At 54.6% G+C, this 57,005-nt stretch carries 55 protein-coding genes, 2 tRNA genes and 1 other RNA gene (2 of these 58 only partly in view); 35 read left to right on the forward strand and 23 right to left on the reverse strand.

All coding sequences use genetic code 11. The features are described from left to right. The 6 genes from BFV65_RS08640 to ppsR all read right to left on the reverse strand — a co-directional run. On the reverse strand, positions 1–488 hold the 5' portion of the coding sequence (locus BFV65_RS08640) for a heme/hemin ABC transporter substrate-binding protein (protein WP_023299914.1). 331 nt of this gene lie to the left of the window's left edge; 488 of the gene's 819 nt are visible here — the first part of the coding sequence; its start codon is at positions 486–488; its stop codon lies off the left edge, out of view. Next, the gene (chuS, locus tag BFV65_RS08645; RefSeq protein WP_038417025.1) at positions 485–1,513 is read right to left on the reverse strand and encodes a hematinate-forming heme oxygenase ChuS; all 1,029 of its coding nucleotides are present in this window, start codon (positions 1,511–1,513) and stop codon (positions 485–487) included. Before chuS ends, BFV65_RS08640 begins: the two co-directional genes overlap by 4 nt. Positions 1,514–1,548: 35 nt before the next feature. After that, positions 1,549–3,531: a TonB-dependent hemoglobin/transferrin/lactoferrin family receptor gene (locus BFV65_RS08650; RefSeq protein ID WP_058677255.1), complete on the reverse strand. Its 1,983-nt coding sequence runs from the start codon at positions 3,529–3,531 to the stop codon at positions 1,549–1,551. Positions 3,532–3,607: 76 nt separating this feature from the next. Further along, a complete protein-coding gene (gene hemP, locus BFV65_RS08655; RefSeq protein WP_022647850.1) occupies positions 3,608–3,796 on the reverse strand; it encodes a hemin uptake protein HemP in 189 nt (62 codons plus the stop codon). 209 nt (positions 3,797–4,005) lie between these two features. Next, a complete protein-coding gene (gene aroH, locus BFV65_RS08660) occupies positions 4,006–5,052 on the reverse strand; it encodes a 3-deoxy-7-phosphoheptulonate synthase AroH (RefSeq protein WP_045309066.1) in 1,047 nt (348 codons plus the stop codon). A gap of 150 nt (positions 5,053–5,202) precedes the next feature. Then, positions 5,203–6,036, reverse strand: coding sequence for a posphoenolpyruvate synthetase regulatory kinase/phosphorylase PpsR (gene ppsR, locus BFV65_RS08665; RefSeq protein WP_017384644.1), 834 nt, complete (start codon positions 6,034–6,036; stop codon positions 5,203–5,205). A 335-nt stretch (positions 6,037–6,371) separates the two neighbouring features. Here ppsR and ppsA point away from each other — a divergent pair, with 335 nt between their 5' ends. From ppsA to BFV65_RS08685, 4 genes are all read left to right on the forward strand, one after another. Beyond that, positions 6,372–8,750 carry a phosphoenolpyruvate synthase gene (gene ppsA / locus BFV65_RS08670; RefSeq protein ID WP_023305974.1) on the forward strand — a complete coding sequence of 793 codons (2,379 nt, stop codon included), beginning with the start codon at positions 6,372–6,374 and terminating at the stop codon, positions 8,748–8,750. A 234-nt stretch (positions 8,751–8,984) separates the two neighbouring features. Further along, the gene (locus tag BFV65_RS08675; RefSeq protein WP_038415905.1) at positions 8,985–10,385 is read left to right on the forward strand and encodes an MFS transporter; all 1,401 of its coding nucleotides are present in this window, start codon (positions 8,985–8,987) and stop codon (positions 10,383–10,385) included. Positions 10,386–10,388: 3 nt separating this feature from the next. Beyond that, a complete protein-coding gene (locus BFV65_RS08680; protein ID WP_069596469.1) occupies positions 10,389–12,764 on the forward strand; it encodes a glycoside hydrolase family 3 N-terminal domain-containing protein in 2,376 nt (791 codons plus the stop codon). Positions 12,765–13,122: 358 nt separating this feature from the next. Next, positions 13,123–13,329: a hypothetical protein gene (locus tag BFV65_RS08685; protein WP_022647855.1), complete on the forward strand. Its 207-nt coding sequence runs from the start codon at positions 13,123–13,125 to the stop codon at positions 13,327–13,329. Between the two features lie 400 nt (positions 13,330–13,729). Here BFV65_RS08685 and rprA read toward each other — a convergent pair. Together rprA and ydiK are read right to left on the reverse strand one after the other, a co-directional pair. Continuing rightward, an RNA gene (gene rprA, locus BFV65_RS08690) (antisense sRNA RprA) lies at positions 13,730–13,837 on the reverse strand. Between the two features lie 209 nt (positions 13,838–14,046). Further along, positions 14,047–15,162, reverse strand: a complete 1,116-nt coding sequence (gene ydiK, locus BFV65_RS08695; protein ID WP_022647856.1) for an AI-2E family transporter YdiK — start codon at positions 15,160–15,162, stop codon at positions 14,047–14,049. 199 nt (positions 15,163–15,361) lie between these two features. On the opposite strand from ydiK, the gene ydiJ reads away from it, so the two are divergent. The 3 genes from ydiJ (at position 15,362) to BFV65_RS08710 (ending at position 19,105) form a co-directional block, all read left to right on the forward strand. Continuing rightward, a complete protein-coding gene (ydiJ, locus tag BFV65_RS08700) occupies positions 15,362–18,418 on the forward strand; it encodes a D-2-hydroxyglutarate dehydrogenase YdiJ (RefSeq protein WP_069596470.1) in 3,057 nt (1,018 codons plus the stop codon). Beyond that, entirely contained in the window at positions 18,415–18,825 is a 411-nt protein-coding gene (gene menI, locus BFV65_RS08705; RefSeq protein ID WP_023305978.1) for a 1,4-dihydroxy-2-naphthoyl-CoA hydrolase, read from the forward strand. The genes ydiJ and menI overlap by 4 nt, the downstream gene beginning before the upstream one ends. Before the next feature lie 85 nt (positions 18,826–18,910). Continuing rightward, the gene (locus BFV65_RS08710) at positions 18,911–19,105 is read left to right on the forward strand and encodes a YdiH family protein (RefSeq protein ID WP_003857766.1); all 195 of its coding nucleotides are present in this window, start codon (positions 18,911–18,913) and stop codon (positions 19,103–19,105) included. Positions 19,106–19,151: 46 nt separating this feature from the next. On the opposite strand, the gene BFV65_RS08715 is transcribed toward BFV65_RS08710, so the two are convergent. Both BFV65_RS08715 and BFV65_RS08720 read right to left on the reverse strand, forming a co-directional pair. Beyond that, positions 19,152–19,781, reverse strand: coding sequence for a helix-turn-helix domain-containing protein (locus tag BFV65_RS08715; protein ID WP_038415908.1), 630 nt, complete (start codon positions 19,779–19,781; stop codon positions 19,152–19,154). A gap of 77 nt (positions 19,782–19,858) precedes the next feature. After that, positions 19,859–20,518, reverse strand: coding sequence for a winged helix-turn-helix transcriptional regulator (locus tag BFV65_RS08720; protein ID WP_069596471.1), 660 nt, complete (start codon positions 20,516–20,518; stop codon positions 19,859–19,861). Between the two features lie 354 nt (positions 20,519–20,872). Between BFV65_RS08720 and BFV65_RS08725 the strand changes: the two genes are divergently transcribed. From BFV65_RS08725 to fliB, 7 genes are all read left to right on the forward strand, one after another. Next, positions 20,873–21,403 carry a fimbrial protein gene (locus tag BFV65_RS08725; RefSeq protein ID WP_069596472.1) on the forward strand — a complete coding sequence of 177 codons (531 nt, stop codon included), beginning with the start codon at positions 20,873–20,875 and terminating at the stop codon, positions 21,401–21,403. A 57-nt stretch (positions 21,404–21,460) separates the two neighbouring features. Then, positions 21,461–22,138 (forward strand): fimbrial biogenesis chaperone, encoded by a 678-nt coding sequence (locus BFV65_RS08730; protein WP_022647862.1) that lies wholly within the window; start codon positions 21,461–21,463, stop codon positions 22,136–22,138. A gap of 27 nt (positions 22,139–22,165) precedes the next feature. Continuing rightward, positions 22,166–24,709: a fimbria/pilus outer membrane usher protein gene (locus BFV65_RS08735; protein ID WP_069596473.1), complete on the forward strand. Its 2,544-nt coding sequence runs from the start codon at positions 22,166–22,168 to the stop codon at positions 24,707–24,709. 1 nt (position 24,710) lies between these two features. Further along, the gene (locus tag BFV65_RS08740) at positions 24,711–25,658 is read left to right on the forward strand and encodes a fimbrial protein (RefSeq protein ID WP_032676314.1); all 948 of its coding nucleotides are present in this window, start codon (positions 24,711–24,713) and stop codon (positions 25,656–25,658) included. 11 nt (positions 25,659–25,669) lie between these two features. Next, on the forward strand, positions 25,670–26,182 hold the full coding sequence (locus BFV65_RS08745) for a fimbrial protein (RefSeq protein ID WP_069596474.1): 513 nt from the start codon (positions 25,670–25,672) through the stop codon (positions 26,180–26,182). Positions 26,183–26,223: 41 nt separating this feature from the next. Then, a complete protein-coding gene (locus BFV65_RS08750; RefSeq protein ID WP_069596475.1) occupies positions 26,224–26,865 on the forward strand; it encodes a helix-turn-helix transcriptional regulator in 642 nt (213 codons plus the stop codon). 104 nt (positions 26,866–26,969) lie between these two features. Next, on the forward strand, positions 26,970–28,187 hold the full coding sequence (gene fliB / locus BFV65_RS08755) for a flagellin lysine-N-methylase (RefSeq protein ID WP_069596476.1): 1,218 nt from the start codon (positions 26,970–26,972) through the stop codon (positions 28,185–28,187). A gap of 67 nt (positions 28,188–28,254) precedes the next feature. On the opposite strand, the gene BFV65_RS08760 is transcribed toward fliB, so the two are convergent. The 3 genes from BFV65_RS08760 to ycgZ are packed head-to-tail and all read right to left on the reverse strand — an operon-like array spanning position 28,255 to position 29,127. After that, the gene (locus BFV65_RS08760; RefSeq protein WP_022647868.1) at positions 28,255–28,533 is read right to left on the reverse strand and encodes a biofilm/acid-resistance regulator YmgB/AriR; all 279 of its coding nucleotides are present in this window, start codon (positions 28,531–28,533) and stop codon (positions 28,255–28,257) included. A gap of 29 nt (positions 28,534–28,562) precedes the next feature. Next, entirely contained in the window at positions 28,563–28,883 is a 321-nt protein-coding gene (locus BFV65_RS23360) for a hypothetical protein (protein WP_032622175.1), read from the reverse strand. 4 nt (positions 28,884–28,887) lie between these two features. Further along, positions 28,888–29,127 (reverse strand): regulatory protein YcgZ, encoded by a 240-nt coding sequence (gene ycgZ / locus BFV65_RS08770; RefSeq protein ID WP_069596477.1) that lies wholly within the window; start codon positions 29,125–29,127, stop codon positions 28,888–28,890. A gap of 339 nt (positions 29,128–29,466) precedes the next feature. Here ycgZ and BFV65_RS08775 point away from each other — a divergent pair, with 339 nt between their 5' ends. The 9 genes from BFV65_RS08775 to ldtE all read left to right on the forward strand — a co-directional run bounded on the left by BFV65_RS08775 (position 29,467) and on the right by ldtE (position 38,554). After that, positions 29,467–30,687, forward strand: a complete 1,221-nt coding sequence (locus BFV65_RS08775) for a diguanylate phosphodiesterase (protein WP_069596478.1) — start codon at positions 29,467–29,469, stop codon at positions 30,685–30,687. Positions 30,688–30,875: 188 nt separating this feature from the next. After that, positions 30,876–31,604 (forward strand): MerR family transcriptional regulator, encoded by a 729-nt coding sequence (locus BFV65_RS08780; RefSeq protein WP_023299929.1) that lies wholly within the window; start codon positions 30,876–30,878, stop codon positions 31,602–31,604. A 321-nt stretch (positions 31,605–31,925) separates the two neighbouring features. Beyond that, a complete protein-coding gene (sufA, locus tag BFV65_RS08785) occupies positions 31,926–32,294 on the forward strand; it encodes a Fe-S cluster assembly scaffold SufA (RefSeq protein WP_022647873.1) in 369 nt (122 codons plus the stop codon). An 8-nt stretch (positions 32,295–32,302) separates the two neighbouring features. Further along, entirely contained in the window at positions 32,303–33,793 is a 1,491-nt protein-coding gene (gene sufB / locus BFV65_RS08790; protein WP_003857739.1) for a Fe-S cluster assembly protein SufB, read from the forward strand. Between the two features lie 9 nt (positions 33,794–33,802). Then, complete coding sequence (gene sufC / locus BFV65_RS08795; protein ID WP_022647874.1) at positions 33,803–34,549, forward strand: Fe-S cluster assembly ATPase SufC; 747 nt, start codon at positions 33,803–33,805, stop codon at positions 34,547–34,549. Continuing rightward, a complete protein-coding gene (gene sufD / locus BFV65_RS08800) occupies positions 34,524–35,795 on the forward strand; it encodes a Fe-S cluster assembly protein SufD (RefSeq protein WP_069596479.1) in 1,272 nt (423 codons plus the stop codon). The genes sufC and sufD overlap by 26 nt, the downstream gene beginning before the upstream one ends. Beyond that, the gene (gene sufS / locus BFV65_RS08805) at positions 35,792–37,012 is read left to right on the forward strand and encodes a cysteine desulfurase SufS (RefSeq protein WP_069596480.1); all 1,221 of its coding nucleotides are present in this window, start codon (positions 35,792–35,794) and stop codon (positions 37,010–37,012) included. The genes sufD and sufS overlap by 4 nt, the downstream gene beginning before the upstream one ends. A 14-nt stretch (positions 37,013–37,026) precedes the next feature. Continuing rightward, the gene (sufE, locus tag BFV65_RS08810) at positions 37,027–37,443 is read left to right on the forward strand and encodes a cysteine desulfuration protein SufE (protein ID WP_069596481.1); all 417 of its coding nucleotides are present in this window, start codon (positions 37,027–37,029) and stop codon (positions 37,441–37,443) included. A 97-nt stretch (positions 37,444–37,540) separates the two neighbouring features. Next, positions 37,541–38,554 carry a L,D-transpeptidase LdtE gene (ldtE, locus tag BFV65_RS08815; protein WP_069596482.1) on the forward strand — a complete coding sequence of 338 codons (1,014 nt, stop codon included), beginning with the start codon at positions 37,541–37,543 and terminating at the stop codon, positions 38,552–38,554. A 60-nt stretch (positions 38,555–38,614) separates the two neighbouring features. On the opposite strand, the gene lpp is transcribed toward ldtE, so the two are convergent. From lpp to BFV65_RS08835, 5 genes are all read right to left on the reverse strand, one after another. Continuing rightward, a complete protein-coding gene (gene lpp, locus BFV65_RS08820) occupies positions 38,615–38,851 on the reverse strand; it encodes a murein lipoprotein Lpp (RefSeq protein ID WP_001082307.1) in 237 nt (78 codons plus the stop codon). 312 nt (positions 38,852–39,163) lie between these two features. Further along, positions 39,164–40,585 carry a pyruvate kinase PykF gene (gene pykF, locus BFV65_RS08825; RefSeq protein ID WP_015570703.1) on the reverse strand — a complete coding sequence of 474 codons (1,422 nt, stop codon included), beginning with the start codon at positions 40,583–40,585 and terminating at the stop codon, positions 39,164–39,166. Positions 40,586–40,592: 7 nt separating this feature from the next. Further along, entirely contained in the window at positions 40,593–40,889 is a 297-nt protein-coding gene (gene ynhH / locus BFV65_RS23545; RefSeq protein ID WP_418744693.1) for a protein YnhH, read from the reverse strand. 73 nt (positions 40,890–40,962) lie between these two features. Next, on the reverse strand, positions 40,963–42,108 hold the full coding sequence (locus BFV65_RS08830) for a trans-sulfuration enzyme family protein (protein WP_038415920.1): 1,146 nt from the start codon (positions 42,106–42,108) through the stop codon (positions 40,963–40,965). A 12-nt stretch (positions 42,109–42,120) separates the two neighbouring features. After that, complete coding sequence (locus tag BFV65_RS08835) at positions 42,121–43,491, reverse strand: pyridoxal-phosphate dependent enzyme (RefSeq protein ID WP_069596483.1); 1,371 nt, start codon at positions 43,489–43,491, stop codon at positions 42,121–42,123. Between the two features lie 399 nt (positions 43,492–43,890). Here BFV65_RS08835 and BFV65_RS08840 point away from each other — a divergent pair, with 399 nt between their 5' ends. The 9 genes from BFV65_RS08840 (at position 43,891) to BFV65_RS08880 (ending at position 51,139) form a co-directional block, all read left to right on the forward strand. Next, entirely contained in the window at positions 43,891–44,913 is a 1,023-nt protein-coding gene (locus BFV65_RS08840; RefSeq protein ID WP_023299939.1) for a methionine ABC transporter ATP-binding protein, read from the forward strand. After that, positions 44,906–45,574, forward strand: coding sequence for a methionine ABC transporter permease (locus BFV65_RS08845; RefSeq protein ID WP_017384621.1), 669 nt, complete (start codon positions 44,906–44,908; stop codon positions 45,572–45,574). The genes BFV65_RS08840 and BFV65_RS08845 overlap by 8 nt, the downstream gene beginning before the upstream one ends. 23 nt (positions 45,575–45,597) lie before the next feature. Continuing rightward, positions 45,598–46,410, forward strand: a complete 813-nt coding sequence (locus tag BFV65_RS08850; RefSeq protein ID WP_003857677.1) for a MetQ/NlpA family ABC transporter substrate-binding protein — start codon at positions 45,598–45,600, stop codon at positions 46,408–46,410. A 108-nt stretch (positions 46,411–46,518) separates the two neighbouring features. Then, complete coding sequence (fumD, locus tag BFV65_RS08855; RefSeq protein ID WP_003857676.1) at positions 46,519–46,728, forward strand: fumarate hydratase FumD; 210 nt, start codon at positions 46,519–46,521, stop codon at positions 46,726–46,728. 117 nt (positions 46,729–46,845) lie between these two features. Beyond that, positions 46,846–47,013, forward strand: a complete 168-nt coding sequence (locus BFV65_RS23300; protein ID WP_022647883.1) for a hypothetical protein — start codon at positions 46,846–46,848, stop codon at positions 47,011–47,013. 144 nt (positions 47,014–47,157) lie between these two features. Beyond that, positions 47,158–48,564, forward strand: coding sequence for a DUF1996 domain-containing protein (locus BFV65_RS08865; protein ID WP_069596484.1), 1,407 nt, complete (start codon positions 47,158–47,160; stop codon positions 48,562–48,564). A 91-nt stretch (positions 48,565–48,655) separates the two neighbouring features. Beyond that, a complete protein-coding gene (locus BFV65_RS08870) occupies positions 48,656–49,966 on the forward strand; it encodes a sensor histidine kinase (protein WP_023305997.1) in 1,311 nt (436 codons plus the stop codon). Further along, positions 49,959–50,570, forward strand: a complete 612-nt coding sequence (locus tag BFV65_RS08875; RefSeq protein ID WP_069596485.1) for a response regulator transcription factor — start codon at positions 49,959–49,961, stop codon at positions 50,568–50,570. Before BFV65_RS08870 ends, BFV65_RS08875 begins: the two co-directional genes overlap by 8 nt. A gap of 89 nt (positions 50,571–50,659) precedes the next feature. Then, a complete protein-coding gene (locus tag BFV65_RS08880) occupies positions 50,660–51,139 on the forward strand; it encodes a GlcG/HbpS family heme-binding protein (RefSeq protein ID WP_069596486.1) in 480 nt (159 codons plus the stop codon). 38 nt (positions 51,140–51,177) lie between these two features. On the opposite strand, the gene BFV65_RS23085 is transcribed toward BFV65_RS08880, so the two are convergent. Next, the gene (locus BFV65_RS23085) at positions 51,178–51,318 is read right to left on the reverse strand and encodes a hypothetical protein (protein ID WP_003857665.1); all 141 of its coding nucleotides are present in this window, start codon (positions 51,316–51,318) and stop codon (positions 51,178–51,180) included. Between the two features lie 125 nt (positions 51,319–51,443). Here BFV65_RS23085 and BFV65_RS08890 point away from each other — a divergent pair, with 125 nt between their 5' ends. Then, positions 51,444–52,226, forward strand: a complete 783-nt coding sequence (locus tag BFV65_RS08890; protein ID WP_069596487.1) for an MBL fold metallo-hydrolase — start codon at positions 51,444–51,446, stop codon at positions 52,224–52,226. Between the two features lie 72 nt (positions 52,227–52,298). After that, positions 52,299–52,934 (forward strand): carbonic anhydrase, encoded by a 636-nt coding sequence (locus BFV65_RS08895; RefSeq protein ID WP_045309087.1) that lies wholly within the window; start codon positions 52,299–52,301, stop codon positions 52,932–52,934. Positions 52,935–52,962: 28 nt separating this feature from the next. Here BFV65_RS08895 and BFV65_RS08900 read toward each other — a convergent pair whose 3' ends face one another. From BFV65_RS08900 to mdtK, 4 genes are all read right to left on the reverse strand, one after another. Further along, the gene (locus BFV65_RS08900; protein WP_069596488.1) at positions 52,963–54,558 is read right to left on the reverse strand and encodes an FAD-NAD(P)-binding protein; all 1,596 of its coding nucleotides are present in this window, start codon (positions 54,556–54,558) and stop codon (positions 52,963–52,965) included. Positions 54,559–54,680: 122 nt separating this feature from the next. Beyond that, positions 54,681–54,757, reverse strand: a tRNA-Val gene (locus BFV65_RS08905). 4 nt (positions 54,758–54,761) lie between these two features. Beyond that, positions 54,762–54,838, reverse strand: a tRNA-Val gene (locus BFV65_RS08910). A 153-nt stretch (positions 54,839–54,991) separates the two neighbouring features. Next, complete coding sequence (mdtK, locus tag BFV65_RS08915; RefSeq protein ID WP_032622176.1) at positions 54,992–56,365, reverse strand: MdtK family multidrug efflux MATE transporter; 1,374 nt, start codon at positions 56,363–56,365, stop codon at positions 54,992–54,994. A gap of 225 nt (positions 56,366–56,590) precedes the next feature. Between mdtK and BFV65_RS08920 the strand changes: the two genes are divergently transcribed. Next, positions 56,591–57,005: the 5' portion of a riboflavin synthase gene (locus BFV65_RS08920; RefSeq protein WP_038415940.1), read on the forward strand. The gene runs 227 nt beyond the window's last position; 415 of the gene's 642 nt are visible here — the first part of the coding sequence; it begins with the start codon at positions 56,591–56,593; its stop codon lies off the right edge, out of view.

Below are 57,005 nucleotides of genomic sequence, written 5' to 3' on the forward strand. Positions count from 1 at the left end.
ATTCCGCCGTGGCTGAGGATAAACAGCACCCGCTTGTTGAGCGGTGTTGAGGGCAGAGCCGCCAGCGCCTGACGCAGCGAGTTGCGCAGGGTTTCCCCTTGCACCTCATGATGCGTCGCCTGAGCTATCACCCGCACTTTTTCGTCAATCGTGCGCAGGTCAGGCGTGCCGGGAACGGTAACTACCCGGACGTGGCTCTGTTCAACCTGTTTCAGCGCCAGAGAGGGTTGCGCCTGGTCGCTTGCCAGCACCAGCGTCGGGCGTACAGACAGAATTCCCTCCGCATTCAGCTGGCGGAGATACCCCACGTCAGGCAGCGCGTTTGTCACCTGCGGCCACTGGCTGGTACTGTCGCGCGCTACCAGAGAAGATTCCGCGCCGAGAGCGTAGACGATCTCCGTCACGTCGCCGCCGAGGGCGACAATTCTCTCCGGCGCGGCGACGGCGACCAGCGGCAGGGCGCAGAGCAGGGCAAACCAGTTTTTCATGCGGCCAGCCCTTCTGGCGTCAGAGCGTCAATCTGGCGGCGCCACTGGCTCTGCTCCGGCTCGCCTTCGGTACGCTGCCCGTAGAGCTGGGCGATCTGAGTTCCATCCGCAGCAAACAGCTCCAGGCTGGTAACGTGTCCGTCTGCCGTGGGCTTACGCGTAACCCACGTCTCCGCGATAGTCTCCTCCAGCAGATGCAGGGTAAAGGTTGGGTTGAAGATGTTCAGCCAGCCCTTCATGGGCGTCAGTTTTTCCACCACACCGGTGAAGATCTGCACGCAACCGCGGTTGCCGACGAAGATCATGATTTCGTTTCCGTCCTGTTGCGCCCTCTCCAGCAGTTGTGCCAGCGCGCTGTTATCCACCTTACAGGCCAGATCGTCACTCACCAGACGAAACGCCTGCTGGCGGCTCAGGTTATGGCGCTTCAATAAGCTAAAGAATTGATGCACGTCGGTCATGGCGCGCCACTCTTTCTCCACCGAGCCTGCATCTGCACCGTCGGAATGCGCGGGGGCTTCGACAGCCTTCAGCGCCAGAGCGGGGTTATCGGCAATGATAAAACGGGTCAGCACGTCGCCCCAGGCGGCAACGTCGGTGTGATCCGTGGTGTAGACCTTCAGTAAAGCGTCGCCCTGATGATCGAAGAACTGAATGCTCTGACGTTCGCCGCGGGAGGTCGTTTCGCTAATGTGAAACGCGCTCGCCCACTGGTTGAGGAACAAACGCAGATCCAGCGCGCGCGGATTCAGCACCAGCCCGGCATGACCGCCGAGGTGCTGGTGAGTAAACGCTCCAACCTGTTCGTGAACGGCGTATTCGTTACGGCAGATGCATTTGGTTTCCCCCACGGACTCCAGCGCTGCCAGAATCTCGCGGATTTCACCGCGCAGCCGCCAGGCGTCGTGTCCAACGCGCGCAAATGCCAGCTCTGCTTCGCTGATGTGCATTAATCCGGCGATATCACGGGCGTACTTACCCGGATGTTCTTCTTTAAGCTCAAGCCAGCGTGTGTAGTGACCCATAATCTTATCCTTCTGAATCGTTGCCCCGAAGGGAATTACCATTGATAACTGACGAAGATCTTGCCGTTGCGGCCATCCTGCGGGATGCCCTGCGGTGACCAGTAGGCTTTGTCGAAGGCGTTCCCCAGCACGAGGGTGGTGGTGATGCCTTTGAACTGCTGCTGGCCTTTATAACTGACGTAGAAATCATTTACTGCGTAGCCAGGCTGCTCGCTGTAGCTGCTGCTGATGTGCGTTGAACGTTCGACGAAGGTGCCGATCCAGCCCACGGAGAAGCCGCTTTGCGCCACCGGGATATCCAGCTTGCTGGTGACGGTGTCCGGGTTGATGCTGGAGATATATTCACCCGTGTCGGTATCTTTCCCGCGCGTGCGGTTATAGGCCACGTCGAGGTTGAACAGGCTGGTGGCGTAGGTTGCCATCATGTCCCAGCCCCAGATTTTGGCATTTGGTACGTTATAGGACATGGTAGTGGCCGCCGCAAAATCGACGGTGGTAGAGATGTAATCTTTTGCTTTGGTGTCGAAGTAGCTGGCTTTGAACTCCAGCGCGTCGTTGGCGAGTAGCAGATCGTCAAAACGCAGCCCAAAACCGAACTCCTGGGTTTCGTTGGTCTCCGGACGCAGGTTCGGGTTCGGCACCCAGTAGTTAGTGTAGAAGCTGCCGATAGAGAAGTGCTTTGAGTCGTTATACATTTCGCCCATCGTTGGCGCGCGGAAGGCCTGGGCGTAAGAGCCGAACAGCATCAGCCAGTCGGTTGGACTCACGGTTAACCCGGCGCGTGATGACCATTTATCCGCATCCACGTCGTCGTAACCGTCGCTGCTGCCGCGGTAGTTGTCGTAACGCGTCCCGCCGAGAAGCGTTACCGGCAGGTCGCGCAGGGTGATCTCATCCTGCAACCAGCCGGAGCTGAAGTCGATTTTAGCGTCCGGGAAGCCGGTGGTCGCGCCGCCAGGGTGTTGCTCCTGACGGTAGTATTCCCCGCCGTAGGTCAGCAGGTGCGAGGCGAAGGAGTCGCTAAACAGGCGGGTGCGGTTTTCCACTTTGCCGCCTTTGGTGGTCTGCTTACGGAACTCGCCGCTGGCGTCGATGTTCTGGGCGTTGATCCGCGCTTCGGACCAGTAAATTTTCGCATCGGCGTTCAGCCAGTCGTTTCCGGCTGGCGCAATGCGGTAGCCAAGCTGGGCATCGCGCTGAATGGTGGAACGATCGGTCATCGGGTTACTGCTGCTGGCATCCGTGGTCTGCGGGTTTTTCGGCTCCTGCGCGTCGTTGTTGTAGTAGCGCAGGGAGCCGCTCAGCGTCTGAGCCGGATCAATTTTCCAGCTGCCTTTCGCCAGCATATTGTTGATGGATTCGTCGTTTGGCGCCCTCGCGCCGTCACTCTGGCGAATGTCGCCGCGATCGCGACTGGACCAGGAGACCACACCGTCCAGGGTATCGGTGCGGCCATAGGCGCTGGCGCCCATCCCGATGCTGTGATCGCCTGTTGCACCGGTAGCAAATACGCGATAGCCGCTATTTTTACCTGCGTCCAGCAGATCGCTGGCGTCGACGGTGTCATATGAAATTACGCCGCCCAGCGCGCCGCTGCCGTACAGCAAGGCGGAAGGGCCACGTACCACTTCGATACGTTTGATCAGCGCCGGATCGAGGAACGTGCTGTTCAGGTGTCCGGTATCGGTGCCCTGACGTACGCCATCCACCAGCACCAGCACGCCACGTCGGTCGTAACCGCGCAGGTTAACGTCCTGACCGTTGGTGCGCCCGGTGCCGTCCAGCGTCAGGCCGGGCACCTTGCGCAGCAGGTCGGCGGCGGAGCTGGCGGTCTGGTTTTCCGGCGCGGTGGCGTCAATCACGCTTACCATCATGGGGGCTTCGAAGGCGCTGCGGGCGTTGCCGGTGGCGGTAACGGTGATATCGTCTGTGGCGGCAAACGCAACGCCCGGCAGGGTGCTGACAATTGCCAGCGCCAGAAGAGACGGGCGTAAAGACGCGGATTGCAGGTGTGGCATAGCAACTCTCCATAAGAATTGAAAAGCGCTGGCTGCCTGGGGATCACCTGGGTGGCTGGCGAAGGTGTTGTCTGGATTATTTAGTCAGGATCAGTTTTCCGGCATTGGTCTGGCGCAGCAGGTAGTGCTGGCCGTCATGCTCGATAATGACCCGTCCCTCCTCACCCAACAGGCTTTTGCTGTCGATTCGGCGATCGGTGGGAGCAGGGGACGGCGCTGTGTGTGTTTTTACTGGCGTTGCCGCGCTGTTATCGGTCGGTGACATAATGTTTATAAATAACAATCAATGTAACAATGATAATCATTATCAATAAACTGCAAATTCACGGCAAGCGTTTTTATGAAAATTGTGTGACGGGATCAAATTTGGGGGAGAGGTGCGGTCTGATGCCCTCACCCCGACCCTCTCCCATGGGGAGAGGGAGAAGGACACGTACCGTAGGCCGGGTAAGCGCAGCGTCACCCGGCAGGATTTTAAAAGCGCGTGTCCACGGCTGAAGCCAGCTTCTCCAGCAGCAGCTCGCTGTCTTCCCAGCTCAGGCACGGGTCGGTGATCGACTGGCCGTACACCATTTGCTGTCCGGCGACGATCTTCTGCGTGCCTTCTTTGATAAAGCTCTCCGCCATAATTCCTGCAATGGCGGTCGAGCCGCTGCGGATCTGCTGGCAGACTTCATCGCAGACGTCCAGCTGGCGGCGGTGCTGTTTCTGGCAGTTGCCGTGGCTGAAATCCACCACCAGATGCTCCGGCAGGTCAAATTCCGCCAGCGTTTCGCAGGCGGCGGCAATATCTTCTGCATGGTAATTCGGTTTTTTACCGCCACGCATAATGATATGTCCGAACGGGTTGCCGCTGGTCTGGTAGATGGTCATCTGGCCGTTTTTATCCGGGGAGAGGAACATATGGCTGGCGCGTGACGCGCGGATGGCATCAACGGCGATGCGGGTATTGCCGTCCGTTCCGTTTTTGAAGCCCACCGGGCAAGAGAGCGCCGACGCCATTTCACGGTGGATCTGGCTTTCAGTGGTACGCGCGCCAATCGCGCCCCAGCTAATGAGGTCGGCAATAAACTGTCCGGTCACCATATCCAGAAATTCGGTAGCGGTCGGCACGCCCAGCTCGTTAACCTGTAACAGCAGCTTGCGCGCCAGCGCAATGCCGTGATTCACCCGGTAACTACCGTTCAGATCGGGATCGGATATCAATCCTTTCCAGCCCACGACGGTACGCGGTTTTTCAAAGTAGGTACGCATCACGATCTCCAGGCGATCCTGATACGTGCCGCGCAGCGTCTGAAGGCGTTGTGCATAATCCATCGCCGCGTCCAGGTCGTGGATGGAGCAGGGGCCAATTACTACCAGAAGACGTTTGTCTTCACCATTGAGAATTTTTTCGATGCGGCGACGGGAGGCCGTCACATGGTCCGCCACCTCGGCGGAAACGGGGTGCAGCCGGGCCAGTTCAGCCGGGGTGACCAGGCTATCAATGCGCGCGGTGCGCAGTTCGTCGGTTTTGTTCATGGAATGTCTCAGAAATTTTTTGCTTCATCGGCAGACTACCGGGAAGTGATGGGCATCACCTTAAACCAATCCCTGCTGATTTCAAGTTCGGGGCACGTCGCCCCGAGGATGGCATGATAATAACTGAAACAGGATTAATGTACTAGCATATTAGTACATGCGACGATTCAGTCCCATGATATCGAGGATCTTGGTGGCAATTTCTTCTACTGAATAGTTGGTACTGTTCAGCCAGGGGATCTGATTTTTCCGGTACAGCGCTTCGACTTCGGAGACTTCCATTCGGCACTGGCGCATTGAGGCGTAGCGGCTGTTCTCGCGACGTTCTTCGCGGATCGCCGCCAGTCGTTCCGGGTTGATGGTTAGCCCAAACAGCTTATGCTGAAGCGGCTTGAGCGCGGCAGGCAGCACCAGGTTGTCCATATCATCGGCAATAAAGGGGTAGTTGGCGGCGCGAATGCCAAACTGCATTGCCAGGTAAAGGCTGGTGGGGGTTTTACCGCAGCGCGACACGCCAAGCAAAATGACCTGCGCCTGGTCCAGATTGCGCAGCGAGATCCCGTCGTCGTGCGCCAGGGTGTAATCAATGGCGGCAATACGCGCATCGTATTTGGTCAGGTTGCCGGGGTTCAGCCCGTGGGTACGGTGAGCGATCGGCGTCGGGTCGAGCTTCAGCTCGCTTTGCAAGGGTGCAACCAGCGCCTGCACGATATCCTGACAGAAGCCCTCGCTTTGCAGAATGATGTTGCGGATCTCAGGGATCACAATGGAATAGAACACCAGCGGACGAACACCGGTCTGCTGGTAAATGGCGTCGATCTGGTCCTTGACCGCTTTGGCCCGGCTCTCGTTTTCCACGAACGGCAGCGTGATGCTGTTTATCGACACGGGAAACTGCGACATCACCGCGTGTCCCAGCACCTCGGCGGTAATCGCCGTCCCATCAGAAATATAAAAAACGTGGCGATCGACAGCATTATCCATTTTATCCACCCTGAATAGCGTACGTAATTGCCTGAAAGCATAAATTAAAAAAGTTAATTGCACAGCAAAGAACTTATCTGAATTTAAAATGAAATGGTGTTTTTGATTTTCCTGAAAAGTGGATTTCATTTTCTGATTAGCGGCGTTATTTCTATGGTTTTTGACGGAATCTATAGGAATCATCGGGTTAGCGAGTGCGGGGAAACTGTCCGAAAAGTTGAAAATTTAAATTGCTTACACGATTCACCGTTTTTTTAGCGGAAATAAATATGCCAGTATAAATACGTAGTCAGGTGTTTCTTACTCCGATCAAATATCACAAAAGGATTGTTTCGATGTCCAACAATGGCTCGTCACCGCTGGTGCTTTGGTATAACCAACTCGGCATGAATGATGTAGACAGAGTTGGGGGCAAAAATGCCTCCCTGGGTGAAATGATTACAAATCTGTCCGGTATGGGTGTCTCCGTACCAAACGGGTTTGCCACAACCGCCGATGCGTTTAACCTGTTTTTAGACCAGAGCGGTGTAAACCAGCGCATTTACGACCTGCTGGATAAAACGGATATTGATGATGTCACCGAGCTTGCCAAAGCCGGGGCGCAAATCCGCCAGTGGATTATCGACACACCTTTCCAGCCGGAACTGGAAAAAGCGATCCATGACGCCTACAACCAGCTCTCCGCTGACGACGCGCAGGCCTCCTTTGCCGTGCGCTCTTCCGCTACCGCGGAAGATATGCCGGATGCCTCTTTCGCCGGACAGCAGGAAACCTTCCTCAACGTCCAGGGTTACGAGGCGGTACTGGTGGCGGTGAAGCATGTGTTTGCTTCCCTGTTCAACGACCGCGCCATCTCCTATCGCGTGCATCAGGGCTATGACCACCGCGGCGTCGCGCTCTCCGCAGGCGTACAGCGCATGGTGCGCTCCGACGTGGGCTCTTCCGGCGTGATGTTCTCTATCGACACGGAATCCGGCTTCGACCAGGTGGTGTTTATCACCTCCGCGTGGGGTCTGGGCGAGATGGTGGTGCAGGGGGCGGTGAACCCTGACGAATTCTACGTGCACAAGCCTACGCTGGCGGCTAACCGTCCGGCAGTGGTTCGCCGCACCATGGGCTCGAAAAAAATCCGCATGATCTATGCCCCGACGCAAGAGCATGGCAAGCAGGTCACCATTGAAGATGTGCCGCAGGAGCAGCGGGATCGCTTCTCGCTCACCGACGCCGAAGTGGAAGAGCTGGCAAAGCAGGCGGTGCAGATTGAAAAACACTATGGCCGTCCGATGGACATTGAGTGGGCCAAAGACGGACACACCGGCAAGCTGTTTATCGTGCAGGCGCGTCCGGAAACCGTCCGTTCGCGCGGTCAGGTCATGGAGCGCTACACCCTGCACGCGCAGGGCAAAATTGTCGCGGAAGGCCGCGCAATCGGCCACCGCATCGGTGCCGGTCCGGTGAAAGTGATCCACGACATCAGCGAGATGAATCGCATTCAGCCTGGCGACGTGCTGGTGACCGACATGACCGACCCGGACTGGGAGCCGATCATGAAGAAAGCGGCTGCTATCGTCACCAACCGCGGTGGCCGTACCTGCCACGCGGCTATTATCGCCCGTGAGCTGGGGATCCCGGCGGTGGTCGGCTGCGGTGACGCGACCGAACGCATGAAGGACGACCAGAACGTGACGGTCTCCTGTGCCGAAGGCGATACCGGTTACGTGTATGCCGATATCCTCGACTTCAGCGTGAAGAGCTCCAGCGTGGATACCATGCCGGACCTGCCGCTGAAAATCATGATGAACGTCGGTAACCCGGATCGCGCGTTTGACTTCGCCTGCCTGCCGAACGAAGGCGTGGGCCTGGCGCGTCTGGAATTCATCATCAACCGCATGATCGGCGTTCACCCGCGCGCGCTGCTGGAGTTTGACGACCAGGACGCGAAGCTGCAAAACGAAATCCGCGAGATGATGAAGGGTTACGACTCGCCGAGAGAGTTCTATGTCGGCCGCCTGACGGAAGGCATCGCCACGCTCGGCGCGGCCTTCTACCCGAAACGCGTGATCGTGCGTCTGTCGGACTTTAAGTCCAACGAATACGCTAACCTGGTGGGCGGCGAACGCTACGAGCCGGAAGAAGAGAACCCGATGCTGGGCTTCCGCGGCGCCGGACGCTACGTGTCGGAAAGCTTCCGCGACTGCTTCGCGCTGGAGTGCGAAGCGGTAAAACGCGTGCGCAACGACATGGGGTTGACCAACGTGGAAATCATGATCCCGTTCGTCCGTACCGTGGATCAGGCGAAAGCGGTGGTGGATGAGCTGGCGCGTCAGGGGCTGAAGCGCGGCGAGAACGGGCTGAAGATCATCATGATGTGTGAAATTCCGTCCAACGCCCTGCTGGCCGAGCAGTTCCTGGAGCACTTCGACGGCTTCTCCATTGGTTCGAATGATATGACGCAGCTGGCGCTCGGCCTGGACCGCGACTCCGGCGTCGTCTCTGAGCTGTTTGATGAGCGTAACGAGGCGGTGAAAGCGCTGCTCTCCATGGCCATCCGTGCGGCGAAGAAACAGGGTAAATATGTCGGGATCTGCGGGCAGGGTCCTTCTGACCATGAAGACTTTGCGGCCTGGCTGATGGATGAGGGGATTGATAGCCTCTCCCTGAACCCGGACACCGTGGTGCAAACCTGGCTGAGCCTGGCAGAGCTGAACAAGTAAAACCTGCATAACCTGAAAAAGGCGAGGATATCTGTCCTCGCCTTTTTTATTTTCCTGCGAATATGCTCACCATCACAAATAAAGCAAAAAACCAAATATCATAATTTATCTGTTAATTTAGACAATTGTTAGTGGGCAGGGCGTTGCTAATACTTGAGCCTTACCGCGTACATCCGTCGGGATGATGCGCGACTGGTTGAAATACGTTTTAACCTGATAAAAAGGCAAATAACAATGACAATCTCCTCTGTATTACGTACCAAAGATAAAATAGGTTATGGCCTCGGTGATATGGCCAGCGCGCTGGTCTGGCAAACGGCAACGTTATTTCTCGCGTATTTCTATACGGACGTATTCGGTTTGCCGGCGGCCATTATGGGCACCATGTTTTTAGTGGTGCGCGTGATCGATGCGTTTGTCGATCCGTGCATTGGCGCGCTGGTGGACCGCACTCAGACCCGCCACGGTCGTTTTCGTCCCTGGCTGCTCTGGTTTGCCATTCCGTTTGGCGTGAGCTGCCTGATTACCTTCTACGTACCGGATGCCGGGCAGACGGCGAAAATTGTCTATGCCTGCGTAACCTATGCCATCCTGAGCCTGATCTACTCCGCGATTAACGTTCCATACTGCGCCATGCCCGGCGCGCTGACGCTCGACCCGCGCGAGCGCCACTCGCTGCAATCCTGGCGCTTTGGCCTGTCGTTTATCGGCGGGTTGATTGTAACGGTCATCGCGCTGCCGCTGGTCTCATTATTAGGTCAGGGGAATGTGCAAAAAGGTTATTTCTATGCCATGAGCCTGATGGGGCTGCTGGGTATTATTTTATTCTTCTGCTGCTTCTTTATGACCCGGGAGCGTTACTCGCCACGCAATGACACCTCCGGCTCGATGCTGACGGATTTAAAACTGCTGGCCGCCAACAGCCAGTGGCGAATTGTTTTTCTGTTTAATATTTTACTGTTAACCGCCGTCGTGACGCGTGGCTCTGCGACCATGTATTACGTTAACTATGTTCTGTTACGTCCTGAACTGGTCTTTGCCTTTATTGTTTCCGGCATGGTGGCATCCTTAAGCGGCGCATTATTATCTGAACGCCTGCTGGGGAAATTTGATCGCGTACGTGCCTATCAGTGGACCATTATTTCTTTCGTTATTTTTGGCGCGCTGATTTTCTTCATTCCGCCTTCGCAGGTGTGGCTGATATTCGGTCTGAATATTGTGTTTAGTTTTATTCAGAACCTGACCACGCCGCTGCAATGGACCATGTTCTCCGATGTGGTGGACTACGAAGAACACCGCAGCGGCCGCCGTCTGGACGGGCTGGTCTTTTCTACCGCCCTGTTTGCCATCAAGTTTGGGCTGGCGCTGGGTGGGGCGGTGGTCGGTTGGGTGCTGGGCATGGTGGATTACGCGCCCGGACAGGCAAACCAGGCGCCTCACGTTCTCGCAACCATCAATGCCCTGTTCACCCTGATCCCCTGCGCGCTGTTCCTCTGCATGGTGGCGCTCCTTGCTATCTACAAACTCAACAGCCGACTGGTGGATTCCATTGCCCGTGAGCTGGCCAGCAAGCGAGACATTCGAAACGATGCGGGGCAGCTCAGCCCGGTAACCCAATCCGCACTACAGGAGTAAACCATGACTGTGATCTACAAGGACGCGGGACGTCCCGTACACGAGCGTGTCGCTGATTTACTGGCGCGTATGACGCCGGAAGAGAAATTTGCCCAGATGCACGCGTACTGGCTGATCCTCGATGAACACGGCAGCCACCGCGAGCGCAGCGATTTGAGCGATGAGTTCGCCGGCGTGAGCGAACAGGCGTCCCTCAGCGAAAGGCTGAAGCTGGGCGTCGGGCAGATCACCCGTCCGCTCGGCACGCACATTGTTGATGCAAAAACCGGCGTGCGTGCCGCTAACCGCCTGCAACGTATGATGATGGAGGAGACCCGGCTCGGCATTCCGGCGCTGTTTCATGAGGAGTGTCTGGTTGGGCTGCTGTGCAAAGATGCAACCCTGTTCCCGTCGTCGCTGAACTACGGTTCCACCTGGGACCCGGCGCTGGTGCAGCGCGCGGCGGAGCAGATTGGCAACGAGGCCCGGTCCGTCGGGTGCCAGCAGGGGCTGGCCCCGGTGCTGGATGTCTCGCGCGATGTGCGCTGGGGACGGACGGAAGAGACCTTTGGGGAAGATCCGTGGCTGGTAGGGGTGATGGCGACGGCGTACGTGAAGGGGTTGCAGGGCGATAAGCGCGATCTGCTGGCGACCCTGAAACATTACGTGGGGCACTCCTTCAGCGAAGGGGCGCGCAATCATGCGCCGGTCCATCTGGGTTTCAGCGAGCTAAGCGATACCTTCCTGCTACCGTTTGAGATGGCGGTGAAGCTGGCCAACGCCGGTTCGGTGATGCCGGCCTATCATGACATCGATAATCAGCCAGGGCACAGCGACCATTTCCTGCTCACCACCGTGCTGCGTGAACAGTGGGGCTTCGACGGCATTATTGTCGCGGATTACGGCGGCGTCAGCCTGCTGCACCAGCACCATGGGATTTCTCACGATCCAGCAGAATCGGCGGCGCTGGCGTTTAACGCCGGGCTGGACGTGGAATTGCCGAAGGATGACTGCGCGCGTCATCTGGCGGAAGCGGTAGAGCGTGGGCTTATCTCAATGGCGAAAGTGGATGAGATTGTGGCGCGCGTGCTAAGTGAAAAATTCCGTCTCGGGCTGTTTGAAAAACCGTACGCCGACGAAAAAGGTATCGATTTGCAGAATGAGGCGACCCGGCAGGTGGCGCGCGAGGTGGCAACAAAATCGATCACGCTGCTGGAAAATAACGGCATTTTGCCCCTCGGCGGAAAACCCCGTGTAGCGGTAGTGGGGCCGACGGCGGACGATCCGCTGGCGTTGCTGAGCGGCTACAGCTTCCCGGTTCACCTGATCATCAGTGATATGGTTGAAGAGACCTCGCAGGTGACAACCCCGCGCGCGGCGCTGGAACAGTACCTTGGTGCATCGCAGATACGTTACGCCAAAGGGTGCCACATTATCGAAAAACGGATGGCGGGTGCGCCGGTGTTCCCGGGCGACAGCGGCGGTAAACCGATGCAGCAATCGCCGGTTTCACAACGCACGGATTTGATCCCCGAAGCCGTGAGCGCGGCAAAAGAGAGTGACGTGGTGGTGGCCTGCGTGGGCGACCTCGCCGGGCTATTCCAGAGCGGCACCGTGGGGGAAGGATCGGATACCGATTCGCTGAATCTGCCGGGCGTGCAGCAACAGCTGCTTGAGGAGCTGGTGGCAACCGGCAAGCCGGTAATTGTCGTCATGACGGGCGGGCGTCCTTATAACCTTCAGGGGCTGGAAGAGAAGGTGGCCGCGCTGATGATGGCCTGGGCGCCGGGGCAGGAAGGGGGCTGGGCGATTGCCGATATCTTAACCGGCCGCGCGGAGCCGCAGGGCAGGCTGGTAGTCAGCGTGCCGAAAAACGCCGGGGCGATGCCGTACTACTATAACCACAAGCTGAAAAGCGGCGGCACGCCGTTTGCGTTCCATTTCGGCGCACTTTACCCGTTCGGTTACGGTCTTGGCTGGACGCAGTTTCACTGGAGTGCGGCGCGTCTCGCTGAAAGCCACGTCCCGGTCGACGGAGAGGTGGTGTTAAGCGTCGAAGTCAGCAACATCGGGGAGCGCAGCGGCAGCGAAGTAATACAGGTGTACGTGCGTGACAAAGTCGCGACGCAGGTTCGTCCGCTTCAGGAGCTGAAAGCGTTTCAACGCGTTACGCTTTCACCGGGAGAAACCGCCACCCTGACCTTTACCCTGCCGGTGGAGATGTTTAATTTCACCCGCCGGGACGGGAAGCGAATTGTCGAGCCAGGTGAATTTGAGCTACAGGTTGGCGCGTCCTCGGCGGATATTCGCGAGGTAGTGAACGTGCAGGTGACCGGGGAGACGCGGGTGCTGGAGGGGGAATGGCAGATGTTGAGTAGGAGTGAAATTTGTAAAAATTAATATTCAGGACTCGCCTGGCCACAAAGGCGAGTCCTCTTTCAAGCAATCAAAAGAGGAAAATGAACTTACAAAGCACTAATAACTTAAAAAAATAGTTCGCATAAGAATAGTCTTAGCCGCCTTGCTCTGAGCCTGGAACTGATATAGCTACTCCTCACCGTCTGCTGGTTGCAGGACTGCGCCAGATAGCCTGATAGGTTTGATGAGCTATAAAAGATGAAATTTAAATGAAGATACGGACTCTGTCTGATTTAAGTTCCCTGTGCAACGGCTACATGACAACGCAATGCAGGGAAAACGAAGAACTACAGTGCATAGCGTCAGAACTCAGGATTCAATAAGTAACTGGAGAGGTTAAGTGGTTGTAGATATTTCGGTGTTATTCATTATTCTTTTAATGATTGTGTGCGCCCTGATTTATCGCCTTTCTGTCATGGAAGATAAGTTGTTAGCAATGGAGTTAAGACACGCTACGGAAGTCAACGCAGCGCGTAGAGAAGGGTATATAAACTGCATGAATCTTCATGCTCAGGTTGAAAAAAGTATAAAAGATAAAGCTAAATGATGGCGTTTTTAGGAACGCCAGTTTGGCTGTTATATCATTTACTGTGCTTGCCTTGACGTTTATCTTTTTTCTTATGGCGGGAAAATAACCCACATAACTATTATTGACAGAAGAAAAAGGTGCAGGCGCTGCTCCTGCAGTGGTCAGCCGCCTTATACGTGGTGATGCTCATTACAACGTGAACGTGCTCGCGCTGATGAACGGGCAGAGGCTACTAATAATTCAGAGTAAAAGGAACACCTGGCGGTACGAGAAAGATATTCAGTAGATAGTGAAATGGCATATGCTTATGACGAATGGAACTAAACAGTAAAACTCTTTCATCGCTATTCATCCGTCTGTAATGAACGGTCTTTTCGTTTAAAACACGCCTAAAACCTGTGCGCTCAGCATAAGGTAAATAAAAAAAAGCCCATCGTGGGAGATGGGCAAAGACTACACACAGCAATTCGTTGTTTCACTCAGGGGATTTCCATGCTTATAAATCAAGGTGTTGATTTATAACCGTGTCTTAATAGTAGGCATGCCAACTTTATGAGTCGATCGGATTCGTCTCAATAGTTAAAGGGAGGTAAAGATTTCTTGAAGAGAATGACGGTTTTAGGCATGAAAAGGCGGGTCTGACCAGTGCGCAGAGAATAAATAGTTTAGCAACGTTTAAGTATTCCTGCGAAGAGTGTAGGCCGGGTAAGCGTTAGCGCCACCCGGCAAAGGTTATTACTGCGCGTTCTTATCTTCCAGCTCTTCAAGTTCGCTTAAGATGAGGTCCGGATCGGTTCCGGGTGGCGGCACTTCATGCACCCAGGCAGAGAAGAGACGCCAGGTTACCGCAAGCAGCACCGGACCGATAAACAGGCCAATCATGCCGAAGGCAATCAACCCCCCGATCACCCCGGACAGGATAAGAATCAGCGGCAGATCAGCGCCCATGCGGATGAGGAGAGGACGAATCACGTTATCCATGGTGCCCACCACGCAACTCCAGACCAGCAGCACCGTGCCCCAGGTCGTGTCCCCCGTCCAGTAAAGCCAGATAATGCAGGGAACCAGCACCAGCAGCGGACCAAGCTGTGCCAGACAGGTCATCAGCATGACAACGGTGAAAATGGTGGCATAAGGTACGCCGGAAACCGCCAGCCCGATACCGCCAAGCACCGCCTGCACCAGCGCTGTGACCACCACGCCGAGCGCCACCGCGCGAACGGCCTGGGCTGCCAGCAGCACGGCCGCATCGCCGCGTTTACCTGCCAGTCGGGTGGCGAAATGGCGTACCCCCAGCGCAACCTGCTCGCCGCGCCAGTACAGCAGGGCGCTGAAGACCAGCATCAACGTACAGTGCATCATGAAGCGACCAATATGTGCAGCCTGCCCGACAAACCAGGTGGTGGTTGTGCCGATGTACGGGCGCACTTTGGCCATCAGGGCGCTACCGCCCATCTCCAGCAGGCTGTGCCAGCCGCTGTATAGTTTTGCACCCACAACAGGAATGCTGTTCAGCCACGCGAGATCCGGCAGCGTCATGTCACCGCTGGTGACCGCGCGAATAACCGGGCCGCTGCTGTCAACCAGGCTGTTAACCAGCAGCGCAATGGGAATAATAAACAGCAGGAACAGCAGCAGCGTCATCACCAGCACGGCAAGGCCGCGGCGACCAAACAGCAGTTTCTGCAAACGTAAGAGTAAAGGCCAGGTTGCGACCACGACGGTCGCGGCCCAGGCAAATCCGAGCACGAAAGGACGAACAATCCACAGACACGCAATAATCATAATGGCTAAGAACAGCACCGACAGCAGTATCTGTGCGACATCCCTGGGCTGACGAAGATTGACCATAAACGAAACTTTCCTTAAATGAACACCAGCAAGGCTGATGGGAATATAAACCGCATCTCTCTAATCATTAGTGATTTCAGCAATTTTTGACAGGCGGATTTTGCCCGTAATTCTACGAAGCACATAAGAAAAAAATGTGATAAAACTTTCCAGACACAACGCAAACGATTTCACACTATTCTCATTAGGGTCGACAGCAATGATCCCACAGATTTCTCAGGCACCGGGCGTCGTTCAACTGGTGCTTAATTTTTTGCAGGCACTGGAGCAACAGGGTTTTACAGGTGATACCGCCACCGATTATGCCGACAGGCTGACGATGGCAACCGATAACAGTATTTACCAGCTTCTTCCCGATGCCGTCGTTTTCCCGCGCTCTACCGCCGATGTGGCCCTCATCGCCCGTCTGGCGTCGCAGGAGCGTTTCAGCTCCCTGGTCTTTACCCCGCGCGGCGGCGGGACGGGCACCAATGGGCAGGCGCTGAACCAGGGCATCATCGTTGATATGTCCCGCTATATGAATCGCATCATTGAGATCAACCCGGAAGAGGGGTGGGTGCGTGTGGAAGCGGGGGTAATCAAAGATCAGCTGAATCAGTTTTTAAAACCGTATGGCTATTTTTTTGCGCCCGAGCTTTCCACCAGTAACCGCGCAACCCTTGGCGGGATGATCAACACCGATGCCTCAGGGCAGGGCTCGCTGGTCTACGGCAAAACCTCCGATCACGTCATGGGTGTGCGGGCGGTGCTGCTGGGGGGCGATATTCTCGATACCCAGCCGTTGCCGGTCGAACTGGCTGAAACGCTGGCAAAAGAGAGCACCACCAGCGGACGGATTTATCGCACCGTGCTGGAGCGCTGCCGCGAAAATCGCGAACTGATCCTCGACAAATTCCCGAAGCTCAATCGCTTCCTGACGGGCTACGATCTGCGCCATGTCTTTAATGACGATCTGAGCCAGTTCGATCTTACCCGCGTACTGACCGGGTCAGAAGGTACGCTGGCCTTTATCACCGAAGCGCGTCTGGATATCACCCCGCTGCCGAAGGTGCGCCGTCTGGTGAACGTCAAATACAACTCCTTTGACTCCGCGCTGCGTAATGCCCCGTTTATGGTGGAGGCGCGGGCGCTGTCGGTGGAAACCGTTGATTCAAAAGTACTGAACCTGGCCCGGGAAGATATTGTCTGGCATTCGGTGAGCGAACTAATTACCGACGTGCCGGATAAAGAGATGCTCGGTCTGAACATCGTCGAGTTCGCCGGGGATGACGCAGAGCTGATTGAGAGCCAGGTGAGCACGCTCTGCCAGCGTCTGGACGAGTTGATTGCACTGGGTGAGGGCGGCGTCATTGGCTGGCAGCTGTGTAACGACCTCTCCGGCATCGAGCGAATCTACGCGATGCGTAAAAAGGCGGTGGGGCTGCTCGGTAACGCGAAAGGGGCGGCGAAGCCGATTCCATTTGCGGAAGATACCTGCGTGCCGCCGGAGCATCTGGCGGATTATATTGTGGAGTTTCGTGCGCTGCTCGACAGCCATGGTCTGAGCTATGGAATGTTCGGGCACGTTGACGCGGGTGTGCTACACGTGCGCCCGGCGCTGGACATGTGTGATCCGCAGCAGGAGATCCTGATGAAGGAGATCTCCGACGAGGTCGTGGCCCTTACGGCCAAATATGGCGGTTTGTTATGGGGAGAGCATGGCAAAGGATTCCGCGCCGAGTACAGCCCGGCGTTTTTTGGTGAACAACTCTACGCCGAGCTGCGTAAGGTGAAAGCCGCTTTTGATCCTGATAACCGTCTTAACCCGGGTAAAATCTGCCCGCCAGAGGGCGTTGATGCGCTGATGTTGCAGGTAGACGCCGTCAAGCGCGGCACCTATGACCGACAAATTCCGATTGCGGTTCGCGCTTCCTGGCGCGGCGCGATGGAGTGCAACGGCAACGGGCTGTGCTTCAACTTCGATGTGAAAAGCCCGATGTGTCCGTCGATGAAAATCACCAGCAACCGCATCCACTCCCCAAAAGGACGTGCGACGCTGGTGCGCGAATGGCTGCGCCTGCTGGCCGACCGCGGCATTGACCCGCTCAAGCTGGAACAGGAGCTGCCGGAAAAACGCGCCAGCCTGCGCGGGCTCATCGAACGGACCCGCAACAGCTGGCATGCGAATAAAGGCGAATACGATTTCTCGCATGAGGTGAAAGAGGCGATGTCCGGCTGCCTGGCGTGCAAGGCGTGTTCAACCCAGTGCCCGATTAAAATTGACGTGCCGGAATTCCGTTCCCGCTTCCTCCAGCTGTACCACACGCGTTATCTGCGCCCGATGCGCGATCATCTGGTGGCAACGGTGGAGAGTTACGCGCCGCTAATGGCTCGTGCGCCAAAAACCTTTAACTTCTTTATCAATCAGCCGCTGGTGCGCAAACTGTCTGAAAAACATATCGGCATGGTGGATCTGCCGCTGCTGTCGGTGCCATCGCTCCAGCGTCGGCTGGTGGGGCACCGCTCGGCGAACATGACCCTGGAACAACTGGAAGCATTAAGCCCTGAGCAGAAAGCGAAGGTGGTGCTGGTGGTGCAGGATCCGTTTACCAGCTATTACGATGCGCAGGTGGTGGCTGATTTTGTCCGTCTGGCAGAGAAAATTGGCTACCAGCCGGTGGTACTGCCGTTCTCGCCGAACGGCAAGGCGCAGCACATTAAAGGTTTCCTGACCCGCTTCGCGAAAACCGCGCAGAAAACTTCAGATTTCCTGAATCGCGTGGCGCAGCTCGATATGCCAATGGTGGGCGTCGATCCGGCGCTGGTGCTCTGTTACCGGGATGAATATAAGCAGACGCTCGGCGATAAGCGTGGTGATTTTCAGGTCTTACTGGTGCATGAGTGGCTGCCTGCGGTGCTGAAGCAAACGGCCCCTCAGGAGGTCAGCGGAGAATCCTGGTACCTGTTTGGGCACTGTACCGAAGTGACCGCGCTGCCGACGGCGCCTGCCCAATGGGCTTCTATCTTCGCGCGCTTTGGCGCGAAGCTGGAAAGCGTCAGCGTGGGCTGCTGCGGTATGGCCGGAACCTACGGTCATGAAGTCAAAAACCACGCTAACTCGCTCGGCATTTACGAGCTGTCGTGGCACCAGGCAATGCAGCGCCTGCCGCGTAACCGCTGTCTGGCGACGGGCTACTCCTGCCGCAGCCAGGTGAAACGGGTGGAAGGTAACGGCGTTCGCCATCCCTTGCAGGCTTTACTGGAGATTATCGGATGATCTGGAAACGTGCGGTCACTCTGCAGGCCTTAAATGCCATGGGTGCGGAAAACATGGTCGGTTTGCTGGATATCCAGTTTACGCGCATTGGCGATAATGAACTTGAAGCGACGATGCCAGTAGACAGTCGTACTCATCAACCGTTTGGCCTGCTGCACGGCGGCGCGTCCGTCGTGCTGGCCGAAACGCTGGGGTCGGTCGCAGGTTACCTGTGTACGGAAGGGGAGCAGAAGGTGGTCGGGCTGGAGGTCAATGCCAACCACATCCGCTCCGTTCGCAGCGGGCGCGTGCGCGGTGTTTGCCGCGCACTGCACGCCGGAAGTCGTCATCAGGTGTGGCAGATTGATATTCTGGACGAGCAGGATCGCCTGTGTTGTTCATCCAGACTGACGACGGCCGTTGTGTAAAGTTTCCGAATGTCTTGCTTTTGGTCAAAAATTAGCCGCCTGATTGTGATATACTGGTCACGTTTTGAACATAAGCGAGGACATCATGGATACTGAAATAACCCCAACACAGCTGGCAATTGAATATTTACGTCGCGATAAAAGCAATCTGTCTCCGGCGCAGTACCTGAAAAAGCTGAAACAGCTTGAGCTGGAATTTACGGATTTGCTGGCGCTCTCTTCAAACGAGCTGAAAGAAGAGATCTACTTTGCCTGGCGGTTGGGCGTTCACGTCCATTGAGCAGTGAAGAAAAGGCCGCCCGCGCGGCCTTTTTTGTGTCTGAAACTCAGTATTTGGCAGGCAGTTTGTTAATTTTAATGAGCCGGCCTTCTTCCATTTCGATGAACCCGCCCGTTTTCAGGTCAGCCAGGATCCGCATTACGCCGCTGCGGGAAAGCCGGGTTTTATCCCGGATGTACCTTTCCGCCGTCACGCTGCGTCGGTAGTTGTCATCTTCCTGCATCAGCATCATGAGCTGCTGACGAATCATCTCGTAAGCCGTTGGCGCACCTTTCGGCATGACGTTGTGATAAAGGCGGTTATAGACAAACATCAGATGATTAGAAAGCAGCCCCCATAACGCCTTCTCTTTGATAACTTCTGCCACCCGATCGGTTGCTAGCACGCCGATCAGGCATGGCGTCACCGTTTTGAGATAATCGTTAAAATATATGTCCGTCAGATTAGCGAGGCCAAACAGGGCGGGACTGCGCGCGGTGGTAAGCATCATGTCGTCGCTTCTTCTGTATATCGCGATTGTGCCCTCGAGAATTAAATAACACATACTCTGCCCGTTAACCTGGAGATCAAGTTGCTCACCGGGATCGGTTTTATGCGTGGTGCAGTGCGGCTGTAAGTGGGAAATCAGTTCCTGGGCATAGGGAGAGCCGCGATGCGATGGTTTGTCAGAAGACATAGCGTTAACCTGGAAAGAGACTGTACTTTCTATAGTGTCGCTCTTATTTTCCACCTTCTCCAGAGATAAAAACAACCTCAGTACTTGCGGGGTAAGTGATGGATCTCGATTAGCACGCCGCGCTCCATAGTGATGTATTTCCCCGTCCGCAACTCCGCCAGGATCCGCATAATGCCGCTGCGTGAAAGATAGGTGCGGCTTTTGATATAGGCTGCGGCGGTAATGCTCTGTCTTATGGCTTCCGGCTCCTGCATCAGTTCTACCAGCTGAAAGCGGATAATGTCGTAAGCCGACATCTGCGATATCTGGGCACAATGTTCGTAAACGCGCGATGCGGTATAGATCAGCAGGTTCGAGAAGGACTCCCATAAATTCTGTTGTGCGACTACGTGATTAAAACGCTCCAGTGTAACGCTAGCCACCTCTGAAGTTTCCAGCGCTCTGACGTAGAGGTGCTCAGAAGAAAACTGGCTGCTCACGCCGAGTATAAAAGGTGCGGATTCGGAATTTAAGACGATACCGTCACCTCGGCGATGCAATGCCACGCTGCCATGTAACAGTAAAAAGCACTGGCGGATATCACCGGAATAATAATGGATGACTTCACCTTTAGCCATGATGCATCTTTCCGTATGCGGCAAAACATTATCGATTATTTTTTCAATGTGCTTAAGAGGCTTAGCGCCAAGCACTGTTGTTATTTCATTGCCTGAAACGGGCGCAATACGGATGTTCATAAGAGGCCTCATACACTGATGCGATCATTTTTTGATCGACATAAAGAATTATCTTAAAAAACAGTTAGTCAGGGAATATTTTCGTCGAGTCTAATTATAGACTTGCCTATTAATTAGTGTTAATTAGTTGAATTTGAAACATTTTTGACTTAGGTCTAAAAGTAGACCGGGGACTTTATTGTTAAGATATTTCCAAAGTAATTTGTTTTGTTTTTGTTAAAAGAGAGTCTACAGCTAGACCCTAAAATCGATTGTGCGTAGAAAAAGAGTTGTATAAATTTTGATTCGTCGAAAGGGGTTTTATTTCTGCAACTGAATATCGGTAATAAATAAAGTAATACAGGAAAGAGAATTATGAATAAAAAATTGATGATGGCAATGTTAGCGGCAGGTTCTGTACTCACCATGACCAATGCATTTGCAGCGGCAGGTACCGTTAATTTTAACGGAAATATTCTGGATTCTGCCTGCGACGTAGATGTGGCATCTCAGAACCAGGTGGTGGTATTGGGCGATTATTATAAAACGGAATTCCCGACGGCGGGAGCCAGAACGGCTGCGACGCAGTTTAATATTATTTTGAAAAACTGTCCTGTGACGGTCACTAATGCAAAAGTCCGTTTTGACGGTACGCCGGATTTAACCAACGCCAGCCTGCTGGCGATTGATACGTCCGTGGCGGGGGCGGCCACAGGGGTAGCGATTAACCTGATGACTGCAGATAAAGCCGATCTGCCGCTGTACGGCAGCAACAGCTATACCTACGCGCTCAGCAGTACGGCTGATAATACACTGAACTTCTACGCGCAGTATATCTCCACCGCAGCGTCCGCGACCGCGGGCCCGGCTAACTCGGTCGCGAACTTCTCAGTGGTTTACAACTAAGTCATTGGCAGTAATTAGCAGGGGGCTTCCCGGCCCCTTGTTTTATGAGGTATTGAAATGCGTTTTATAACGACAACTGGCCTGGCGATGGCGCTGTTATCGCTGACGTTAACATCCGCCAGTGCTGGAGTAGTTATTGGCGGCACCCGCATTATTTTCGATGGGGCAAAAAAAGAAGCGTCAATAAGTATCACCAATCCTGATGACGTTCCTTATTTAATCCAGTCGTGGATTGATGTTCAGGATGGGCAATCCGGTAAAGCGCCTTTTATTATTACGCCTCCGCTGTATCGGCTGGATGGCGGGCAAAAAAACCTTGAGCGTATTGTCATGACAGGCTCGCTGCCTCAGGGGCAGGAGAGTTTATTCTGGCTGAACATTAAAGCTATTCCATCAGCCTCAAAGCAGATGAACTCGCTGCAAATTGCCGTCAAAACGCGGATTAAACTTATTTATCGGCCAGAGAGCCTTCGTGCGTCTACCCCTGAGGAACAAACCAACAAATTAACCTGGCATCGTGCGGGAAATGCTCTGCAGGTAAATAACCCTACGCCGTACGTTATCAATTTCAATGAAATAACAGTCGGGGGTAAAAAACTTGACGATGTCACGTACGTAATGCCTTCAGGCTCAGTTCGTTTCCCGTTACCGAATGGGACCAATGGCAATACGCTGACGTTTAAAGTCATTAACGATTATGGCAATCCTGGCGAATTACACCGGGCCAGTTTGTGATCCCTTTGCATTAATCGGGTGCTCGTCATGACAACGGCATTTAATACAGTGCAGCCTGCGCGCCTGGCAATATTCATTGCCCTCGCGCTTGCGGGTTTCTCTCCCACACTGTGGGCCAGTGAGACGTTTAATACGGAACTGGTAGAACTGGATAATCCCGGAATGGGAAAAGCGGATTTATCTGCCTTTGAATCCGGCTCGCAGGCGCCCGGGACGTACCACGTGGATATTATTCTTGACGAGCGGCTGCTGGAAACGCGGGATATTCGTTTCATGGCAGTGAAGGATGCTAACGGCAGTGAAACGTTGCAGCCGTGCCTGAGTATCAGGCAGTTAAAAGCGTGGGGCGTGAAAACGGCGCTTTTCCCGCAGCTCGACGCCGGGCAAGGAGAATGCGCCGATCTCAAGGCGATTCCACAGGCCAGCGCGGACTTCCAGTTTGGCGCCCAGCGTCTGGCAATCAGCATCCCACAGGCGGCCATAGATCTGCCAGCGAGAGGTTACGTTCCGCCGGAGATGTGGGATGAAGGCATTACCGCGGCTATGCTCAACTACAGCCTGAGCGGCGCGAACAGCCGGGCAAGAAGCGGGGCAGGCACCCGCAGCGACAGTCAGTATGCAAACCTGCGACCGGGGATCAACGTCGGTCCCTGGCGGTTACGCAACTACACCACCTGGTCCCGCGATGCGTCCGGCCAGGATAAGTGGGACAATGTCTATACCTTGATGCAGCGCGCGATTATTCCCCTGCAAGCCCAGCTTACGCTCGGAGACAGTTCCGCCCCTGCCGATGTCTTTGACAGCATGCCTTTTCGCGGCGTCCAGCTGGCGTCCGACGACGATATGATACCGGATTCCCTGAAAGGCTATGCGCCGGTGGTGCGCGGTATTGCGCGAACTAACGCGCAGGTCGTGGTGCGTCAGAATGGCTATCAAATCTACCAAAGCTATGTGGCGCCGGGCGCGTTTGAGATCGCGGATATGTATCCCACCGGCGGCGCGGGCGATCTTGATGTCACGATCGTCGAAGCTGATGGCAGTGAGCAACATTTCACCCTGCCGTACGCTTCGCTGCCGGTCCTGCAACGGGAGGGGCGCCTGAAATATGCCCTTACCGCCGGGCAGTATCGATCGTATAACCGTAGCGTGGAGAAAACCCCCTTCGGGCAACTGACCGGAATCTACGGCCTCCCTTACGGCCTCACGCTCTATGGAGGCGTTCAGGGGGCAGATAAGTACCAGTCGGCGGCTCTGGGGGTGGGCAAGAACATGGGCGATTTCGGGGCGATATCCGCAGACCTCACCCAGGGCTGGTCAACGCCGGAGCATGCCGCGAAAACAAGCGGTCAGTCGTGGCGGGCCCGATACAGCAAGAATTTTATTAATACCGGGACGAACTTTTCGATTGCCGGGTATCGCTACTCGACCCGCGGCTATTACGGGATGCAGGAGGTCCTCGATTCGTACGGCGACAGCAGCGCGCTTCAGGACAGGCGACGTAACCGTGCCGAGCTGACGATGAGCCAGACGCTGGGGGACAACCTGGGCGCGCTTACCCTCAGTGCGGCGCAGGAAGATTACTGGAATGACGGTAAGTCGATGGCTTCGTGGAGCGTCGGCTATAGCAACTACTGGCACAACATCAGCTATGGCCTGACATGGACCTACAGCAAAAATGTCCGCTCAGCGTCAGAAACCCACGACAACCAAAAAAACGCTGACCACGACCAGCTTCTGGCGTTCAACATCAGCATTCCGCTGGATAAATTTTTGCCGCAGACATGGGCGAACTATGGCATGAACGCCAGCAGGAATAACGGGATGACACACAGCATCGGTCTGAACGGGGTGGCTCTCGAAAACCGAGCCCTGAACTGGAACGTGCAGCAGGGATACGGCACAGAGGGCGTGGGCTATACCGGCAGCGTTAACGCGGACTACAGAGGCACCTATGGCGAAGCCACGGCGGGGTATGGTTATGACAAAAACAGTGAACGCCTGAATTACGGGCTACAAGGCGGCATTCTCGCCCATGCTGATGGCATCACGCTTTCTCAGCCGCTGGGGGAGACCAACGCCTTAATTAAAGCGCCTGGCGCCCACGGCGTGGATATCCGCAATCAGCCCGGTGTACGGACAGATGTTCGCGGTTATACGGTCGTGAGCAACCTTTCGGTCTACCGAAAAAACGATCTCACTCTCGATCCGGAAAATATGCCGGAGGATGTCGAACTGGAGATCAACACCCGCACGGTGACGCCGACGCGGGGAGCGGTGGTGAGAGCCGATTATTTGCCGAAGTCAGGTCGCCGGGTACTGATGACCTTGACCGACAACGAACGCGCCGTTCCGTTTGGGGCGGTGGTCACCCTTGTCGGTGATGAGAGCAGCAGTTTTATTGTGGGCGATCGCGGCCAGGTTTATTTAACCGGTATGCGCGAGGAGGGGACGTTAGTCGCAACATGGGGGAGTCAGCCCAGCCAGCAATGCCGCGCTGATTTCAGCCTGCCGACATACTCAACATTCGGTGGGATCGCTGACATGCGCGCCTCCTGCCGTCAGGAACGTTAACATGAAATGGCTTATCGTGATTTTGCTTCTCTGTTTGCTCGCGGCGGGAAACCTCGCCCGTGCCGGTACGTGCACCACCATCACGCCGCAGCTGTCAACCCTGTCCGTGGGGACGATTAACGTGCAGCGTGATGCGCCTGTCGGTACGGTGGTCTTTTCCGGCGCGGCGACAGCCACCGGTTCCTATCTTACTGGATGTGCTAATCCGCTGATGCTGGGATTCAGCATGCGCTACAACAGCGCCACGTTGAGCAGCTACGGCAATCATGTGTACAACACTAACGTCAGCGGGATAGGCATACGCTTTTCCTCCAACGCCTATTTTGAAAACCCGAGCAATACGTTCTCGTACAATGCGCAGACCTCCTATGTCGACTGGTATGGCGGGAGGATTGAGCTGGTGGTGACTGGCCCGGTCTCATCGGGGGCGTTAACCCCGGGGGCGATCGGCGTCGTGACGCTTCAGGGGAGCGACGGCATCTATCGTGACGGCCTGACCACGCAGCTCACCGCCGGAACCATTAATGCCATGGCGTGCACGGTGAATACGTCACAGCTGACGTTTCCGATCGGGGATATCCCCGCCTCGGCGTTCGGCACCGTGGTGGGCACCACGCCAGCGGGAGCACAGAACACGCAAAACCTGGGCTTAACCTGCGCCGCCGGAACCAATATTACGGTCTCGCTCAGTGGAATACAGAATCCGGACAGCGCCAATACCAGCGTGATGGCCTTAACCGGGCAGGGGAATGCCGGCACCGCAAAAGGGGTTGGGGTGCAGCTTATCTATAACGGTGTGCCGCTGGTGATGAACAGCCGACTATTCTTGCGGCAGTCTGCCGGCGGGCAAGAGACATTGCCGTTAACGGCCCGATATTACCAGACGTTGAACCGCGTGGAGTCAGGTTCAGCAAATGCCTCCGCCACCCTTAATTTGACCTATCAGTAGCAGGTACGAAGATGAAAATAATATACGGGACACTGCTGTTACTGGCTTTACTCAGCGGGAAGGCTTTCACCGCTGATAGCGTCAACATCGGTGTGACGGGAAATATCGTTGCGTCGCCGTGCATATTTAATGGCGGGAGTAACAGCCTCGATGTCAATCTGGGCAATATTCAGGCAACCAATATGGCGACGCCGGGCTCAACATCGGATCCGGTGCCATTTAGTCTGCTGTTCACCCAGTGCCCAACGGGAACGCAAAGTGTGACCGTCTCTTTTACCGGCAGCCCCGATCCCGCGGCGGGCGCGGACTATTTTATGAACAGCGGTTCGGCCATGCACGTGGCGATAGCCATGCGCGATGCCCAAACGGGTACGCTTAAAGGAACAGGCTCTGGCATGACTCAAACTATTGGTGCCGACAGAACCGCGACAATGGCTATGCAGGCCTCGGTTAAATCCGTGACGGGTGGCGTCACGCCGGGAAGCATCAGTGCAGTTGTGGTGATGACGATGCAGTACAACTGAGCGCCGGTGATATGCCTTTTTTAAAGACGTTGGTATGAGCTATGTTAAATATTCTGTTTCAGGAAACCGATCTATTTTTTCAGGCTGGGCTACATGAATTTTTCGAGGATTTTTTTAAACATAACTTTCATCGTGCCATCACATTTAACCTGGCGCTGACCCATGAAAACGTCAGTCAGGCCGATATTATTGTCCTGTCATTATGCCAGGGTGAAACACTGACCTGTTTTCCCGAGTTACTCGCCCGGCAAAAAGGGATTGTGCTAGGGTTTGTCGACGATGAACTGCGCTTTTCGGCGTTGCCCTCCTGCTTTCAGGACATTATTTTTCTCCCTCGCCGTGCATCGCTTGATCGTATCAGTGGCGTACTGTTTATCGCGTGGTTCAGGACGCAATTACCGGGTTACACATGGACTAAACATAACTGCTTCGACTGCCAGCATAAAGGGTTATCCCGGCAACAAATTCGTATTCTGGTCAATTTTTACCGAGGGCTGTCGGTAGTGCAGACCGCTCAGACGCTGGAGATGAGCCAGAAAACGGTCTTTACCCATAAATATATGCTGATGCAAAAATTTAATCTGCGAAGCGATTACGAGCTGATCGTACTATTGAGAAGGCTGATGGAGAAAAAGAGCCGTCCGAACCTGCTTCGCGATTACCTTGAAAATAACCAGGCCTGATGGGGTAATTTCCGAATAGCCTACGCTTTTGCTGAGTTATGTGGCTATCGAATGTGGGCAGAACAATGGTATTTTCATTTGCTTTAGATGAAGATTAATTCGCTATGCAAATTCATAAAACCATCAAGCCGATTTTCGTGAGAAATTTTCAGTGTGTTGGGCCGGAGTGCTTAATGTCCTGTTGTCGTGGATGGACTATTTCCATCGATAAGAAAACACATGGGAAGTATATTTCCTCAACGAATACGGAAATCTCTCGTCTTGCAAAAGAGAACCTTATTCCACTGCAGAAGGGGAAAAACAGTTACTCAAGAGTGAAGTTAAATGAGGAAGGCAATTGTCCATTTATCGACGAAGATAAACTTTGCCTGATACATCGCGAGTTAGGTGAAAGCGCGCTGTCCCATACCTGTAGCACCTATCCGCGCGGTTCAACGCGTTACGAAGAAGAAACCCGGCATACAATGACGCTTTCATGCCCGGAGGTGGCCAGGTTAGTGCTTTTCGACCCTGATGCCATGCTCCTCCAGGAGGAGGAATCGTTACGGGCAGTATACAAAACCAACCTTATAGGTCGTCGTCAGTCTATGTCTGAAGTCGATCGGGTTATCCACCTGTTTGCCTGGAATATCATTCGGTCTCCGTCACGTAACGTTGAAGAAAACTTGATGGCGTTGGCTCATTTTATTGTATGCCTGCAACATGTTGATTTTGATCTGCATAATAAGCTTAACCAGGTAGAAGACTATTATGAAATGCTGATGGCCGATCTGAGAAATGGTCATTCTCTGTTAAAGACAACTAATATAGGTCGTTCAAACGCCATGAAGTATCTGGCGTTATCTGTCATGGGGTCTACTGTTGCTCGCTTTTCTGCGAGGGAAGAAATCATTCTAAGTGGACATAGAGCTATTGCGGACTATCTGGATTTCAATCAGCATCATGACCCTTTGGAACTGGATAAAAAATTTGACGCCCTCACTCAGCAATGGCATTCGCTTTGTGAAGATAGCTGTTTATCCGAACCGCATGTTTTACGGAACTACCTTTTATACAAATTATATAGCAGTTACTTCCCTGGCAATACGCGTGCCACCATCCTGCGTCAGTTTTATCGCATTGTTCTGGATTTTTTCTATCTGAAAATATTCCTGAGCGTGAAGGCGAGTCAGGAAGAGATTCATCCGCATACCCTAATGAAAACTATCGCAGGTTTCTCAGAAAAGACGATGCATAACTCAAGCATTGATGCGCGACTGGATAACGCGATTGATAAAATCAACGGCGGCGACGATTTGTCTTGTCTGCTGCTTATTGGCTAGAGCATTACGGATAAGAGGCTCGCTCTGCGAGCCTTCAGGATATGGAATCAGGGACAAAGAGAGAAAATTAAAGATCGTCCATAGTATAACCGACAACAATTTCCAGCGTCTTGCGGATCACATCCGCCTTAACGACATCGTCGGTGGTTTCCAGCGTCTGGATCAGCCAGAGAATGATCGCTTTGTTGGTCAGATGACCTTCAGAAGCGAGAACACAACGAACCGCAGTCGAAAAAATGGCAGACTCTTCAGCAAAGCGATCGCCTGCGTGACGGAAATACTCCGACAACGCGCTATCTAAAAAGGCGGAGTGGTATTCGGGTTGAAGCTGAATATTTTGTCTCATTTGTTCTCACCGTTGCTGTAAAGTTGTAGTCAATGCATCTTTTTGGGATCGGACGGTTTTCCATTTCCAAATAACGGCACTACATTGTCTCGATTATTTTTGAGAGATCCCTCTCTCTGTATTCGTCCTTGTGCGGTTCTGCGACCTTTAAAAGCGACAGTGCCTGTGCTGATTTCAGCTATCACCCTCGCTAATGTCTCCCGCCGCTGGGGATCCGTCTCACAGGCTTGCATGTTACGCAGACGCTGAACCAATCCCTCGGTCGTCACGGGACCGCGCTCCTTCAAAAGTGAAAGAGCGGCTTCTCCAATAAGCTGGTCGATCAGTCGGTCCGCATCACTGCTGTTCATAACATTAACGTTCGAAGAGCAGACCAAGAAGCAGGTGATAATGATGTTCCTCTTCCGGACCATTGGCCCTTTCAAGGCGACTCAACAGTTTTGTGCAGAGCGATTTGCGATTCAGATTCCGCCCATCGCTAAGGATTTCAACAACAACCTGACCCAATGTTTCCTGTTGGGTTGGAAGCGCGGCTTTTTCGAAATACTGCGCAATCGCTGTTGCCGAGTCTGCGAGGTGTCCGTTCTGCTGCATGTTTCGCTCCTGTAAATTTTCGTAATCAGTAACGTTACATTTAAGGTATACATAATTTTCAAATCTGTACATTTAAAATGTACAATTTTTTAAATATTTTATAATATATTTTATAAAATCATTATTTATCAGATGCTTATTCTTATACGATTTACTGCGGTATTCACAAGATATATTGTACAATCCGAAGCGGCGTCGCAGAGTTGTACAAGCCCGTAAATGACGCAAAAAAGCCGTGTAAATCGTTGAGATGTAAATTATTTGTTGGGCAATTAATGTGCTATAACAGAGTTTTCCCCACGTGTTTTCGTGGTCACCCCCTCAATCTTCAGGATTAGCATGCTCACAACCATCATTTACCGCAGTCATATCTGCGAGGACGTTCCAGTGAAAGCGCTGGAAGACATGGTCGCTGCTGCAAATTGTAGAAATCGCCAGTTCGATGTGACGGGGATTTTGCTGTTTAACGGCACACACTTTTTTCAGTTACTTGAAGGGCCCGCTGATAACGTTAAGGAGATCTATGAGCTCATCTGCCGTGACCCACGGCATCACAACGTGGTCGAATTGTTAAGCGATCACGGGCCTTCAAGACGTTTTGGCAACGTGGGTATGGAGCTCTTTGACCTTCGTCAGTACGATACCGACGAAGTGCTGCAACAGGTACTCGATAAAGGCACAACGCGCTATCAGCTGACCTATAACGATCGCGCCCTGCAATTTTTCCGCACCTTCGTTGAGGCCACTGAAAAAGCCAACTACTTTGAGCTGCCTCCGGCTGACGCCTGGGAGTTTGTCACCGAAAATACGCCGTTATCCTCCCAGCCGACAGTAGTGGCAAAGGGCGCGGACTGTAGTTTCGCGTTTCAACCTATCGTCGATCCGTTTATGCAGCAGGTAGTTTCCTGGGAAGCCCTGATCCGCACGCCGTCCGGTGAGTCCCCGGAAAGCTATTTTGCCCACCTGTCGCGTGAGGCGCTGTACGAATCGGATCTGAAGAGTAAACAGGTGGCTTTGTCGATGGCCAGCGCGCTGGGCCTACAGACTCAAACGTTGTCCATTAATCTGCTGCCGATGACGCTGGTCAATGTTCCTGGCGCCGTCGATTTTTTACTGACGGCAATTGAGGCGAACGGTTTTGTGCCGGAGCAAATTGTAGTCGAGTTCACCGAGAGCGAGGCCATCTCGCGCTTCGAAGAGTTCACCAGCGCGGTCAGACAGCTTAAAAGCGCCGGGATCAGCGTGGCCATCGATCACTTTGGCGCGGGATTCGCCGGTCTGCAACTGCTGGCCCAGTTTCAGCCGGACAGAATCAAGATCAACCGTGATTTGATTGCCAACGTGCACAAGAGCGGCCCGCGTCAGGCGATCATTCAGTCGATCATTAAATGCTGTGCGTCCCTGGAAATCCTGTTCTGTGCGGTAGGTGTAGAGCTGGCTGAAGAGTGGATGTGGCTGGAATCAGCCGGGATTTCTCAGTTCCAGGGCCACCTTTTTGCCAGCCCGCGTCTGGGGGGCATTCCGGCGATTGCCTGGCCCGAGAAAAAGTACGATTTATAAAAACCTGTACGTAACTCTTAATAGTGACCTGTACGTACGGCTAAATTTATACAACAATACATTAACGAGTGAGGGGTTCTTTGAGCCATTCACTTGTCTCATAACGAGGAGTTAGTTATACAAATGATTTGTACAATCTGATAAGGTTGGTTTGGTTAGGTATGGAAGTATTGTGCGTGAGGGAGTTAATGGCCTATTACAGTATCGGCGAAGTGGCCGAACGATGCGGTATCAACCCCGTTACGCTGCGTGCCTGGCAGCGCCGTTATGGATTGTTGAAGCCGCAGCGAAGTGAAGGGGGTCATCGTCAGTTTGACGATGAAGATATCCTGCGTATCGAAGAGATCAAACGCCTGATGAAAACGGGTGTTTCGGTCGGTAAAGTAAAAGCGCTTCTTGAAAATACAGAAGTGATGACGCATGGGAACTGGGCATCGTTTCAGGAAGAGATGTTAACCGTTCTGCGCTATGCCAATCCGGCAAAACTGCGCGCCAAAATCAGTGAGTTCCGCCGCGACCATGCGATGGATGTTCTGATAGATAACATCATCACCCCTGTGCGTCAGCGAATGAATCAGGATCAGAATACGGTGCGTCATATGGCGAGCCTGCTCGACGGTGTCCTGATTGAGTTTGCCGTTACTAGCCTGGTTGAATCACGAAAAAAAGCAGGTAAAGATGCGCTACTGGTTGGATGGGAGTGCGATGACCGTACGCATTTGTGGCTGGAAGCGGCCCGTCTTGCCTACAAGGGCTGGCATATCGACGTGCTGGCTGAACCGATTGATTCTCCACGTCCGGAACTTTTCCCTGGACAAAAAATTTTCGTCTGGACCGGTAAAGCACCTACGCCTCGTCAACAGGAGCAGCTCGACCACTGGCGTGAACAGGGTTTCGCCGTCTCGTTCCATCACTGATGTTAAGGGGTCCGTCAGGGCCTTTTTGTCTTTTAGAGTCCGCTTTCTTATTGGAAGATAGCTATCTTAAAAATAGGTATTTTCAATACAATTTTTATTATTGCCCGCCACCTTACCGCCTTTCTTATGAAATGCATTATTTATCAATGTATTGAACAAAACTAACCCTCCCATCCGCATCCCGTCACAGGGTCTATGCTTAATGAAAGTAGCCAAAAAGGGCGGTTTAGCCCAAAGCCCCTGCTCGCAGGGGGTTGAAGTGATAATCGTTATCACTAACATGGTGTTATGCCCTGGTGGCTTATCAGATGAGGTGGACCTATGGAACTGCATTCAGAAACCTTCAATCCGGCCGATTTTGCCTGGCGTGGCTTAACGCTGACGCCCGCGGCGGCGGCGCATATTCATGAGCTGGTGGCAAAAAATCCCGACATCCTCGGCGTACGCTTAGGCGTTAAGCAGACGGGCTGCGCGGGATTTGGCTACGTGCTGGATACCGTAACCGAACCCAAAAAGGACGATCTGGTCTTTGAAACCGACGGTGCAAAGTTATACGTCGCGCTACAGGCTATGCCGTTTATCGATGGAACCGAAGTCGACTACGTTCGGGAAGGATTAAACCAGTTATTCAAATTTCATAACCCGAAAGCCCAGAACGAATGCGGCTGCGGCGAAAGCTTTGGGGTATAGGCGGTACTATGTCTCGTAATACTGAAGCAACGAGTGATGTAAACACCTGGAGCGGCGGACACCTCAACTATAAAGAGGGTTTCTTCACGCAGCTGCAAACTGACGAGCTGGCGAAAGGCATCAACGAAGAGGTCGTACGCGCTATTTCGGCCAAACGTAACGAGCCGGAGTGGATGCTGGAGTTTCGCCTGAGCGCATTCCGCGCGTGGCTGGAGATGGAAGAACCCCACTGGCTGAAAGCGCATTACGATAAGCTGAACTATCAGGATTACAGCTATTACTCCGCGCCCTCATGCGGCAGCTGCGATGATACCTGTGCCTCGCAGCCCGGCGCGGTACAGCAAACCGGTGCCGAGAACAGCTTCCTGAGTAAAGAGGTGGAAGAGGCCTTCAATCAGCTCGGCGTGCCCGTGCGCGAAGGTAAAGAGGTGGCGGTGGACGCCATTTTTGACTCCGTCTCGGTGGCAACCACCTACCGTGAAAAGCTGGCGGAGCAGGGGATAATTTTCTGCTCCTTTGGGGAAGCCATTCACGATCACCCGGAGCTGGTGAAAAAGTACATTGGCACCGTGGTACCCAGTAACGATAACTTCTTCGCGGCACTGAATGCGGCGGTGGCGTCAGACGGCACCTTTATCTACGTGCCTAAAGGTGTGCGCTGCCCGATGGAGCTCTCGACCTATTTCCGCATCAACGCGGAAAAAACCGGCCAGTTTGAACGCACCATCCTGGTGGCCGATGAAGGCAGCTACGTCAGCTATATCGAAGGCTGTTCGGCGCCGGTGCGCGACAGCTACCAGCTGCACGCGGCGGTGGTAGAGGTGATCATCCATAAAGACGCGGAAGTGAAATACTCTACGGTACAGAACTGGTTCCCGGGCGATGGCAACACCGGTGGTATTCTGAACTTCGTCACCAAGCGTGCGCTGTGCGAAGGTGAAAACAGTAAGATGTCCTGGACGCAGTCAGAAACCGGCTCCGCCATTACCTGGAAATACCCGAGCTGTATTCTGCGCGGCGACAACTCCATCGGTGAGTTTTACTCCGTGGCACTGACCAGCGGTCATCAGCAGGCCGATACCGGCACCAAGATGATCCACATCGGTAAAAACACCAAATCGACCATCATCTCCAAAGGGATCTCTGCCGGTCACAGCCAGAACAGCTATCGCGGGCTGGTGAAAATCATGCCGACAGCCACCAACGCACGTAACTTTACCCAGTGCGACTCCATGCTGATTGGTGCGGACTGCGGGGCGCATACCTTCCCCTATGTCGAATGCCGCAATAACAGCGCCCAGCTCGAGCATGAGGCGACTACGTCACGTATTGGTGAAGATCAGCTGTTCTACTGCCTGCAACGCGGGATCAGTGAAGAAGATGCGATTTCAATGATTGTTAACGGCTTCTGTAAGGACGTGTTCTCTGAACTGCCGCTGGAATTTGCCGTTGAAGCCCAGAAACTTCTCGCCATTAGTCTTGAACACAGCGTCGGTTAAGGAAAGCACATGTTAAGCATTAAAGATTTACAGGTTAGCGTGGAAGAGAAAGAGATCCTTCGTGGGCTCAATTTTGACGTTAAACCGGGTGAAGTTCACGCCATCATGGGGCCAAACGGCTCCGGGAAAAGTACGCTTTCAGCGACGCTGGCAGGACGCGAAGATTATGAGGTCACCAGCGGCTCCGTTGAGTTTAACGGCAAGGATCTGCTGGAGATGTCGCCTGAAGAGCGTGCCGGTGAGGGCATCTTTATGGCCTTCCAGTATCCGGTGGAAATCCCGGGCGTCAGCAACCAGTTCTTCCTGCAAACCGCGCTGAACGCGGTGCGCAAGTATCGCGGGCTTGAGGCGCTGGATCGCTTTGACTTCCAGGATCTGATGGAAGAGAAAATCAAGCTGCTGAAAATGCCCGAAGATCTGCTCACCCGCTCGGTGAACGTGGGTTTTTCTGGCGGTGAGAAAAAACGTAACGATATTCTGCAAATGGCGGTTCTTGAGCCGGAGCTGTGCATTCTCGATGAAACCGATTCAGGGCTGGATATTGATGCCCTGAAGATCGTTGCCGACGGCGTAAACTCTCTGCGTGATGGTAACCGCTCATTTATTATCGTGACTCACTACCAGCGTATTCTGGACTACATCAAACCGGACTATGTCCACGTGCTTTATCAGGGGCGCATTGTGAAATCCGGTGACTTTACGCTGGTTAAACAACTGGAGGAGCAGGGTTATGGCTGGCTTACCGAACAGCAGTAATGCACTCCAGCAGTGGCACCGGCTGTTTGAAGCGCAGGGTGGAGCGCGCTCTGAACAGGCTCAGCACCATCTCCAGCAGATGCTGCGTCTCGGTTTACCGACGCGTAAGCATGAGAACTGGAAATATACCCCGCTGGACGGCCTGCTGAACGGCGAGTTTGTCACCCGTCTGGCGCAGGTTAGCCCCGGTCAGCGCGATGTGCTGGCGCTGAGCGTGGATGCCGTGCGTCTGGTGTTTGTAGACGGGCAGTTTCGTGAGGAACTCAGCGACAGCGTACAGGAGAGCGGGTTCGATATCGCCATTAACGACGAGCGCCAGTCGTTGAGTGCTCCGTTCCAGCCTGACGTCTTTCTGCACCTCACAGAGAGCCTGTCTCAGTCTGTCACCCATATTCACGTTAAGCGTAACCAGCGCCCGGCGAAACCGCTGCTGCTGATGCATATCACCCAGGGTGTTGAGGGCGGCGAGATCAACACCGCCCACTATCGCCACCATCTCGAGCTGGCAGAAGGGGCAGAAGCGACGGTAATTGAGCATTACGTTAGTCTGAACGACACCCGCCATTTTACCGGCTCGCGTCTGACGATGAACGTGGCGGCCAACGCCCAGCTGCACCATATCAAGCTGGCGTTTGAGAATCCGCTCAGTCACCACTTCGCCCACAACGATATTCTGCTGGGCCAGGATGCCGCGGCGTACAGCCACAGCTTCCTGCTTGGCGGCGCGGTGCTGCGCCACAATACCAGCACCCAGCTGAACGGTGAGAACACTACGCTGCGTATTAACAGCCTGGCAATGCCGGTGAAGTCAGAAGTATGCGACACGCGCACCTGGCTTGAGCATAACAAAGGCTACTGCAACAGCCGTCAGCTGCACAAAACCATCGTCAGCGACAAAGGACGTGCGGTGTTTAACGGCCTGATCAATGTGGCGCAGCACGCCATCAAAACTGACGGGCAGATGACCAACAACAACCTTTTGCTGGGACGTCTGGCAGAGGTGGACACCAAACCACAGCTGGAAATTTATGCGGACGACGTGAAATGCAGCCACGGCGCAACGGTCGGACGTATTGACGATGAGCAGATGTTCTACCTGCGCTCTCGCGGAATAGACCAGCAGGCCGCGCAAAAGATGATTATTTACGCCTTTGCGGCTGAGCTGACGGAAGCGCTGCCCGATGGCGGACTTAAACAGCAGGTGCTGGCCCGTATCGGTCAGCGGCTGCCTGGAGGCGAAGCATGACATTTCCCGTAGAGAAAATCCGGGCAGATTTTCCGGTACTGACCCGTGAAGTGAACGGTCTGCCGCTGGCCTATCTCGACAGTGCGGCCAGCGCGCAAAAACCGAATCAGGTGGTGGATGCGGAAGCCGAGTTTTACCGCCACGGTTATGCGGCGGTCCATCGCGGGATCCACACTCTGAGCGCCGAGGCGACCCAGCGCATGGAAAACGTGCGCACGCAGGTTGCGGCGTTTCTCAACGCGCGTTCGCCGGAAGAGCTGGTGTTCGTGCGTGGCACCACCGAAGGGATCAACCTGGTGGCTAACAGCTGGGGCAATGCGCAGGTGCACGCGGGGGATAACATCATCATCACCCAGATGGAGCACCACGCTAACATCGTGCCCTGGCAGATGCTCTGTGAGCGTATGGGGGCGCAACTGCGGGTGATCCCGCTAAACGAAGACGGTACGCTTCAGCTTGAACAGCTGGACGCCCTGCTTGACGACAGAACGCGGCTGGTAGCGGTGACCCACGTTTCAAACGTGCTGGGGACGGAAAATCCGGTGGCGCTGATCGTCGACAAAGCCCATCAGGCCGGTGCGAAAGTGTTGATTGATGGCGCCCAGGCGGTGATGCACCATGCGGTTGACGTACAGACTCTGGACTGCGATTTCTACGTCTTCTCCGGGCACAAGCTGTATGGTCCGACGGGCATCGGCGTGCTGTATGTGAAGGAGGATATTCTCCAGGCCATGCCGCCGTGGGAAGGGGGCGGGTCAATGATTGCCACCGTCAGCCTGACGGAAGGCACAACCTACGCCCGGGCGCCCTGGCGCTTCGAGGCGGGCACGCCAAACACAGGCGGGATCATCGGGCTGGGCGCGGCCATTAGCTACGTCTCTGAAACGGGGCTGGCGGCGATTCAGGAGTACGAACAGCTGCTGATGCAATATGCTTTGCAGGAGCTTGCCGGCGTCCCGGATCTGACCTCATATGGCCCTGCTGACCGTCTGGGTGTGATAGCCTTCAACCTCGGCAAGCATCACGCTTATGATGTGGGCAGTTTCCTGGATAATTACGGCGTCGCCGTACGTACCGGGCATCACTGCGCGATGCCACTGATGGCGTATTATCAGGTACCGGCCATGTGCCGCGCATCGCTGGTGATGTACAACACAACGGAAGAGGTCGACAGACTGGTGGCGGGACTGAAACGTATTCACCAGCTGCTTGGCTAACGGAGAGGCGTGAGATGGCAGATTTGCCGGACAGAGATAAATTGCTGCGTAACTTTGGGCGTTGCGCAAACTGGGAAGAGAAATACCTTTATATTATCGAGCTAGGTCAGCGCCTGCCGCCGCTCAGCGAAGAGGCGCATAACCCGGACAACATCATTCAGGGCTGCCAGAGCCAGGTCTGGATCCAGATGCAGCAGACGGATGATGGCGTAATCGATTTACAGGGTGACAGCGATGCGGCCATTGTGAAGGGGCTTATTGCCGTCGTATTTATTCTTTATCACCAGATGTCGGCGCAGGATATTTTCGCCTTTGACGTTCGCCCGTGGTTTGAAAAAATGGCCTTAACCCAACACCTCACCCCGTCCCGCTCCCAGGGACTGGAAGCGATGATCCGCGCCATACGCGCCAAAGCCACAATCCTTAGCTAAACTGACAGAACAGCATTCATTCTGTTTCGCGGGGTGGTTTCCACCTCGCTGGTTTTTCAGCTTTCTGACGTTTGGTCAGTGAATAAGGAATCTCAGCATGAAGCGCGCGTCTCTAATAACTCTATTACTCCTTGGTTCGCTCAGTGCTGTTAATTCAGCCAGGGCGGTTGATTATCCTTTACCGCCCGCAGGCAGCCGCCTGATTGGGCAAAATCAGACATACACCATTCAGGAAGGCGACAATAAGCTCCAGGCTATCGCTCGTCGGTTTAATACCGCCGCACAGCTTATCCTTGAAACCAATAATACCATTGCACCGGTAAACCCTGCGCCAGGAACGGTCATTACCATTCCTTCCCAGATGCTGCTCCCGGACACCGAGCGTGAGGGCATTGTGGTGAATCTGGCGGAGCTGCGTCTTTACTTCTATCCGCCTGGCGAAAATATCGTGCAGGTCTATCCGCTGGGTATTGGTCAGCTTGGGCTGGAAACACCGGTCAGCACCACCCGTGTGAGTCAGAAAATCCCTAACCCTACCTGGACCCCTACAGCGGGCATCAGAGCGCGCTCACTGGCGCAGGGCATTAAACTGCCGCCTGTGGTACCCGCAGGGCCAAATAACCCGCTGGGGCGCTTTGCGCTGCGTCTGGGCATCGGGAATGGGGAATATCTTATTCATGGCACCAGCGCGCCGGACAGCGTAGGGCTGCGGGTCAGTTCGGGCTGTATGCGAATGAACGCGCCGGATATCAAAGCGTTGTTTGAACGAGTGCGCGTCGGCACGCGGGTGCAGATTATCAATGAGCCGGTTAAGTTCTCCGTCGAGCCGGACGGCAAACGTTATATCGAGGTGCACAGGCCGCTGGCGCAGGCTGAGGGCGAAAACCCACAGACGGTGCCGTTCACGCACTCGGCGGCGTTTACCGCCTTCGCAGCGGAATCAGGTAGCGATAAAACGCTAATCGACAAAGCTCTGGCGCGCAGAGCCGGGATCCCGGTTGCCGTTTCAGCAGCCAATGGTTCGTCAGCCAGCAATTCTGTCCTGTCGGTTCAGAACAGTCGTGTCTCAGCGGCGGTGACGGAAGGCGAGGGAGAGAGAGCGCTTCAGTAGCGGTTTGACGAAGGCAAAAAAAATGGCGCACAATGTGCGCCATTTTATTAACAGGTACTATTACTTACGGTATTTAGTAGCCTGGTTGTCCAGACGCTGGTTAGCGCGAGCTGCGTCGTCTTTAGCAGCCTGAACGTCGGAACGCATTGCGTTCACGTCGTTGCTCAGCTGGTCAACTTTAGCGTTCAGAGTCTGAACGTCAGAAGACAGCTGATCGATTTTAGCGTTGCTGGAGCAACCTGCCAGCAGAGTAGAACCCAGGATTACCGCGCCCAGTACCAGTTTAGTACGATTCATTATTAATACCCTCTAGATTGAGTTAATCTCCATGTAGCGTTACAAGTATTACACAAAGTTTTTTGGGTTGAGAATATTTTTTTGATGGGATTACGCCTATTTTTGATCGTTCGCTCAAAGAAGCAACGAAATCGGCAATTTTGACGAAAAAGCTATGTTAAAAAAGGCATTTTTCATCGGATTCATCTTAGATAAATCGCGATTAAATAGAAAAACCCGATTTGCTTTTTGAATAGTTCTGGTTAATGGCGGGAATAAAAAAAGCGCCCCGAAGGACGCTTTTTAACAAAACAATAATTTGTTCGTGAAATATTACAGTACGTGGACAGATGCAGTGTTGGTTGTACCGCTTGGTACCAGTGCACCAGAAACCATAACCACCACGTCGCCTTTCTGAGCCAGGCCACAATCAACCAGTTCCAGAGCCACTTCTTTACCCAGACGATAGAAATCATCGGTAGAGGCAATCTCTTTCACCAGGTGTGGGATCACGCCTTTGCTCAGCACCAGCTGACGCGCGGTGGTTTCGTTGGTGGTCAGCGCCAGAATGGTCGCATCCGGGAAGTATTTACGCACGGCACGCGCAGATTTACCGCCCTGGGTCGCCACGACAATCAGTGGGGCTTCCAGTTTCTCGGCGGTTTCTACCGCACCACGGCACACGGCTTCGGTGATGCGCAGTTTACGGCTGTCGTTGTTGTAATCCAGACGGCTTTTCATCACGCGGTCGGTACGCTCACAGATGGTCGCCATGATGCCGACCGCTTCCAGAGGGTATTTCCCTTTTGCAGATTCGCCAGACAGCATAACGGCATCGGTACCGTCGAGGATGGCGTTCGCCACGTCGCCGGCTTCAGCACGGGTAGGGCGTGGGTTTTTGATCATGGAGTCCAGCATCTGCGTTGCGGTGATAACCACTTTACGCGCGCGAACACATTTCTCGATCATCATCTTCTGCGCGAAGATCACTTCTTCAACCGGGATTTCTACGCCCAGGTCGCCACGCGCTACCATGATACCGTCAGACGCTTCAAGGATTTCGTCGAAGTTGTTCAGGCCTTCCTGGTTTTCGATCTTGGAGATGATCTGGATGTTCTCACCACCGTGCGCTTTCAGGTGCTCACGGATCTCAACCACGTCAGAACGTTTACGGATGAAGGACGCCGCAACGAAATCCACACCTTGTTCGCAGCCGAAGATCAGGTCTTGTTTGTCTTTTTCAGCCAGCGCTGGCAGAGCAATGGACACACCCGGCAGGTTAACGCCTTTGTTTTCGCCCAGATCGCCGTTGTTCAGCACTTTACAGATAACCTTGTTACCTTCAATCGCGGTCACTTCCATGCCGATCAGGCCGTCATCTACCAGCACGGTGTTGCCAACGGACAGATCGCTGGTGAAGCCTTCGTAGGTCACGGCAACGATTTCGTTATTACCTACAACGGATTTGTCGGTGGTGAAGGTGAAGGTCTGGCCCGCTTTCAGGGAAACGTCGTTACCGCCTTCCAGTTTGATGGTGCGGATTTCAGGACCTTTGGTGTCGAGCAGGATTGCCGCTTTTTTCCCGGTCTTGCTCATCACGTTGCGCAAGTTCTGAATACGCTGACCGTGTTCAGCATAGTCGCCGTGGGAGAAGTTCAGACGCATCACGTTCATGCCGGCATCCAGCATTTTGCTCAGCATCTCTTCGGATTCGGTTTTCGGGCCGATAGTACAAACAATTTTCGTCTTTTTCATGACAGTCTTAGTCTTTAAGTTGGGAAGGATATGGAAATCTCGCTCCGGGGGCGCACCGCCGCGGAGTCAAACCTGTGTTGCGAAAGAGTATATGACACGCACTAAGAATAGGTGACATCAAATGAGCGTGCAGAAGAAAGTGTGCCTGAGTGCCAGACCAACGAATGAGAGGAGAAGTTGTACGTTGTTTTTTGTATTCCAAGCGCTGAAACCATTCACCAGGGATTTGGCGCGCATTATACGCTGATTCACAGTAAAAAGGAAAATGGAAACAGCGTTTCAAAAACAATCTGTGCAGATTCACATAAGTTTGTTATCAAGGCGTTAAGGCCTAATGTCATCTTATGACGGCAGGCGCAACGCCCGCCGTTTTTTGCTCACTTTTCCAGCGCCTGTTGAAGGTCGGCGATCAGATCCTTCGCATCCTCAATCCCCACCGACAGGCGTATCAGCTGCGGCACAATGCCGTTTGCAAGACGCTGCGCCAGTGGAATGGAGGCGTGGGTCATGCTGTAGGGCTGGCTCACCAGACTCTCCACCCCGCCCAGGCTTTCCGCCAGGGTAAAGAGCGTAAGATGACGAATCACCTCTGTCGCGCGTTGCGCATCGCCTTTAATCACAACGGAGATCATGCCGCCCGGCAGCGCCATTTGTCTGCGGGCAAGCGCATACTGGGGGTGTGACTCCAGCCCGGGATAGAGCACGCTCTCTATCTGCGGATGCTGCTCCAGCCATTGCGCAATCGCCAGCGCGTTGGCACTGTGCTTCTCAACGCGCAGGGAGAGGGTGCGAATCCCCCGTAGCGTCAGGAAGCTGCTGAACGGATCCAGAACGCCGCCAACCGCGTTTTGCAGATAGCCCAGACGCTCCGCGAGATCCTTATTTGCCCCGACAACAGCCAGCCCGGCAACCACGTCTGAATGACCGTTGAGATATTTGGTGGCGGAGTGAACCACAATGTCGAACCCCGCCTCCAGCGGCCGGTGAATGACCGGGGAGGCGAAGGTATTATCCGCCACGCTGATCGCATTATGGCGCCGGGCAATGTCTGCGATGGCCTCCAGGTCGGCCAGTTTCAGCAGCGGGTTCGTCGGCGTTTCCACCCAGATCATGCGGGTGTCCGGGCGAATGGCGGCCTCAAGTCCGGCTACATCGTCCGGCTTAACCCAGCTCACCTGTAACCCGGTGCTGCGCTTGCGCACGTTTTCGATCAGGCGATACGTACCGCCATACACGTCGTCAATGGCAACGATATGGCTGTCTTTATCCAGCAGTTCGAGCACGGTGGAAATGGCCGCCAACCCTGACGCGAAGGCGTACCCGCGCGTGCCGCCTTCCAGTTCGGAGATGGCGGTCTCCAGCGCATGGCGGGTTGGGTTGCCGCTCCGGGAGTATTCGTAGCCGGTATGTTCACCCGGTGCCGGTTGCGCAAACGTCGACGTGGCGTAAATTGGCGGCATCACGGCGCCGTGCGTGTCGTGATACTCACCGCTGTGAACGCTGAGGGTGGCCAGGTTTTTCATCTTTTGCTCCTTTTATTTCGTCAGGCGGTTACGCCAGGTGGTGAGTACGTCACTGCGTGTGATCAGACCCAGAAAGCGGTCTTCGTCATAAATAATCGCCACCAGGCCACGGTCAAAGACGGCGTACAGGGCGCTCTCCGGGGCCTGCTTATCCAGATATTCGACCTGACGCGTCATGGCCGCCGTCACGGGGAGAGAGAAGCGATCGGCATCTCCCTCAATGTGTCGCAGCAGGTCCCACTCGTCGATGATGCCGACGACCTTGTTGTTATCGAGCACCGGCAACTGGGAGATGTCGTACAGGCGCATGCGGGCCAGCACGGTGGAAAGCGTGTCGTCCGGGGCGGCAGTCACCGTCGCGCCTTCATCGTGGCGCAGGGCAATATAGTCCGAGAGATCGCCTGCCTGCGGACGCGAAATCAACCCCTGCTGGCGCATCCAGTCGTCGTTGAACATCTTCGAGAGGTATTTATTGCCGCTGTCGCAGGCGAAGGTGACCACACGTTTTGGCGTAGTCTGCGCCTGGCAATATTTCAGCGCCGCCGCCAGCAGCGTGCCGGTGGAGGAGCCTGCCAGGATCCCTTCCGTTTTTAGCAGATCGCGGGCGGTGGTGAACGCCTCGCGATCGGTAATGCGCCAGGCGCGGTTAACCCCTTCGATGTGCGCCAGCGGAGGGATAAAGTCTTCGCCAATCCCCTCAACCAGCCACGATCCGGCCTCGTGATGGCGTCCGGTCTCAACCTGGTCCGCCAGCACCGACCCGGCCGGATCGGCAAGCACAAATTTCGTCTGCGGCGAATGTTCTGCAAACCACGCCTGTAAGCCACCCAGCGTACCGCCCGACCCCACGCCGACGACGATGGCATCGATCTGGCCGACAAGCTGTTCAAACAGTTCCGGTGCGGTAGTGGTGCGGTGCGCCAGCGGATTGGCCGCGTTATTGAACTGGTCGATATAAAACGCGCCTGGCAGTTCGTTCGCCAGCCGCCGGGCATAATCCTGGTAGTAGGCCGGATGCCCTTTATTCACATCTGAACGGGTCAGCACGACCTGCGCTCCTAACGCGCGCAGGTGGAAAATCTTCTCGCGGCTCATTTTGTCCGGCACCACCAGGATCAGCGAGTATCCCTTTTGCGCCGCAATCAACGCCAGCCCCAGGCCGGTGTTCCCCGCCGTGGCTTCAATAATGGTGCCGCCGGGCCGTAGCTGCCCCATACGCTCGGCTTCGTTAATCATCGACAGCGCGACGCGGTCTTTAATCGAGCCGCCTGGATTCTGATTTTCCAGCTTCAGAAACAGCGAGCAGGGGCCGGTATCCAGCTTGTGCAGCTGGATGAGTGGCGTATGGCCAATTAGTTCGGTGACGGAGTGGTAAAGCGTCATGGTCATGTCCTGTGAAGAGGTGATGACCGGATGATAGGACCATGAAATTTTCTCAATAAAGAACGTTTCACTGGGTTTTAGAACATAAAGGAATAATCCTTATGTTTTTGGGTGGAAAGACAGCAAGACGTAAAGTTGTCCGGATGTGAGGATGGCTATATCAGTACATGGTGCTGAAAAATTAACCAATTTCGTCGGATGAATGAGACCTGATATGCAAAAGGCAGATAATTATTGCAGATATTCATCTAAATGCTTTTCACCCGCCAGTTCGCTGCTTATTCCGCCGCATTATAAGAAATTCTTTTTTGGTCATTTAAAAGCTGATAACGGCTGTTTACTATCTTTTGGACATCCATACTGCTAAACCGCTATATGCGTAACGGATAACGAATAAGAATGATCGTACTCAGTAATATTTCGAAGGTTTTTGACAACGGGAAGCTGGCGCTGACAGCCGTTGATAACGTCAATTTGACGATAGAGCAGGGACAGATTTACGGGATCATTGGTTACAGCGGGGCCGGGAAAAGTACGCTTATCCGTCTGCTGAACGGTCTGGAAAAGCCCAGCGCCGGCAGCGTCACTATTAACGGTCAGGATATCTCCGCCGCGAAGGGAGAAGCGCTGCGTCAGGCACGCCTGAAAATTAGCATGGTGTTCCAGCACTTTAATCTGCTCTGGTCGCGCACGGTGAAGGAAAACATCGCCTTTTCAATGCAAATTGCCGGTGTGCCAAAAGCGCAAATTCAGGCTCGCGTTGCCGAGCTGGTGGAGCTGGTCGGCCTGAAGGGACGCGAGAATGCCTACCCGTCGCAGCTGAGCGGCGGGCAAAAACAGCGTGTGGGCATTGCCCGCGCGCTGGCCAATCATCCGGACGTACTGCTGTGTGACGAAGCCACCTCGGCGCTAGATCCGCAGACCACCGATCAGATCCTCGATCTGCTCCTGGACATTAACCGTCGTTTTAACCTGACCATCGTACTCATTACGCATGAGATGCATGTGGTGCGCAAAATCTGCGACCGCGTGGCGGTAATGGAGAACGGCAAGGTGGTGGAAGAGGGGGAGGTGCTGAGCGTGTTTACGCATCCTCAGCAGCCGATCACCCGGCAGTTTGTCCGCCAGGTGAGCCAGTACGCGGAGGAAGAGACCTTCAATACCGAACTGGCAAATGAGCTGGAGGGCGCGGTCATCAAGCTCACCTTCACCGGGCACAGCACGCACAGGCCGATCGTCGGTGAACTGACCCTGCGCTACGGCCTGCCGTTTAACATCCTGCACGGCAAAATGACGCAAACCGCCCACGGTGTTTTCGGGCAGCTCTGGGTGCACGTGGTGGCATCGGATGAACAACTGAACAATATCCTCGCCGACCTGAAGCAAAGCGATATTGAAGGCGAGGTAATCAAGCATGGCTGAAGAACTCTTTCCGCACCTGAAGTGGGATCAACTTTGGGCTGCAACCCAGGAGACGCTCTACATGACCGCGCTTTCCGGCGTGGCGACGTTTGTTCTGGGGATCGCGCTCGGTCTGGCGCTGTTTTTAACCGCCCGCGGCGGGTTATTCCACAACCGCACGGTCTACAGCGTGATGTCGATTGTGGTGAACGTGTTCCGCTCGATTCCGTTCATCATTCTCATTGTTCTGCTGATCCCGTTCACCAAGACCGTTGTGGGGACCATTCTCGGCGCTAACGCTGCGCTGCCCGCTCTGATTGTGGGCGCCGCGCCGTTTTACGCCCGTCTGGTCGAGATTGCCCTGCGGGAAGTGGATAAAGGGGTAATTGAAGCCACGCGTTCGATGGGCGCGCGGCTGAGCACGTTAGTGTTTCGGGTTTTACTGCCGGAATCTTCACCCGCACTGGTTTCAGGTATGACGGTGACGCTGATTGCGCTGGTGAGCTACAGCGCAATGGCGGGGGTGATAGGTGCCGGCGGTTTGGGAAATCTGGCTTATCTGGAAGGATTCCAGCGCAACCATGGTGACGTCACGCTGGTGGCAACGGTGACCATTCTGATCATCGTGTTCATTATCCAGTTCTGCGGCGATGCCATTACTTCACTGTTAGATAAACGCTAATAAATACACACAGGAACCACATCATGAAAAAGACACTGACACTGATCGCCGCAGCCACCCTGAGCGCCCTGAGCTTTGCCTCCTGGGCGGACACGCTCACCGTGGGGGCGTCCAACACCCCGCACGCGGAAATTCTGGAGCAGGCTAAGCCGATTCTGGCGAAGCAGGGGATCGATCTGGAGATTAAACCGTTCCAGGACTACATTCTGCCAAACACGGCGCTGGCAGGGCATGACATTGATGCCAACTATTTCCAGCACATCCCTTACCTGAACAGCGTGCTTAAAGATCATGCGGGCGATAAGGATTATGATTTTGTCAGTGCAGGCGCAATCCACATTGAGCCGATCGGTATCTATTCAAAAAAATACAAATCGCTGAAGGATCTGCCGGAAGGCGGCAAAATCATCATGCGTGATGCGGTTTCCGAGGAAGGGCGTATTCTCTCCATCTTCGAAAAAGAGGGCGTGATCAAGCTGAAGCCAGGCATCGATAAAGTGACCGCGCGCATCAGTGATATTGTGGAGAACCCGAAAAAGCTGCAATTCACCCCTAACGTCGAGGCATCTCTGCTGCCGCAGATGTACAACAACGACGAAGGTGCTGCGGTGGTGATCAACGCCAACTACGCAATTGATGCCGGTCTGGATCCGGTCCACGATCCAATTGCGGTTGAAAGCGGTGAGAATAACCCGTACGCCAACATCATTACCGTTCATCGCGGTGATGAGAAGAAGAAGGATATCGTCGCGCTGGTGAACGTGCTGCACTCCAAAGAGATTCAGGACTGGATCCGCACCAAATACAAAGGCGCGGTCATCCCGGTAAACAACTAATCGCCTGATTTTCCAGACGAAGCCCGGCGAACAACACGCCGGGCTTCTTTTTTGTATCCAGCCGACGAATGATTTAAGCTGACGGTTTAGGGCAACGGAGTGATGGCAATGGGCAATGTGACCAAAGACGAAGCGCTGTACCAGGAGATGTGTCGGGTGGTTGGCAAGGTCGTTCTGGAGATGCGTGACTTAGGGCAGGAGCCCAAGCATATCGTGATTGCCGGGGTACTGCGTACCGCGCTGGCGAACCAGCGCGTTAAGCGCAGTGAGTTGACCACCAAAGCGATGGAAACGGTGGTTAAAGCGCTGGCCGGTTAGGACGAAGCGTCTCGCGAGTTTTTCAGTTCCCGCATATCAACAGTCATTATTGTTATTTCCTCTTCATGATGAAGGCGTGTTTAACTGAGTCCAGGTTAAGCGAGAAGGGTAATGACGATGAAAAAATGGATAAGCACGTTACGGCGGTTTTTTGCGCCCCGACCAGCGAATGCGGAGAACAGCGCGCAACGTGTTCTTGAGTCAATACTGCCTGTCGCCAGCCTCTATGGCGTGGACGTAGCCAACATCGACCCGGAGTGGTTCTATGTTAAAACGTCACGCTGAACTTCGCCGGACGCGCGAAATGTACTGGAATGAGCTGTGCGTGATGCGTGTAAAGTGAGAATGAAGGGAAAAATGCCCTGGCTAATCCTCGGTAAACGATAGCCGTTTTGTTACCACTATCTCCTTTCTCAGATGGAGATGATAATGAAACGGACAGTATTAACCCCCGCGCTTTCTGCCACCGTGCTATTGCTTGCCATGCAGGCGGCACACGCTGGTCCACAGGCGCATGTTGTATGCAGTTATTCCCATACCCTCGGCGATGATGCCATTATGATGTACGGCATGCCCAACGAGGCCATGCTGCACGATTTTTTTGGTAACGTGCAAACGGATGCTTACTCCAGCCGTGAATCGCTGCGTACCCAGGAAAAGACCACCTGCGATAACAAAGCAGACAGCTCGGCCTACTGGGCTCCGTCGCTAAAATTACCGGACGGAACGGTGGTCAAACCCGCCTATCAAAAAACCTATTATCAGGCATCGAACGTTGACGCCTGGCCGCTGCACCCGTTCCCGGCGGGGCTGTCGCTGCTGGCGGGCGATCATCACGGCACCGCGCCAAATCCACATATCACCTTTTTATGCGCCAACGGCAAGGGCTACACCACCAGAACGGGTGAAGTCTGCGGCTTACGCAAGGCGAAGGATGCCGTGCAGTTTAATATCGGCATTCAGTTCCCGAACTGCTGGGACGGGGTCAACCTGAAGCCCGCCCACGGCCTGGCTAACGCCACCTACGATACGAAAGGACAGTGTCCGTCCGCCTTCCCGGTGAAGATCCCGACGGTGAACATGAATATTGCGTACGTGCTTCCGACAATTAGCTCTCTGGATACCAGTAAAGTCCAGCTTTCCCTCGACCCCACCATGCATGGCAGTGAACGTGAAGAGCGATGGGGGAGCCTGTATACGGCGCATGCTGACTTCATGAACGGCTGGACGGAAGATGCCGCGCGCTTTATGACCGACCTGTGCATGAACCGCGGAATGGATTGCGGCACCACCGTGCCGTATGGTTATTCAAAAGCGAAGGCCAACGTCTGGCTCAGCAGCATGGAACCCGCACTTTCACAACCCGATCCCCAGGTCTTACTGGTGCAGGACAACTGGAAGAACGGCGGAAGGATGAAAAACAGCGAAACATTGTCGCTGGTGAAGTTCAACATTCCTCCGCTGCCTGCCGGACAGGATCCTGCCCAGTTTAAATACCGCGTGAGAATTTATGGCGGGAAAGTGGAAACCAACGGCGCGGATCAAATCTTCTTCTATCCGGCGAGCAGCGACTGGGATCCGGCCACCGTGAGCTGGCATTCACGGCCGTCCTGCAACTATCGCTCGGATGCGGTGCTTTACCTGAACCACTCCCGCGAATACCGGATGGTGGATGTCGATAAAGCGGTACGCAAGGCGCTGGCAGAAGGGAAAACTGAAATTTCGTGGTATATCGGCGGCGATCGTCAGGGAAACCACTATCAGTTTGAGACGGGGTCATCTCAACAAAGCCTGATCCTGATGCTGACCGGGTTTAGCAAAACGCCGGAGATCTGATAACGCCCGCGTTTTTTTGTTCTCAACAGCGTTAGCTGGTAATGTCGACAGCCTGAATGACTGCGCCGTTAACGCTATGAGCTTAAATAAGATGATAAAGCGCAGCATCGCTGCATGGGTGGCGGTCTGCCTGATAAGCGGTATGCTGCTTTATGCGGAACAGATACGTCGCCAGTACTGGGAGCGCGATCGCGAGTTTACGGCACGCTATTCGGCGATCGGCGCGGTGCTGACGCAAAACGAATCGGTGCTTCCGCTTCTGAGCGGCGATGAAGATATTACCGCGTTACGCAAAAAGTTTCCTTCTGTCCTGGCCCTGGAAAAAACCGCGGGGCGTGCGCTGGACGCCCCGCGTGTGGAGCCGTTTCGCGGGGTGCAGTACTGGTTATACAATCCCTGGCGGCAGATACGCGTGCTGGTCGACCTAAGCGCGCTGATTCCCGCGCGCCATAGCTTTGCGCAGCTGCATCTTAACGTCACGAACGGCGATGGTCCGCCATCCTCCGGCGCTTTCTGGCGCTGGCAGCGCGCTTTCCCGCAGCATACCCAGCCCTTCGTTCTTACAGCCGAGGCAGAGCCTGACTGGTTCAGCGTTTCCCTGCTGCCTTACCTGCTGCTCTTTCTGACGTGGGGGGTAGCGATTGCGGGCGTGGGAAGCGTGCTCTGGCAGCGCAAACAGCGGCAGCAGGCCGAGCAGCGCGCCCGCTATTATCAGCATGCCAGGCTTAACACGCTGGGGGAGATCACCGCGGGCATTGTCCATGAAATTAACCAGCCTCTTACCGCCGTGCAAACCTGGATCCAGGGGGCGCAGCGACAGCTCGAGGCTAATCCGCAGGCCGTGCCGCAGGCGCTTGCGGCCGCGCTGCTGCAAACGCAACGCATCAGCGCCCTGCTGACGCGCTTTCGCGAGCATGTGGTACAGGAGAAGGTGACTCTGCGCGAAACCGATCTGGTGCAGTGCTGGCAGCAGGTTGAGAGCCTGCTGGAGCACGAGCGCAAATCGAACCGTATCGCGGTCATCCACGCGTTTGCAGCGGACGCCACGACCGTGCTGGCAGACAGGCTCTGGCTGGAGCAGATACTGCACAACCTGCTCAGCAATGCGATTCAGGCTCAGCAGGAGAGCACGCACGGCTGGGTGCGAATCGACAGCCAGAAAAACGAGAAGGGCATTCTGGTCACGCTTACTGACGGCGGGCCGGGATTTAGCCCGGAGGCCCTGCAAAACGCTTTTATGCCCTTCTTTAGCGGACGTCCCGGCGGAACGGGGCTGGGGATGACGTTAACCGAAACGCTAATAACCCGCATGACCGGCTCGATTGCCCTGGGCAACGCCCCGCAGGGTGGGGCGCAGATCCGGTTGCAGCTCGCAGAAGGTAAGGAGACAAAGCATGGATAAGGTGGTCTGGCTCATTGATGACGATGAGTCCATCAGGGAATCATTGACGTTTTTACTCTCCGGAATGGGCTGGCAGGTTAAGGCATTCGAGAGCGTCGATGCCTTTACGCTGGCGCACGGCGGCGAAACGGCGCTTGTCGGCTGTCTGCTTCTGGATATGCGCATGCCGGGCAAGAGCGGGCTTGCCTGGCTGGAAGAGGGTGAATGGCCCTGGCCGCTGCTGCCAGTCGTTATCATGACCGGGCACGGAACGGTCGACGCCTGCCGTCGCGCGTTTCGCAACGGCGTGTTTGAGTTCTTCACCAAACCCCTGGATGCCGACAGGCTTATCGAAACGGTTGGCATGGCTTTCGAAGAGAGCCTGCGGCGATCTGCCGCCTGGCAGGATATCTCGCGGATTAAAGCGCGATTCGAACAGCTAACCGCGCGGGAGCACGAGGTGTTGACCGTGCTGATGGAAGGATGCAGCAACAAAGAGGCGGCTGCGCGTCTTAACCTCTCCCCGAGGACCGTGGAAGCGCACCGCGTGGCGGCGTTTGCCAAGCTTGGCGTCAGCAGCCTGGTTCAGGCGAGCCGGGATTATGACAAATTGCAATCCGTATAACTACCAGGTGGAGTGCGTAATCAACCGAATTACGTGTAAACGCGCGCTTCAGTAATCTCGGGTTGTCTCCCAACACTCGAGGAAGTGCAATGAAAAAAGTATTGATGGTGGCGGCACTGGTTGCAGGTAGCGTAAGCCTGGCTGCACGGGCGGATGCGCTGAATCAGAAAAGCCTCTCTCTGGCACAGGCTAACGCGCTGGCAACGTCTGCTGTTAAGGCCTGTATGGTAAAGAACTATCAGGTTACGGTGACCGTGGTTGACCGCGCAGGGGTTGTTAAGGCGGTGCAGCGCACGGATAACGCTGGTCCACATACGGTAAAAGCCAGCGAAATGAAGGCATATACCGCGCTGAGTACGAAAAACGCGTCAGGCAAGGTAATGGAAGCTGCACAGACTAACGCGGGCGCGCAGAATATGCGTGATGTTCCCGGCTTCCTGCTGCTGGCGGGTGGTTTACCGGTAAAAGAGGGCGATGAGGTGATTGGGGCGATTGGCATCGGCGGTGCGCCGGGCGGTCATCTTGATGAAGCCTGTGCCCAGGCGGCCATTAACGGGGCCGGACAGTAATTCATAAAAAAAGCACCGGCATGGCCGGTGCTCTGTATTCAGATCTTGCAGGCATCGCCGCAGTCGTCATCGGCGACAATCGCCTGGGCTTTTTTATCCGCATCGTCGAGACGTTCCGCGTTGCGCTCTTCTGCTTCATCCAGCCCGTTAAAGACTAAGTTATCGAGATCAATTTCCATGTGCCACCTGCGTTATTCAGTTTTTGATACTGGCACAGTATAAGTCAAAAAAAGCGGGCCAGGCACCCCTCAGCACATATGGATAATCCCTGCCATACTCAGTGCTTTATTGCTGAGGAAAGCCGATGATTACACTCTGTAAAACCTGCGGTACCGCTTACGATGAACAGCCCAAAAACTGCCCGATTTGCGACGATGAGCGCCAGTATGTCCCGGTGACGGGCCAGGCATGGACGGACTTCGTCAGCCTTACGACCACGCACACCAACAAATGGCAACAGCTGGAGCCGCAGCTGTTCAGCATCAAAACCGTTCCCGCTTTTGCCATCAACCAGCGGGCGCTTCTGCTGAGTACGCCGCAGGGCAATGTTCTGTGGGACTGCATCGCCAATCTTGACCTGGCGACCAGAGCGTTAGTTGACGCGCTCGGGGGCATCAGCGCGATTGCGATTTCGCACCCACATTACTACACCACCATGCAGGAGTGGGCCGCCGCGTTTAACGCGCCGATCTATCTGCACGCCAGCGATCGGCAGTGGGTGATGCGTGACAGTCCGGCGATACGCTTCTGGGAGGAGGACGCCCTGGAGATTATGCCGTCGGTGACGCTGCTGCGTCTGGGCGGGCATTTTGCAGGCGGCACGGTGCTGCACTGGCAGTCAGGCGACGGCGTGCTGCTGGCCGGTGATATTTTGCAGGTTACGCCTGGTAAGGACGCCGTGTCGTTTATGTGGAGTTATCCGAATATGCTGCCGCTGCCTGCCCGCACCGTTGAGGCGGTGATCGGTCGACTGACCGGGAAAACGTACCAGCGACTGTACGGGGCCTTTGAAGGGCAAAACATCCCGGCGAACGCAGATGAGATTGTGCAGCGGTCGGGCCAGAAATATATTGCTTGTCTCCGCTAAGGCACGGTGGTTAAATTTTACGAGTGTGATCGCGATCATACCTAAACTAAAACAGATAAAAGAGAAATGGCTATGCAACATATCATTGAAGGTTTTCTCAGCTTTCAAAAAGAGATTTTCCCGCAACGTAAAGAGCTTTTTCGTAGTTTAGCGTCCAGTCAGAATCCCAAAGCGCTGTTTATCTCCTGCTCCGACAGCCGTCTGGTTCCGGAACTGGTCACGCAGCAGGAGCCAGGACAGCTCTTTGTCATTCGAAACGCGGGCAACATTGTGCCACCGTTCGGGCCGGAGCCTGGCGGTGTCTCTGCAACCATCGAATACGCGGTAGTGGCCCTCGGCGTGACCGATATTGTTATTTGCGGCCACTCCAACTGCGGCGCGATGAAGGCGATTGCTGACAACGCCGATCTGGAGCCGATGCCAGCCGTTTCCCACTGGCTGCGCTATTCTGATGCGGCAAAAGCGGTGGTTGAGAAGAAAACCTGGGATCAGCCAATCGATAAAGTGAATGCGATGGTGCAGGAGAACGTCTTTGCTCAGCTGAGCAACATCAAGACCCATCCGTCGGTGGCGGTAGGCCTGCGCAACAACGCCATTCGCCTGCACGGCTGGGTATATGACATCGAAAGCGGCAAAATCCTTGCCCTGGACAAGAACACTAAAACCTTCGTATCGCTGTCGGAAAACCCGGAAGTCTTCTTCGAGTAATCCGACACCGCAGGGCAGGGAAGCCCTGTTAAAACTCCGTGTAAGGTAACTTCCGTCGCACGCCAGATGCAGGATTCCCCGCCGCTTTCGCCATCGCTTTACCAATTTCAGCGCACTCAGACAAACCCTGAACAAACGGATGATCGTGCATCAGCCAGGGGATCGCCCCAAAAGCGATACGTCCGCGCAGAGACGCAGGTGACAGCAACGTGTAGTCTTCCCCCACGTCCGGTATTTCATCCCCCGTTTCCTCAAGCTGTTTGCGCAGCGTCGGGAAGGGAATATCTTTATTTCTGAGCGGTTTCTGCCCGCGGGCATCGATAAAGACGTCGAAGCGATAACGCTTTTCTTTCGTGGTGATGACGGTCTGATCGCTGCCGATATCCAGGGCGTAATCATCACCGAGTGCGACTACGCTAATGATCCCTGCCTCGCGCAGTGCCAGTAACCGGCGGATAGACTGCGGTGGAATGGCGGCATAGTTATCAATAAACACACGCTCCAGCCCGGATTTAAACCGTTCTCTGTCACGTTCATTGAGTGAAGGGACAATGGCCTGAACTACTTCATGCAGACGAAGCACGGTATAGCGCCAGGCAACGGTGCGTTTCTCGCACTTATTGCGCTCCACTTCTTTCAGATTCGCTTCGGCCCAGGTGAAAGGACCATGCTTTTTACGATCCTCAAACCAGACATCACGAAGCGTGTCAGCATTTAGCGTGCCGATCGTTATCGCCTGGCACCAGCGCGGATCGGCCAGCTCAAGCTCTTTCACCATCAACGCAAAGATGCGGTCAAGCAGCCCGTCAGGGCCTTTGGCAATTTCGCTTTCTGCCACAGACTCCGTTAACACCGACAGCGGTTCATAAGGGATAGGGCAGTAAAAGTCGGCCTCCGGAAGAACGCCCGAGCGGGACATCAGCGTGATGTTTAGCCCCTCACTACCTTTATTGACAACGAACTGCTCCCCGCTAAAGCGACCATGCTGCATTACTACCGCCATAGCAGCGTCCAGTCCGCTGAGGGAGGTACCCATAATCCCCACCTCACAGGCTCGGATATCCGCGTCCATCAGCCCCGACCATGGGCTTGGGAAATAGTCGCGGGTGGATTCATCTTCATCAGGCCAGACGTGACCGGTGGCGACCACTGCAAGATCAAACCGCCTTGAGAAAGGGGCATCGTTCACTGATAGGGCCACGCCGTCTGCATCAGCCTTAATATCAGTGACTTCTGCATTGGGGTGAACCTCGATATGAAACCCAGCCTTTTTCGCCTCGGCAACGACGGCGAGAAAGCGGTCATGGAAATATTCACCCAGCAGAATACGCGGCAGAAACTGCCGTTCATTCAGTCTGTCTTTGTCGACGTTATAGCGGGCAAGATGGGCTTCACTCTGCTGTTTGAGCCAGTCGAGGTAGGTGATAAAAATGGGCGGGATTTCGATACTGGCGATATTCGCCAGCATTAGCCGGGAGTTATCCTCGTCGCTGTAGGGCATCCCTACGCCGGGTTGGTCTGCTTTTTCGAACACGGTGATCGACAGCGGTGCTGCGTTGTTAAGAAGTGAGTAAAAGGTGTAAATCCCTGTTGGGCCTGAGCCGATAATGGCGATTTTTTTCATCGAAAGCGTTCCTGCGTTTCTGAACCATACAACAAGCGTAGCAGGAGAAAGGTTAAGTCATTCAATGAAGGGAAAAATTAAGACGTTCAGAAGAGGATTTTTGCACCATTTCAGGACTGAAATGGTGCGTCCGAGTGGACTCGAACCACCGACCCCCACCATGTCAAGGTGGTGCTCTAACCAACTGAGCTACGGACGCAGAATGGTGCGTTCAATTGGACTCGAACCAACGACCCCCACCATGTCAAGGTGGTGCTCTAACCAACTGAGCTATGAACGCATTGTGTTGTCGGTGACAACGGGGACGAATATTAGCGGCACAGCCCCAAGGTGGCAAGAGGGAAAATGCATTTTTCTCTCTGATTTCACGCGATTGCTTCAATACCGCGCAAAGTGAAGAGAAAGTAGCCGCCAGCCGGCGGCTACTGTGTCATTAACGCGCAGCGCGTTGCAAAATGACCGCAGACGACTGACGTTGCAGGAAGCGCATGCGCAGCATCATCATAATGGCTGCAGACGTTAAGCCGATGATAAAGCCCATCCAGAATCCGGCTGGCCCCATGCGATCCACCACCAGATCCGTGAGCGCCAGAATATACCCACTCGGCAGGCCCAGAACCCAGTAAGCGATAAAGGTGATAAAGAAGATGGAACGCGTATCTTTATACCCACGCAGCACGCCGCTGCCAATTACCTGGATGGAGTCAGAGATCTGATAAATGGCCGCCAGCAGCATCAAATGCGAGGCCAGAGTCACTACTTCCGGGTTGTCGTTATAGAGCAGGGCAATTTGCTCACGCAACAGCACGGTAAAGAGCGCGGTACAGACTGCCATGCAGACGCCGACGCCCAGCCCGGTGCGGGCTGCCGTTTGCGCATCCAGCGTCGAGCCTTGCCCCAGACGGAAGCCCACGCGAATCGTCACCGCAGCAGCCAGGGACATCGGCAGGACGAACATCAAAGAGCTGAAGTTCAGGGCGATCTGGTGGCCTGCCACGTCAATAATCCCTAACGGCGAGACCAGCAGGGCGACAACGGCAAACAGCGTCACTTCAAAGAACAGCGCCAGCGCAATGGGCAGACCCAGTTGGGTAAGGCGGCTCATCATCGACCAGTCAGGCGTGCTAAAGGCGGTGTCGTTACGAATGTCGCGCATGGATCGCGCATGTTTAACGTAGGTGAGCATACAGCCGAACATCACCCAGTACACCGCAGCCGTCGCCACGCCACAGCCCACGCCGCCGAGTTCCGGCATGCCAAAATGACCGTAGATGAAGATGTAGTTCACGGGAATGTTCACCAGCAAGCCGATAAAGCCCATCACCATGCCCGGCTTGGTTTTTGCCAGCCCTTCACACTGGTTACGAGCCACCTGGAAGAAGAGATAACCGGGCGCGCCCCAGAGCAAGGCGCGCAGATAACCGACTGCTTTATCTGCCAGCGCCGGGTCGATATTATGCATGGCGCGAATAATATACCCGGCGTTCCACAGGACGATCATAATCAGGACGGAGACACCCCCGGCCAGCCAGAAGCCCTGGCGCACCTGATGGGCTACGCGGTCGCGTCGACCGGAGCCGTTAAGCTGCGCGATAACGGGCGTCAGCGCCAGCAGCAGGCCGTGACCAAACAGAATGGCCGGGAGCCAGATTGAGGTTCCGATCGCCACGGCGGCCATATCGGTGGCGCTGTAACCACCGGCCATTACCGTATCCACAAATCCCATTGCGGTTTGGGCTACCTGCGCGACGATCACCGGTATGGCCAGTGCCAATAACTGACGCGCTTCGATCATATACTTCTGCACGTGAACACCTTTGTATTGTAGTTATTTGAGAGACTAAAAAGGCCGCCGTTACTGGCAGCAAGAAGAAAAAACAGAGGGATGCCAGCTATTGTAGCGGGGTTTAACTAATTATCTAGTGAAAAAATCGCCAGAAATTGCGCATCACTGGCAACCTGTTTTTTCAACTGTTATTGTGGTGGGATTATACGGTGTCATCGCCGTTCGGAATGAACAGGAGCTGTAAGCATGTTTACTGGTATTGTGCAGGGCACTGCCAAAGTGGTGTCCATTGATGAAAAACCGAATTTCCGCACTCACGTAGTTGAGCTGCCTGAATATATGCTCGACGGCATTGAAACCGGGGCGTCGATAGCGCATAACGGCTGCTGCCTGACGGTGACCGAAATTAACGGTAACCAGATAAGCTTTGATTTAATGAAAGAGACGCTGCGCATCACTAACCTGGGTGAGCTGGTGGTGGGGGATACCGTCAACGTTGAACGTGCGGCGAAATTCTGCGATGAGATTGGCGGGCATCTGATGTCGGGCCATATTATGACCACCGCAGAAGTGGCGAAAATCGTGACCTCGGAAAATAACCGTCAAATCTGGTTTAAGGTGCAGGATCCGTCATTAATGAAATACATCCTTTATAAAGGAT

The organism is Enterobacter hormaechei subsp. hoffmannii (genome assembly GCF_001729745.1).
Taxonomy (GTDB): Bacteria; Pseudomonadota; Gammaproteobacteria; order Enterobacterales; family Enterobacteriaceae; genus Enterobacter; species Enterobacter intestinihominis.

Coding starts and splice junctions, on each gene's coding strand:
- ldtE (WP_069596482.1), top strand. CDS start 37,541: ATGAAGCGCGCGTCTCTAATAACTCTATTACTCCTTGGTTCGCTCAGT.
- sufS (WP_069596480.1), top strand. CDS start 35,792: ATGACATTTCCCGTAGAGAAAATCCGGGCAGATTTTCCGGTACTGACC.
- BFV65_RS08870 (WP_023305997.1), top strand. CDS start 48,656: ATGATAAAGCGCAGCATCGCTGCATGGGTGGCGGTCTGCCTGATAAGC.
- ycgZ (WP_069596477.1), bottom strand. CDS start 29,127: ATGCAGCAGAACGGACACCTCGCAGACTCGGCAACAGCGATTGCGCAG.
- BFV65_RS08840 (WP_023299939.1), top strand. CDS start 43,891: ATGATCGTACTCAGTAATATTTCGAAGGTTTTTGACAACGGGAAGCTG.
- sufE (WP_069596481.1), top strand. CDS start 37,027: ATGGCAGATTTGCCGGACAGAGATAAATTGCTGCGTAACTTTGGGCGT.
- BFV65_RS08895 (WP_045309087.1), top strand. CDS start 52,299: ATGCAACATATCATTGAAGGTTTTCTCAGCTTTCAAAAAGAGATTTTC.
- lpp (WP_001082307.1), bottom strand. CDS start 38,851: ATGAATCGTACTAAACTGGTACTGGGCGCGGTAATCCTGGGTTCTACT.
- BFV65_RS08730 (WP_022647862.1), top strand. CDS start 21,461: ATGCGTTTTATAACGACAACTGGCCTGGCGATGGCGCTGTTATCGCTG.
- fliB (WP_069596476.1), top strand. CDS start 26,970: ATGCAAATTCATAAAACCATCAAGCCGATTTTCGTGAGAAATTTTCAG.
- ppsA (WP_023305974.1), top strand. CDS start 6,372: ATGTCCAACAATGGCTCGTCACCGCTGGTGCTTTGGTATAACCAACTC.
- pykF (WP_015570703.1), bottom strand. CDS start 40,585: ATGAAAAAGACGAAAATTGTTTGTACTATCGGCCCGAAAACCGAATCC.
- BFV65_RS08890 (WP_069596487.1), top strand. CDS start 51,444: ATGATTACACTCTGTAAAACCTGCGGTACCGCTTACGATGAACAGCCC.
- BFV65_RS08780 (WP_023299929.1), top strand. CDS start 30,876: ATGGCCTATTACAGTATCGGCGAAGTGGCCGAACGATGCGGTATCAAC.
- ppsR (WP_017384644.1), bottom strand. CDS start 6,036: ATGGATAATGCTGTCGATCGCCACGTTTTTTATATTTCTGATGGGACG.
- BFV65_RS08850 (WP_003857677.1), top strand. CDS start 45,598: ATGAAAAAGACACTGACACTGATCGCCGCAGCCACCCTGAGCGCCCTG.
- BFV65_RS08775 (WP_069596478.1), top strand. CDS start 29,467: ATGCTCACAACCATCATTTACCGCAGTCATATCTGCGAGGACGTTCCA.
- BFV65_RS23085 (WP_003857665.1), bottom strand. CDS start 51,318: ATGGAAATTGATCTCGATAACTTAGTCTTTAACGGGCTGGATGAAGCA.
- BFV65_RS08650 (WP_058677255.1), bottom strand. CDS start 3,531: ATGCCACACCTGCAATCCGCGTCTTTACGCCCGTCTCTTCTGGCGCTG.
- aroH (WP_045309066.1), bottom strand. CDS start 5,052: ATGAACAAAACCGACGAACTGCGCACCGCGCGCATTGATAGCCTGGTC.
- BFV65_RS08830 (WP_038415920.1), bottom strand. CDS start 42,108: ATGAAAAACCTGGCCACCCTCAGCGTTCACAGCGGTGAGTATCACGAC.
- sufC (WP_022647874.1), top strand. CDS start 33,803: ATGTTAAGCATTAAAGATTTACAGGTTAGCGTGGAAGAGAAAGAGATC.
- BFV65_RS08745 (WP_069596474.1), top strand. CDS start 25,670: ATGAAAATAATATACGGGACACTGCTGTTACTGGCTTTACTCAGCGGG.
- BFV65_RS08715 (WP_038415908.1), bottom strand. CDS start 19,781: ATGTCTTCTGACAAACCATCGCATCGCGGCTCTCCCTATGCCCAGGAA.
- sufB (WP_003857739.1), top strand. CDS start 32,303: ATGTCTCGTAATACTGAAGCAACGAGTGATGTAAACACCTGGAGCGGC.
- BFV65_RS23360 (WP_032622175.1), bottom strand. CDS start 28,883: ATGAACAGCAGTGATGCGGACCGACTGATCGACCAGCTTATTGGAGAA.
- BFV65_RS08865 (WP_069596484.1), top strand. CDS start 47,158: ATGAAACGGACAGTATTAACCCCCGCGCTTTCTGCCACCGTGCTATTG.
- hemP (WP_022647850.1), bottom strand. CDS start 3,796: ATGTCACCGACCGATAACAGCGCGGCAACGCCAGTAAAAACACACACA.
- BFV65_RS08720 (WP_069596471.1), bottom strand. CDS start 20,518: ATGAACATCCGTATTGCGCCCGTTTCAGGCAATGAAATAACAACAGTG.
- BFV65_RS08675 (WP_038415905.1), top strand. CDS start 8,985: ATGACAATCTCCTCTGTATTACGTACCAAAGATAAAATAGGTTATGGC.
- BFV65_RS08760 (WP_022647868.1), bottom strand. CDS start 28,533: ATGAGACAAAATATTCAGCTTCAACCCGAATACCACTCCGCCTTTTTA.
- BFV65_RS08880 (WP_069596486.1), top strand. CDS start 50,660: ATGAAAAAAGTATTGATGGTGGCGGCACTGGTTGCAGGTAGCGTAAGC.
- ydiK (WP_022647856.1), bottom strand. CDS start 15,162: ATGGTCAATCTTCGTCAGCCCAGGGATGTCGCACAGATACTGCTGTCG.
- BFV65_RS08735 (WP_069596473.1), top strand. CDS start 22,166: ATGACAACGGCATTTAATACAGTGCAGCCTGCGCGCCTGGCAATATTC.
- BFV65_RS08740 (WP_032676314.1), top strand. CDS start 24,711: ATGAAATGGCTTATCGTGATTTTGCTTCTCTGTTTGCTCGCGGCGGGA.
- BFV65_RS08710 (WP_003857766.1), top strand. CDS start 18,911: ATGGATACTGAAATAACCCCAACACAGCTGGCAATTGAATATTTACGT.
- BFV65_RS08845 (WP_017384621.1), top strand. CDS start 44,906: ATGGCTGAAGAACTCTTTCCGCACCTGAAGTGGGATCAACTTTGGGCT.
- BFV65_RS08680 (WP_069596469.1), top strand. CDS start 10,389: ATGACTGTGATCTACAAGGACGCGGGACGTCCCGTACACGAGCGTGTC.
- BFV65_RS23300 (WP_022647883.1), top strand. CDS start 46,846: ATGAAAAAATGGATAAGCACGTTACGGCGGTTTTTTGCGCCCCGACCA.
- ydiJ (WP_069596470.1), top strand. CDS start 15,362: ATGATCCCACAGATTTCTCAGGCACCGGGCGTCGTTCAACTGGTGCTT.
- chuS (WP_038417025.1), bottom strand. CDS start 1,513: ATGGGTCACTACACACGCTGGCTTGAGCTTAAAGAAGAACATCCGGGT.
- BFV65_RS08750 (WP_069596475.1), top strand. CDS start 26,224: ATGTTAAATATTCTGTTTCAGGAAACCGATCTATTTTTTCAGGCTGGG.
- BFV65_RS08875 (WP_069596485.1), top strand. CDS start 49,959: ATGGATAAGGTGGTCTGGCTCATTGATGACGATGAGTCCATCAGGGAA.
- BFV65_RS08725 (WP_069596472.1), top strand. CDS start 20,873: ATGAATAAAAAATTGATGATGGCAATGTTAGCGGCAGGTTCTGTACTC.
- fumD (WP_003857676.1), top strand. CDS start 46,519: ATGGGCAATGTGACCAAAGACGAAGCGCTGTACCAGGAGATGTGTCGG.
- sufD (WP_069596479.1), top strand. CDS start 34,524: ATGGCTGGCTTACCGAACAGCAGTAATGCACTCCAGCAGTGGCACCGG.
- BFV65_RS08900 (WP_069596488.1), bottom strand. CDS start 54,558: ATGAAAAAAATCGCCATTATCGGCTCAGGCCCAACAGGGATTTACACC.
- menI (WP_023305978.1), top strand. CDS start 18,415: ATGATCTGGAAACGTGCGGTCACTCTGCAGGCCTTAAATGCCATGGGT.
- sufA (WP_022647873.1), top strand. CDS start 31,926: ATGGAACTGCATTCAGAAACCTTCAATCCGGCCGATTTTGCCTGGCGT.
- BFV65_RS08835 (WP_069596483.1), bottom strand. CDS start 43,491: ATGACGCTTTACCACTCCGTCACCGAACTAATTGGCCATACGCCACTC.